The organism is Paenibacillus sp. Y412MC10, from assembly GCF_000024685.1.
Classification (GTDB): Bacteria; Bacillota; Bacilli; order Paenibacillales; family Paenibacillaceae; genus Paenibacillus_AQ; species Paenibacillus_AQ lautus_A.
This window is the reverse complement of sequence record NC_013406.1, coordinates 4,435,081-4,492,405: the sequence shown is the minus strand read 5'-3', so window position 1 is coordinate 4,492,405 and position 57,325 is coordinate 4,435,081. Positions and strand designations below refer to the sequence as shown.

Below are 57,325 nucleotides of genomic sequence, written 5' to 3'. Positions count from 1 at the left end.
GTTCTGCATGCCTGTTAACGGATCTTGACTCATCACACTCATCCCGATGTTGAGTAACGAGAACGGGAAAAATAGGCCCAACTTGGCAATATACATGCCCAGACCAATAAAGACCGCGCACAAACTAATGCCGATCGGCGTGGCAAAGCTGCGGATCCGCAGCGAAAGTCCCAGTTGTAGAGCAGTAATGGACATACACGCATACCATCCACGGATTATCCAACCTATAATCTCTACAGGGAAAGGCCCGGGTAAGGAGAATAGGGTACCTGCAAGCCAATAGAGTCCTATGAACAGTACTTGCGCGAACAAGATTAAAACACCGACGACTATCCATTTTGCAAGAAACACGCTGGCAATCGAAACAGGAGAGGTCATCACGATATTCCAATTTCGGTTTAAATGCTCCAGCCTACCAATATAGGAACAGCAGATGGAAATCAGAATAGGCAGGAAAAACACGCCGTAGAATAGGGCGACCTGGGTCCAAAGGCTGTACCAACCATTTTGCAGGGCGTCCTGGTTAAAATAATAATTCGCACATCCAATCAACAGACTTAGAATTGGAAGCACCGCGATGATAAGGCCAATTCGAGAATGACGCAGTTTGAGCCACTCAGCAGAAATACTTCGTTTCATAAACGCTCCTCCTCAGATTTCCTGCCTGCTTACATGGAAGTTCCCCACGAAATAGAACAGGAGAGTCATAATCAACGAACCCAGTACGATACCAACACTTTCAGGCTGTACGATATAGACGCTCGCAGACTCGGCGTATCGATAAGTTACAGGACTGAGATCCAAATAGTAAGACCAAATAAAAAGATGCCGAATTGCAGCCGGAAATAATCCGGCGGTCATTCCGATGAAGCCGCCCAGCATGCCTAAACACAGCGCAAAAGCCTGATTTTTGATAGCAAAAGATATCCACTGTTGAAGAGCTGTAACAGCGAGCGTCGTGAGGAGAGTGCCTCCAACGAACCGGAATAATAAATCGCTAGGCAGCGTACCGGGGAAATCCTTTGTGAGTCCGAACACGATGATGAATAAAGCCTGTACCCCGATGCCATACAAGATTAGACTATTAGTGCATATATACTTCGTTGCGTAGAGCCGTCCGCGTCCAACATTGGTAGCAGCAAGCATTTTCCAGGTCGATCCCTTATGTTCCATATCACAAATGCGTGAGACAACAACAGCCGACATAATGGGCATAAACAAACCATTCATGGATGATATACTAAAAAAAACGGATTCCCAAACGGCGTGATCCGGGTTGCTCGCAATGGACCGGCTTACGGACATAAAAGCCCACAGCATCTCTACGACAAGAAATAATATCATCATGATCCCTATTTTTTTGCGACGGATTTTATAATACTCCAACCCTAACAACTTGATCACAAGCTACGCCCCTTTCCTGTCAGCTCCAGGAATATATCCTCCAAACTTTTCTTCTGCTCTTCAATCCGAGTGACTTCGATTTTATGTTCAACAAGCAGTCTGTTCATCTCCGCCACTTCCGTATCCTGAAGCGTGCCGAGCTCAAGCCGGCTGCCACTTTGTGCCGGGCTGTATCCTTGAGTGAGCAGGAGCTGCTCGGCTTTCGCATTGTCCCCGGTTTTCATAAAAATGGCGTTTCTGTTTTTTTGCCTCAAGCTTGCCATACTCCCCTGATACAACAGATTCCCTTGCGTGATAATACCAACGGAGGTAGCGATTTGTTCGATCTCCGAGAGGAGATGGCTGGAGAGCAATACAGTGATTCCATAGCGTTCAGGCAATGACTTGATGAGCTCCCGAATTTCTCCAATGCCTGCAGGGTCAAGTCCGTTCGTCGGCTCATCAAGGATCAGCAGCTTGGGGAAAGCAAGCAGTGCCATCGCGATGCCCAGCCGTTGCTTCATTCCTAGCGAATATTGTTCCGTTTTTTTGTTTTTCTGATTTTCCAGCCGCACAATACGAAGGGCCTCGTGCACGTTTTTATCGGGTACGTTCCGAAGGCTCTGCATAACCTTCATATTCTCAAGCCCGGTCAAATGCCCGTAATAAGAGGGAGATTCAATCAGCGACCCGGTACGTTGCAGAATGGATGGCCGATGTTTGCTCAGGTTTTCCCCGAAAATATGGATGGTCCCTTCCGTAGGTTTGATGAGACCGAGCAGCATTTTTAGCGTCGTTGTTTTCCCTGCACCGTTTGGGCCCAGAAACCCATAGATTTCTCCCTCTTGAACACGTAAATCCACTTTATTTACACTGTTATTTGCCCCATACGTTTTAGACAGATTTTGCGTTTGCACAATAGCGAGTGCACTCATAAGAAAGTCAGCTCCATTCCAGTCATTAATTTCTCCTTCGTTTCAACCATAAAGAATCTACCTTACTTCAGTCTTTAGACAACCTTACGCTAACCTTAAATAGATTTAGAAAAAGACGGCTCATCCCGTTGTTCATGTATAATAAATTCAGGTGATGGGGCATGGAGAATTTAAAAGACAAAAAAATATTAATTGTAGATGATGAACCGGAAATCAGAATTATGATCGAACGATTTTTAAGAAAAGAGGGTTTTTACCGTATTTACATGGCAGGCGACTGTGCTTCGGCTCTGTCGATCTGCCGAGAGGGTAAACCGGATATCGCGATTCTCGATGTCATGCTGCCTGATGGCGACGGATTCTCGCTTCTGTCTTCCATTAAACAGTTGACGGATATTCCGATTCTTTTTCTCTCCGCGCGAGGTGAGGATGAAGATCGATTGCTTGGACTAGGTTTGGGGGCAGATGATTACATTGTGAAACCTTTCCTGCCGAGGGAGCTGGTATTACGGCTGATGGCAATACTGAAGCGGGTGTACTCCTCTCCAATGGCAGAGCGTCTGCCTGTCTTCCGATTGGGGGAACAGACGATAGACCTTGAGAGCGCTGTCGTGCACAGGAACCGGAAGGAACTGTCATTGACGGCAAAGGAACATGCGATTCTTGTAAAGTTGTACGAGAACCAAGGCCGAATCGTCACGAGCGATGCCTTATGTCAAGCCGTTTGGGGAGATGACAGTTACGGATACGAAAATACATTGATGGTCCATGTCAGACGGGTACGGGAAAAAATCGAGAGGGATCCTTCTAAACCGATTCATCTACTCACCGTCAGGGGACTGGGATATAAGCTGCTGGTGAAGGAGATACGTTAGTGGAGGGGATTATTCGCATATTACGGCGATTTGTCGCCGCAACCCTATTGTTCTCGTTATTTCTGCTTCTTTTTAATTTCGTATTATTAGGCACGCTAGTGTTTACGGAAAATGACCAGAACTCGTCCCCGGAAGGCATAGTTAAGCAAGTGACCCAAGGCTTGGAGATGAAGAAGGACAGCTTTCAACTGGACGGGCAAGCTACAGAGCTGCTGCAGCAGAATCATGCCTGGGCCATGCTGCTCGGTGAAAATGGTCATGTGATCTGGGAGTATCATATACCTCATGATGTTCCTGATTCTTACAATCTAGTCGATGTAGCCAAGTTCTCACGGTACTATCTTAAGGATTATCCGGTTTATACGTCAGAACATCAGGAAGGTCTGATGGTCGTAGGGTATCCCAAGGAAAGCCACTGGAAGTATCAATTGGACTTCCTTGCAGAATGGATAAGCTCGTTGCCCCTGCGGATCGTGCTGCTGCTACTTTGTAATTTGGCGTTAGCTCTACTGATATCTATTGTCATTGGCACGCGGCTCATCAGAAAGATACGCCCTCTGGTGGAAGGAGTCCACAATTTAGCTAGGGAGCAACAGGTTCAGTTGGACACCAAAGGGATATTCGGTGATTTGGCCCAGAGCATGAATTCAGCGTCAGCAATACTCCAGAACAAGACAGCCGCGCTGCAGTCACGGGATGAAGCACGCTCCAACTGGATTGCCGGGATTTCTCATGATATTCGGACGCCGCTCTCCCTCATCCTCGGATATGCCAGCGAAATGGAGGATCAATCGGACTTGTCGGAGGAGCAGAGGCATCAAGCCGGTATTATCCGGAGCCAAGGCGAGAAGCTGCGCTCACTGGTAAGCGATCTGAATCTGGTCTCTATGCTTGAATATGAGATGCAGCCATTGCACTTGAAGTACATCCGGCTATCGGTTCTGGGTAGACAGGTTGTCACGGAATTTGTGAATCATGGTTTGGATGACCGGTATGACATTGAATTAAAACTAGCCGATGAAGCGGTTCGGGTCCATGGGGACGAGAAATTGCTGCTTCGGGCAATCAGCAATCTTTTCCAGAACAGTGTGTGTCATAACCCGCAGGGCTGCAAAATCACAATAGAAACCTCTCTATCCCAAGACCGCTCCCAATATCGCATGATCGTAAGGGATGATGGGCGAGGAATCCCGCAAGAGCAATTGGCGGAGATTACCGAATTGTACTTTTCTGCAAGAAGAAAGCGCCCTGACCAGCAAGGTCACGGTTTGGGACTTCCGATGGTAGCAAGGATTGCGAAGGCGCATCACGGCCACCTCATTCTTGCAAATGGCGTGGACCAAAGAGGTCTAACAGCGATCATGGAATTCCCTGTGCAGTCGCAGAATGCAAAAGTGGAAGATGATTAAATGGGTACCCATTGATGAGAACCATAAACCCAATATATCCCACGCTTGATTAAGAAGTTGTTTTATATGTTCCGTTTCTGCTGTTCATCGAATTTCGACGGCAATCTTTGCACTGATTAAAACTTCCATTCATCATTTCCAGCAATAACTCTAAAAGACATAACCTGAACAAACAGAAACGGACTAGTCACGCTAGTCCGTTTCATTCTGCTTGTATATATCCAAGTTCCAGTAGAATCAAAAGGCTTCAAACTTTTTCGACAGGAAATCAAGAACTACTTGATTGAATGGATGAGGTTCCTCGACAAAGGGGAGGTGGCCGCAGTCTTGCATGGTTATATTAGATGATCGTTCTATTCGTTTATGTAAAATTTAGGTCAGCCTGTTTGTTAAAAGGATGGTCTTGATCGGAAATTATCAAGTGAAAGGGCTACAAAAAGGACAGATCATCTCTTCAACAGCTATTTACGAAAAATGATGTTAATTTAGTCTTCACCTTCAATATAATCAATTAATGAATTTAAGGATTTATAATTTTCTTTTGGTGAAAGAACATAAAAAAATCCTGAATCTTCTTCTTTAAAAAAGGCCCCCCCTCCTCCGAAATTTAGTACTATATAGGATCCATCTATTTTTTTTATGCGTACTTCTCTATAAAAGTCCGCCGGTGGAGAATCATCGGGATCCATTGCATGATTGTGGTTTAAAATATTCATTATTTTTTTAATATTATTTTCCTCATGTGTTTCTCCGGCAATATCATCTGAATCCAACATGTGCGTTGTCACACTTACAACTTCATTGGCTGATATACTGAAAGCAGGTATTTCTGATTGGCTTACTTCTTGACGATATTCAACCATATTCTGGTTGGATGAAGATTTACAAGACACCAGAATAATTAACAATAGTACAATTAAAATGATGAAACCTCCAAGCCATCTCATTCCTTTTCCCCTCTCATTTTTATCGATTTTCATTCTATAATAAATAACGCCATTAACTTCCCAAATGTTGAAATCTACGCTCAACAACAATGTGATACTCAGCGATACAATATGTTACAGCTTATGACGCTGCTTCTAAGCATGCTTAATAATAAATCATAAGCATTCAAGCAAAAATAATTCAAAGTGTCCGATCATCAATCAACTTCTCATTTCCATAAACCAGCTCTCCCCAAAGCTGCGTCCTGACGGCCACTTAGTGCCTTATCAGCTCAGATTTCAGTGCGCCTTGGGTCTTAAGGATCTCTCTTCGCGATAATGGATCTTCTAATGCCTATTTACATTATCGTTTTGATAAGCCAATAGACATAGAAGGCTATCAGCTTTTGTTAGGCAGTACTTCACAAGTAATTCGTCTTCGTTTTTTAGATGAGAATAACCAAGTACTATTAGATATGGGTAGTACATTAGTAAAGGATGGAACAAGAACTGCTGTTAATATATCTGGGGTTTACGAAGTTTGGCTCAATGCAAATCCTGGCGCAGTTAGCGTAAAGAATTTGATCTGTTTGAAGGCGTAACACAGCAACCTCAACCTGAAAACGTTCAGAATTAAAGATCCAGTCCACAAGGACATAAATAATACATCCACAAAATTTGCCAAAAAGTAGTGCGCTTGTAGAAAACTCTTATAGAGTATTGAATGATTCTCTAAAGCTTGGGGTACTTTGTTTAATAGAGGACATCTCAAAGACTAGAATAAGAATTAGTGAAGTGATCTGGCTTGAACGTCAATTCGGGTGATCCGTGCCAAGTCGACGGAGTGTTGAAAACAGTAGTAGAAGGAAGAACGCGTATGGGGGAACCCATACGCGTTGTTCCAATATACATGCAACTGAGATCCTTGATTCGAAGTGGATAGCACCTACGAATCTGTTGATTCCAGATTACTAGGGCTACGCAATACAGAAGTAACTACCAGTTATATCACCACAGCTGTACCGCTGACAGCCACCATCAGCATTCCCTCACGAATGACCTCATAGTCGATGTCCACCGCTACGATAGCGTTGGCCCCCATTCGCTCAGCCTTGTCTTTTATCTCGGCAAACGCTACATCCCTTGCTTCCTGCAGCTTGTTCTCGTAGGCTCCCGAGCGCCCACCAACAAAATCGGTAATGGAGGCCATAAAGTCCCTCACTACATTAGCGCCCATAATGACTTCGCCGTTCACAATGCCGATATACCTTTTAACCGGGTAACCTTCAATGGTAGATGTTGTTGTCATAATCATATGATCGTCCTTCTTTCAAATAATTTTTAAATAGCGTTTACGATTAAAAACACCTTTAAGCTGATGCTGATATGGATTGCAGTACTAGGAAGTATACGATCGTTTACCAGCGTGGATGCTTTCTTTTAGTACGCCGACAGAAGAGGATTGGTTTCATGAATGGGCGTAAGAAGACAATTATACGCTGGAAAATGCTTATTGAAGTTGCAAAGCAGGTGGCCAATAGGCGGTTGTTTCCTAATGTATAGTAGTCACGCAAACAAATCTTTCATGGAAACCTGTAAGCCTGGATAAAGTTTGGATTCCGCAAAAGAGTCATGGGCTTGCGAGAAGTAGTTCACATCCGCGATCTCGCCGTCGGACAAGGAAAAGAGGATGACTTGAGCTTTCATCGGATCGATGATCCAATACTCTTTTACGCCGCATTGCCGGTATAGATCAAGCTTCGGGATCATGTCCTTGCTACGCGTGGGCGGAGACAACACCTCGACGACGAGGTCAGGCGTACCCATATATTTTCCCTTCTCATTGATTTGATCTTTGTCGCAAATGACGACCAGATCCGGCTGTACGACACAGATATTTGCCTCCTCCTTCTTCAATGTAATATCAAGTGGGGAAGTCAGCGGTGTACAGGGTTTTCCTTTGAACCAATTGTAAAATGTGCCGTGCAGTTCATTAACTGCATGTTGGTGGTTGTATGAAGGGGAAGCCATGTTATACACGATCCCGTCGATCAGCTCGTGGCGCTGTTCCGAGCCCCCGGTTAGTTCCAGGAAATCCTCGTAAGTAACAAAGTCATTGTCGGCTGTATACTTTACAGCCCCCTCTCTCAGGACAGGTTCATCTGTGCCGGCATAGGCTATTAATTTGGCAATATCTCTGCCGTTTCTCGTCACGATGATGTCCTCGCCAGCCTCAGCTAACTTAAGATACTTTCCGAAATTGTTTTGCATATCGGTGGAAGTCATTCTCATAAATTTCACCTCGATTTAGCTAATTTGAGTCTATAATAGCTAAATAGAGGGAGCGTTTCAATTAATTTAGCTAATTTAAAGGCGGGATGATTTTTTCGAACGGTTTGCTTCTGCTGCAGGATCTAAGGTTGCATTGAAACTCACGGATTTGTGGCGGACGGTATTTCTCGCGCCTTGCAAAGTGCTTACCTGCGCTTTCGGTACACTTTAGGAGATAGGCCAAACACCTTCGAGAACTGACGGGTAAAATAATTGCTGTCATTGAATCCGCTCCGATAAGAAATTTCCGAAATCGGAAGGGGTGTCGTCTTTAACAGCCTGCATGCGTGCTCCAAGCGGAGCTGCAGAAGATAGGCGAAAGGCGTTGTTTGGTAATAGGATTGGAATATCCGATTCAAATGCCTGACGGATATATTGGATTTGGCCGCAATTTCGTCACGGGAAATGGGCTGCAAATAGTTATCCTCCATAAAGGAAATGGCTTTCGCCAAATGCATCAGATGAATTTGGGCTCCGTACCGCTCTTGCTTTTCATATTGCCGTGACAGCTGGACGACGAGCTCCATAAATCGCGAACGCAGGATGGTCTGGTAGCCCTGCAGCTTGTTCGCGTATTCCTCAATCATGAAGTCAACAACGGACGATACGTAATCCAGACTAGAGATCGGCAGGCTCATCTTGCTCAAGGAGTGGTTGATATTGCGGTAATACGGCTCCAGAACGAAAAGCGCCTGATACCCGTTCGATCTTTTGAACTCCGGACCCGTCAATTCCAGCATCTCGGGCTTGTACATGATGTTGCAAATACGAAACTCATGCGGGTCTTTATATCCATGGGAGGTTGTGCCGTTAATGACAAAGACGTCCCCCTTCTTGATAAACGATTCCTCTGTGTTGACGATATGGGTGGCATGACCATGCAAAACGATAACGAGTTCGGAGAAATCAACATGGTGATGCACGTACATGTCCTCTTCGTGTCCGCCATATTGAATAAAGAACTTAAACTGCTCATCGGTCGTAAACCAATCCAAATGTACGCTTCTCATTCGGCCACCCTCCAAAAGTAAATTATGTAGTATCTCGATGTCCTTATCATGCTATATTCAGGCTCTAAGATCAAGGAATAAGGACAAAACTAGAAGATATAATAGGATCTGAAAGTGGAGTCGCTCTAAACCATTCATACAAAAAAGCTAGAAAGCATGATCTGCTGGCGACTGACAAGAAGATATTGAATAGGGGGTAAAGACATGAAACTCTGGAAGGGATTATCGCCGCTCTTGGCCATGATGCTGCTGGTTACTTTTATTCTGGGTGCGTGCAGCAGCGGTGACAGCGGCAATTCCGCAGGCAGCGAAGGGGAAGATTTGAAACCGGTTACAATTACGTATTTCAGCGCCGATTCGAATGCGAACTGGGCAAGTATGCAGGATGCCGTCGGCAAAAAGCTGACCGAGACGACCGGCGTTACGATCCAAGCCGAATTTGCGGTTGACGGTTCCAATCAGAAACTGCCGTTGATGGTAGCGAGCGGTGAATATCCGGATCTCGTTTTCGCGAAAGGCGATGCGAATCTGTTCGTTGATTCGGGCGCTTTTATCGACCTTACCGATTTGATCGAAGAACATGCACCGAACCTGAAAAAGCTCTATGGGGATTACATGAACCGTCTGAAGTGGAGCAACGAGGATGAATCGATCTATGTTCTTCCGACGCTTAATGCGGTGGATCATCAGCAATTGGATGCCGGCGGAAACTTTCATATCCAGCATGAAGTGCTGAAAGAGCTCGGTTATCCGGAAATCAAGACCGTCAAGGATTTTGAGAAGGCGCTGAAGGATTATTATGAGAAACACCCGACGATCGACGGTCAGCCAACGATTCCGTTGACGCTCAATGCGGATGGCTGGCGATTCATGATCTCCGTAACGGATGCGGCCGTGATTGCTACCGGTTTGTCAGGGGATGGGGAGTATTATGTTGATCCGGAAACGTATGAAGCGAAATTGCACTACAGACGTCCGGAGGACAAGGAATACTTCCGCTGGTTGAATCATCTCAACGCCACGGGCATATTGGACAATGAAACGTTCGTTCAGAAGACGGACCAGTACGAAGCAAAGATCGCCTCTGGCCGCGTTCTTGGCGTCATTGACGCCGATTGGGGGTTTGGAAACCCGACGAATGCGCTGAGAACGGCCGGCAAAGAGAACCGTACCTATGCGAGATTCCCGATCCAATTGGATGAGACGACCAAGGACGCTTCGTTCCAGAATGCGGGGTATGCAGCAGGCTGGGGAGTAGGCATCACGACATCCGCGAAGGATCCGGTACGGATCATCAAGTTCTTGGATTATCTGGCTTCCGAAGAAGGGCAAATTTTGATGAACTGGGGCATTGAAGGCGAGCATTACAATGTCAAAGACGGCAAACGCGTCATTCCGGAGGACGTGCAGGACCGCAAAGTTAACGACAACGCCAGCTTTACCAAAGAGAGCGGAATTGGATTATATAACAGTTTGTTTCCTCGTTATGGCGACGGCGTGAAGGATTCGACCGGAAATTATTATACGACCAACTTCCCGGAACAAATCAAAGCCAATTATGCGCCATCAGCCAAAGAGACGCTGCAAGCGTATGGTGCGGAAATGTGGAAGGATTTCTGGCCAAAGTCGGAGGAATTTCCGACGAAGCCGTGGGGTGCGGCATATCTTATTTCCCCGCCGATCGACTCCAATATTGCAATCACCTACAAGCGGGTTGAAGAGATTGTTCGCAAACGCATTCCGGAGATCATCCTTGCGGACCCGTCCCAATTCGATGCCCTTTACGATCAGTTCATTCAAGATCTGAACGCTGCCGGGGCGGAAAAAATGGAGCAGGAATATTCGGAGCTGGTTCGTGATCGGGTGGAGCTGTGGAATAACTGAACCGTTTGATTGAGGGGCAGGCCCAAAAGCTGCCTCTCTTTTATGCCAATCTGTTTTTCGCCATTGTTTCATAGACCATCGCTTCTTAGACATAAATAAGGAGTACAGAGGAGTGTTTTGTTTCATGAAGTTTAGCAACCCCATCCTACCGGGCTTTTATCCGGATCCAAGCATTTGCCGTGTTGGCGAAGATTATTATTTGGTGACGAGCACATTTGAGTATTTCCCGGGCGTTCCCATCTTTCATAGCAAGGACTTGGTAAATTGGAAGCAAATAGGCCATTGCCTTACATCGGAAAAACAACTGCCCCTTAAGAAAGCCGGGAGCTCAGGGGGAATTTATGCCCCGACCCTTCGCTATCATGAGGGCTGGTATTATATGACGACAACCAACGTCAGCGGAATCGGCAACTTTTACGTCAAAAGCACGGATCCTGCGGGTCCTTGGTCTGACCCGATCCCTGTCGCCCAGCAAGGCATCGATCCTTCGCTGCTATTTGACGACGATGGTCGCGTCTATTTTCAGACGGCTTGCTACGGCGACGAGGGAGAGGGCATTTATCAATGCGAAATCGATATTGCAAGCAGCAAGAAGCTGACGGAAAGCCGCTTAATCTGGAGAGGAACCGGGGGAGCCAGTCCGGAAGCCCCGCATTTATACAAAATACACGGTCTGTATTATTTAATGATTGCCGAGGGCGGCACCGAGTACGGACATATGGTCACGGTCTCGCGAAGCCGACATCCTTACGGGCCGTTTGAGCCTTGTCCCCATAATCCGATTCTGTCCCATCGAAGCAGGAGAAGCCCCATACACGCGACAGGGCACGCGGATCTGGTGCAGGCTCAGGATGGCACGTGGTGGGCCGTTTTCTTGGGGATCAGGCCGGTTTCATACCCCATGCGCCATCATCTCGGCAGAGAAACTTATCTGGCTCCGGTCACATGGACGGCGGACGGTTGGCCGAGCATCGGATTCAAGGGAAGGGTCGAGCAGGTAATGGACAGTCCTCAGCTGCCGGAATGCCGGTGGCCCGCAAAGCCGTCCAGAGACGATTTCGATCACGCCTCCCTCGGTTTGGACTGGGTCTTTTTGCGCAACCCATTACCAGGGAGCTGGTCGCTGCAGGAACATCCGGGATATCTCATGCTGCGGGGCAACCCATCGTCCTTGAACGACGCGGCATCCCCTGCTTTTGTCGGGCGACGATTAAGGCACTTTTCTTGCAATATATCCGCTGCTCTGGACTTTGAGCCTGCAAACGAGGGGGAAGAAGCGGGATTAACCGTTTTTATGAATGAAAGGTATCATTATGATCTGGCCGTAAAGCTTATAAACGGGGAAAAAACGATCGTATTCAGACGTACCGTGGGGTCGCTTAGCGTAGAACATACCAGTCGCTGTCCGGAGGGGCCTGTCGTGTTACGAATCGAAGCAATGCCCGAGCATTTCCGATTCTCCATGGGACAAAGTTCATCAGAGGTCCTGAATATGGGATCAGGTGAAACCCATCTGCTTGCGACGGAAGTAGCCGGCGGATTTACAGGGTTAATGATTGCTATGTATGCATTCGGCGACAATGGAACAACCCCTGCGCTGTTCGACTGGTTTGATTATGAAGTCATCGATAGCCGGGCCGAATAGTCGAATTCGATAAGATGAAAGAGAGGGGACCGTTTATTTCGGTAACATGTTAAGAAGTAGAGGAAAAAGACATCTTCCTTGCGGCAGATGTCTTTTTTGCGCGAACCTTGCTACCCGCCGCAGCGGGGTGTTTTGCTCACCGTTCAAGCTACCACCTGAACGGTGAGATACAGCACCTCCAGCAAGATGGGCGTTCCGGCCAGAAGCACATCGCCGGGAGAATATAAGGTTAGTGCCTCCGAAGTGATGGTGTAGATTCGGCCTTCCTGAATCATACCGTTGATATAAACGGTCGAGGAGCTGTTCGGACCTACCATAATGCTCTGAAATGCCTGGTTACCGTCGTCATCCGTAAATTGTCCGGCAGATATGACGAAGGGATCATCCAGATTAACCTCGGACATCAATACGTAAAAATAGCGAAGCGTGGTCGGCAGCACGTTAATCTCCGGCACGATGACGCTTCCGGGGATTCCTTGCGGGCCTTGCGGCCCCGTGGGCCCCTGAATGCCCGCCGGCCCTTCCATACCTGGAGTGCCTGGAGCGCCTTGAGGACCTTGGGGTCCCATCGGTCCGGGAATGCCCGCCGGCCCTTCCATACCTGGAGTGCCTGGAACGCCTTGAGGACCTTGGGGTCCCATCGGTCCGGGAATGCCCGCCGGCCCCTCCATGCCAGGGTTGCCTGGAGCGCCCTGAGGACCTTGGGGTCCCACCGGTCCGGGAATGCCCGCCGGCCCCTCCATGCCAGGGTTGCCAGGAACACCCTGAGGGCCTTGGGGTCCCACCGGTCCGGGAATGCCCGCTGCCCCCTCCGAGCCAGGGTTGCCATGAATGCCCTGGGGTCCTTGAAGCCCGGCTGGCCCCGCCAAGCCCGGGTTCCCAGGAACGACTTGAGGGAATAGAGGTAATAGTGTCGATAAGAATTTTTTTGGACCGCGTCCCACTTGACGTCTATGTTGAACAGCAGAGGGGGTGGTCCGATAAGTGGATCTGGAGTTGCATCTCCATTTTCGTTTGCCTGCCGCCACGACTCGTTTGTATTTTCGCTTCTTGCAGTTCCTGCGTTTTCGATATTCTGCAGCTTTTAGAATTCGATATCGTTTCCGCTTGATCACGGGAGTTTTCAGTCTTATCCCCCCTCCCCCCGGATGAATGTCTCCACTTAGTTTATGTTATCGGGGAAGGACTCGAGTGGACATTTATCCTTTCTTCGGTGATATATTGGCCTGAGCATGGATTCATTCACTGTTTGTTTTTTTATATAGTGGGAGAATGTCAGAACCAAATCTCAGAATCTATCATTTAATGATAATGTGGCACAGCCATATTTTTTCTATCTTAGACAAGAGAGGAGTGAAGATCATGCCAGTTATTAAACCAATCATTACCGCGGTCGCATCGGTTCCCGTTGCAACCGGCGGCACGATCACCACGACGGTAACGCCAATCGTAACCCGTTATTTTGCGCTGGTCGACGAAGCGATGATCGGTGCAGACTCGATTACCATGCCGGCCACGAGTTTCATCGATGATGCCGAAGCACCCGTGACGGCATTTCCCGCGTTGACAGGCGCTGAATACTTTAATGTGTATATTAACGGGATGCTGCAGCAGCTCGCGTTATCGACTTTGACAACCGCCAGCTTGGTGCTCGATACGACGGATGTTCCGGCGGGAATACCGGTGTTGTTGGAAATTGCAAGCTTCACGAATACGGCCTCCGCCATCACGACACAGCCTACCATTTCGGCGCCGGTCATTACGATCATCAGTTAAATAGGTAAGCAAAGGGCTGCCCCGATTAACAAAATGGGGCGGCCTTTTGTTTATGTAATTTCTTTAATAAGGGATAATATTCTATTATTTTACTATAAGATATTATCCTTGTAAGAAATGATAAATATAGTATATTTAAAATTATCCTGCAAGCCAGCTAATTAGCATAAACCACTTACACCCCTCAGAAATTGAACCCGCTTACAAACGACTCGGTTTAAGAATTTGAAGATCCCTACAGCCAGCGTTTAACACATTCCGAAGCTTTTTGCATAGCAACACCTTTCATATAAATGACTGAACTTCATGACTTGAAAGGAGGTGAGTATTTATGTGCATTCTTCGTCATACTTCCTGTAACACTACGGAGCAATGCGGACGCGACAAATTCGGCGTTCGTCTTGAAGTATGGGACTGCGGCAACGGTTCGGAAGAGAGATATACTTGCGGCTGTTAATTTTTTGTAAACGCATGAACCTATCTTTTAAACAGCGGAACTACTTGTTCCGCTGTTTATATTTCACGTAGGGCATGCGGCTTCCTTTTACGGTTGAAGAGTGAGGGGTCGAATATGGTTTTGGGTCCATTGCAGTATGATCGAGAACGGGTGAACCGCGAAGAAGAACGGCAAGGTGCAGTCCAAGCAAGATATCAAAGTCATCGAATGGGGGCTTGGTCCCCCTGGTTGTCGGGAAGGAGAATGAACCATGTCCATGAGCGCGCTTTGCCTTTTGTTTCTGACCTTGGTGTTTGTGTTTTCGGGAGTGTCGAAACTGTTATCGTTAGCGGATTTCAGGACGACGATCGAACGGTTGCAGATGCCTGCAGGCCGCTTACGGATTGTACCTGTTCTCATTTGCGCCGCTGAGATTGCAGCCGGGGCGGGTTTATTGTTTTCCTGGAGCAGAGCCGCTGCGCAGATCGTGATTTTTATTTTGCTGGCAGGGTTCGGATACGCCGTTTATCAAGCCAGGGTTGTGCAGAATCAGGAGATCCAATGCAGCTGCTTTGGCTCATGGTTTAGTGAGGCCCTCGGCAAGAATACGGTCGTTAAGATTGCATGCTTAGGTATATTGGATGCGCTAATTTGGCTTTTGTCCGAACCCGTGAATCTCTTCCTCATGCCGGCCCAAGAGGCGGTTCTTACCTTGCTGTCGGCCGGCGGCATTGCCGTTATTTCGTTGGTGGCGGTGAATGCGTATACTCTTGATTCATTACAGGCGAAGGAGGGAACGAATCCATGAATTTGATTACGACCGTGCTCGTAATTCAGTATGGCTTGATATTCAGCTTGGCTTTCTTCATGTTCAAACTGTACCGTCAGGTTCGGGAGTTGAAGTTGAAGCCGCAGACAGTCGTGACCGGGCACGAGATGCCTGCGGTTCCGAAGGAAGGGCTCGAGCTTGGCACGCAGATTCCTCGGGCAGCCTATACGAGCATGGCCGGTGATACCGTGAATTTGTACGACGGCAAGCCCAAAATTCTATTGTTCACGATGAACCATTGCAATGCCTGCAAAGAAACGTACGGGGCCATCAAAGCGTTTATGGCTTCGCATCCGGATCTTTCGGTCACGGTATTCCTATATGCCCAGGATGCGGATGAGGCCGCAGAAATGGCGGTTGCCAATGAGTTAACCGATATGCAGGTCGTGTGGGCAGACCGGGCTATGATCGATTCGTTTAAAGTGAACCGGTTTCCGTTGGCGTTCTACTTATCCGAGGAGCAGCTCGTCATCAACAAAAGCGTCACGAATTATTTGCATCATTTAGAACAAATGATCAACCAGCTGCCTCATGCTAAACCTTCAGCCCTAAACAAATCGGCTTAGCGACGAAGGAGGCTCAAGGTTATACAACATGAAATATGCGAACCTGATGTTCGAGGTTATGAAGCAGGTGTACCGCGTCTCTCCGCGGATGTTCACGAGATCGACCATGATTTATTTGATGCAGGCTTTTTTGCCCGTTGCCCAGATTTATATTACGGCTCAAGTCATAGACGCCGTTACCGGCGTGTTGATTCGGGATCAAGCTCCATACCAAGCATTGTATTGGCTGTTACTCCAGATGGCGGTCATTCTGATTGGCCACGTGCTGGCATCTCTTCAAAAGTATACCGAGCGAAAGATGAATGCTTATGTATCCTACTGGTTTAATCTCCAAGTGTCGGAAAAGTTAAGCAAGCTTCCGTTCGTATTCTTTGAATCTCCGGAAAGCTACGACAAGCTGCAGCGTGCTCTTCGCAATCTGAATATCTGCGGAATTAACATGGTGTTTTACATGTTCTCGATTATTCAGAACCTCATCACGTTGACGGGTTTGCTCGTGCTCTTGTTCAGCTTTCATTACATATTACCAATCGTTATGCTGCTTCTGATCATCCCGCTGTTGATCATCCAGAAGAAAGAGGGGGCTTCCCGCTTCGTGGTCATTCATCAGCAGACGGCTTCGTCCCGTATGGCGGCCTACATGAACCAACTGCTGCAGACGAAGGAAGCGGCCAAGGAAATCCGGCTGTTTCATGCCAAAGATTATTTATTGAACAAATGGCGGGGCATCTATTTCAAAAATACGTATGAAATGCTGGGCGTCGAGCGGAAAAACATGAAGAATCGCCTGATCGTGGAAGGGGCGGTGACGATTTGTTCTTTTAGCATTTTAGCCGTGTTCGTCTGGCTCGGCTCACGCCTCAAACTAACCATCGGCAGCTATGTCGCCCTCTATCAAGCGGTCCAGGACACGCGATATTCCATCCAGAACATCAGTCAGAACATCGGGCAAATCTATCATGACGGTCTGTTTATCCACCAATTGTTCGAATTTCTGGATACGCCGGTTCCGCAGCCGGAAAAAGCGCTGCCGATGACCACGCCTTTGCGGGAGGGAATCGAAGTCGATCGCGTTACCTTTTGTTATCCAAATCAGGGTAAGCCTGTGCTAGACGATTTGACGATTCGCATCAAGCCCGGAGAAAAGGTTGCCATTGTCGGGGAGAACGGTGCGGGGAAGAGCACGCTCGTAAAAATCATGCTAGGCTTGTATGAACCGACGCATGGCGTTGTGCGCTATGGCGGCATCCCGATCCAGGATTATGATTCCGTCAGCTTCCGCAGCAAAGTAACGGCGGTGTTCCAGGATTTTTATCGATATGAATGGACCCTTGAGGCTAACATTGCGCTGCGTGAGCATGATCCGGACGACCGGCAAGCCCATCGCCGATTGAATCAGGCCATGGAGAAGGCCGCGATGACGCCGCTAGTAGATTCGCTGCCGGACGGAGTAGCAACCCAGCTGGGTACGCGCTTCTCCGGCGGGCGCGAACTGTCTCAGGGCCAATGGCAGAAGGTCGCGATCGCCCGGGCGTTCTATCGGGATTTTGAAGTGATCTATCTGGACGAGCCGACGGCGGCCGTAGACCCGCTTACGGAATCCGCGATATTCGAGAGCCTGATGTCCATGACCGAAGGCAAAACCGCCATCTTCATATCGCACCGATTGGGAAGCTGCAGACATGCGGACCGCATTCTCGTCCTCAAGGAAGGGCGAATCGTTGAAGAGGGAAAACATGAGGAATTAATCGGGCAGGGAGCCCATTATGCCGAGATGTTCAATAAGCAGGCCCAGTGGTATCGCTAGCATGCGGCACCGGTTTTGAAGCGCATGCGAAAGTTAAGCGGAGCGGATCAAGAAGTCATTCTTGGTCCGCTTCCTGCGTTTTGTTTACGTTAGGAGGGGCAAGCCGCCATGGGAGACGAGAGAGCCGCTAAGATGCCGACCGATTGCGTGCCAGAAGGAGTTTCATGTCTGAATCCCGAATTGAATAGGGACTTGAAACGTCTGGAGGCTAAAATATGAAACGTTAAACCCCACACCTGCCGCAAGATCAGAAAAATAAGGGGGACCATATATGAGCTTGGATAAAAGAACATGGATTGTGGAAGCAACCATAGCGGATATGCAGCATGCCATGGAAGAAGGCTGGATGTCTTCGGTCGAACTGGTGCAATTGTATCTGGAACGGATCGGGTTATACGATGGATGGCTTCGCTCGATTCTAGAGGTGAACCCGGATGCGCTGCAGATTGCCCAAGAGCTGGATCAGGAGCGCAGAAACTTGGGAGCACGGGGACGGCTGCACGGGATTCCGATACTGCTCAAAGACAACATCGACACCGGGGATCGGCTGCATACGAGCGCCGGCTCCATCACGCTGGCCGATTCGTACGCCGCCAAAGATTCCTTTGTTGCCGCAAAGCTCCGAGAGGCGGGGGCCGTTATTCTGGGCAAGAGCAACATGACCGAGTGGGCGAATTTCATGTCCTCGACCATGTGGGCAGGATACTCGTCAAGACGCGGGCTTACTTTAAATCCCTACGGTCCCGGCGAAATGTTCGTCGGAGGTTCGAGCTCCGGTTCCGGAGCTGCAGTGGCGGCGAATTTGGCTGCGGCAGCCATCGGCACGGAAACTTCGGGATCGATTATCAGCCCTTCCAGCCAGAACAGTCTGGTCGGCTTGAAGCCGACGATCGGTCTGGTAAGCCGGACGGGCATCATTCCCATCACGCATACGCAGGATACGGCAGGTCCAATGACCCGAACGGTGGAAGATGCCGCGATTCTGCTTGGCGTGATCGCGGGTGCGGATGACCTGGACGAGGTGACCAAGACTTCTGCTCAAGCAAGGGTAGAGGATTACACGAAGTTTCTGGACGCCAGTTATCTGAAGCGGGCCCGAATCGGGATTCCCCGATACTACTATAAGCACCTGGATCAGGATAGACTAGATATCGTAGAGTCTGCCATTGATGTTCTTCGCGAACAAGGCGCGACCATCATCGATCCGGTGGAACTGCCATGCCAGGGCACCCGATGGGATGCCAACGTACTTCGCTATGAATTCAAGAAATACGTCAATGATTATTTGGCGAATGTAGCTCCGTCGCTGCCGGTTCATTCATTAGCTGAGGTTATCGCTTATAATGAGGCACACGCCGACATAGCCCTGAAATATGGACAGGATACGCTGATTTGGGCCGAGGAAACAAGCGGTGCGTTGACCGAAAAAGAGTATTTGGAGAGCAAGCGGAAGAACAAGGAAAGGGCGGGCGCCATGGGAATTGACCATGTACTGCGGGAGCATCAGCTGGACGCACTGCTGTTTCTGGGTAATGAATATGGACCCGATCTGGCTGCCCGTGCAGGGTATCCTTCGGTTACCGTTCCCGGCGGTTATGCCGAGAATGGGATCATAGCTCCGGGAGGATACAACACCAAAGGTCCTCAGGGCATCACATTCATCGGGACGGCTTATAGCGAGCCGGTGTTGATTCAGTTAGCCTACGGCTTCGAGCAGGCCACCAAGCATCGTGTGCCGCCGAACCTTTCATCCCAGTCATCATAGTAAAGAGAGGTGATGTTCAATCATGCCGCGCAATTTGGAGTATGTCCCATACGGCTACGAGCCCCCGAAGCCGACAACGAAAGGCACCTTGATATTTTACGATCTTTTTGAGCAGGATCAGGTGGCCCTCGAGCAGGCGGCTGCCATCTTGGAGGAACGATCCTTCGCAAAGTTGGTGTTGTATCCGCTGCACGAAGAGACGGTGAAGCGGATGTTCAAGGAGCCGGTGAGCCCTTATTACAAGCGGGAGAAACAGCTTCAGGAATGGATTGAGGAGCACGGAAGACCTTCGGTCGTGATTGAATCGTTCGAGTCGAAGCGAAAAAAATACACGCCGATCGATACGGCGCTTCGACATCTGGTCGAGAAGTACGGAAGTCCCCACTTTCTTCTCCTGACTCCCGAGGTAGCTAACGTGTTTGCTTCGTTTTCTTCCTTCGAGGAATGGATCGTGAAGCTGAGGCTGATCTTGTTGTCCGAGCCGCCGGTTCTGCATCCGAGGCTGGAGAAATTCCGCCATCGATGGGATGTAGCCGGGGAGAAGCGGGAAGAACTTTAGGGTACATTCAAGCCCGGCTGCAGCTCGTTTGCAGCCGGGCCTTTTCTATGGTGCAGACGAATCGGACAAGGTGGCAATGCGGTAAAAATGCCGAACAGCCCTAAAAACGGTACATCGCGGGTTCACCGTGCCCCGATCCATGCAACATGAAAAGGACTGTACCCCGTGGGAACAGTCCTATGTTAATCCGTGCGGAGACCGTTAAACCTCATCGGTTCAGGTCCCTACGCGGGTAAGTTTACTTATGATCTTGCGCACGCTTTCTCCAGACAGGAAGTAGGTCCGTTCCAATTCCTCAATGGACCGTCCTTTGCAGTAAGCGCGATACATTTCTTTATTGCGACTTTCGATGCGTTGTTTGGAACCGCTTAACTCTCCCCAGCCGGCTCTTTGCTCGCTCTGTTTCGGTATGTAGAGTAATTCTCCGTCTATATACTGTTGAATTTGCTGCAGCAGCTCGGGGGGAAGCACTTCTCTTCCGTTCTTGTAATGGCCCATCGATGCCCTCCTCTTTCTGTGTACATATTTAAGCTATCGCTGAGTTTCAAAACAATTGCATTGATCATGCTTGCCCTCCTCCTTTCGTGAAATTGGTTTTTTTAGATTTTGGTTTTATTGGAGTTGAAAATAGATATAGGGAGCCCGCGGCGGGCTCCCATTTAACGGATATTCGCTTTACGCGAATACCACCTCACGGATCTGAATCATTGCAATCAGCCTCCTTTCAGCTCATTTCGTCGGCCCGACTTCTATATTAAGCCATATGTAGGTGGAAATTTGCAAGAGATAAAACAATATTAATTGTTTTTTACCACGATTCATGGGATGAATGATCTGCACCGGCCAGGAATTCCATTCGGAATTTGGATGGTGCGTGACAGGATTATATAATATAGTTACTTCAGAATGCAAAATAAAGAAGGAGCTTGCTTGTATGTCCACACACGACCCGCATATCCAGGAGTTAATCACGTTGAAGACGATTGCCGAAACGCTGAACGAATCCAATGAGTTAGCCCCCATGCTGGACGTTGTTATCGGCAAACTGCTGGAGCTGACCGGACTTACGACCGGTTGGCTGTTCCTGGTGGAAGAGAAGAGAACGCATGAATTCGTAGCGGGCCGGAATCTGCCGCCTGCTCTGAGACGGGAAGATGACGAACCGATGAGGTGCGGCAGCTGCTGGTGCCTGGAGCGCTATGATGACGGCCGACTGAAAAATGCCGTGAACATTTTGAATTGCAAACGTCTGGATAACGCCGTTCGTTATCAGTGGGGCGACACGGAGGGAATTACCCATCATGCTACCGTTCCGCTGCGTTCCGGCAGCCGCAGGTTCGGCGTGCTGAATGTGGCCGCACCCGGGAAGCTTCATTTTTCCAAGGAGGAGCTGGCACTGCTGGAATCGGTAGCCTACCAAATCGGCAGCGCCATCGAGCGCATGCGTCTGTACGCGGCTGAGCAGCGTCGGGCTGATTTGTTCGCCCGGCTAGGAGAATATAGCAGCGCGCTAGGCGCTTATGCATCCCAAGCAGTGAGCCGGGCCGAATTAACGGAGCAGGTGATGAGTTTGCTCGGCCGTTATTTTGATTGGCCGGTTGCGGCGCTGCTTGAACCGGTGGGCCAGGAAATCACGCTGCGTGCGCTATACAGCGGTGGACAGACCACGCTGCCCCATGCCAAATTTCCGCTAGCCGACATGGCTCGGACCGGTCCTGATGCAGTGAAGCACTCAGCAGAGCCGATCGGCGATCCGGATGCGCAGCAACTTGCGAATCAACTGGTGGAGAAAGGATGGATAGCTCCCATTCGTCGAGCCGTTGCGGTACCGCTTGCGGTTGCTTCGGACTCCTTAACCGGGATGCTCTTGGTGGGCTATGAACAGTATGGAGACCAGCATCGGGCGGACATGGAGGTCATCGAGGCCATAGCGGAGCATATCGGCATGACGCTTCAGCGCATCCGTCTGGAGGAGAACCGGCGGGAGCTCGCAAGGATGGATGAACGAAATCGCCTGGCCCGGGACCTGCACGACTCGGTAAGCCAAACCCTGTTCTCGCTGGTGATGATGTCCAAAGGTGTAGGGGGGATGATTGCCGCTGAACCGGATGAGTCGAAAAGCTTGCTCCAGGACACGATCCACGATATCCAGTCATTATCGCAAAGCGCACTAAAGGAAATGCGAGAGCTGATCATGCAGCTTCGCCCGCCCGGACTTGAGGAGGGGCTGATGACAGGTCTACAGCAATACGGCGAACGATTGAAGCTTCATGTGCGTACACATATCAGCGGGATGCAGGAGCTGCCGCGGATTGCGGAAGAGGCATTGTGGAGGATCGGGCAAGAGGCGCTGAACAATGTGAGCAAGCATGCGGATACGAAGGAAGTAACGGTAGCGTTATCCTTGCAGAATGATGAAGCGGAGCTTCGGATCGAGGATCAAGGGCGCGGGATAACCAAGCAACGATGGAAGGAGCTGACGCGGCATTCCATCGGCCTGTCCAGCATGCGGGAGCGGGCCGAATCGCTCGGAGGCCAGTTCCGTTTATACAGCGTGCACCGGGAGGGAACCATCATTGAGGTTACGATACCCTTGAAGGCGGTCACAACAGAGAAAGGGGGATAACCGATGATCCGATTGTTAATAGCTGACGATCACGCCATGGTACGGCGGGGCCTCCAGGTTTTTCTGGCGACGCAGCCGGATATCGAAATGGTGGGAGAAGCCGCGAATGGCGAAGAGACGCTGGAACAGGCCAAACTTTTGCTGCCTGATGTCGTGTTGATGGATTTGAATATGCCTGTATTGAATGGCATCGATACCACGGCACGTTTGAAAAAAGAACTGCCTCATATCAAAGTGATCGTACTGACCTCGTTTGTTGATTACGATCATGTTCTGCCTGCGATTCGAGCGGGTGCTCGCGGCTATCTCCTGAAGGATATCGAGCCGGAGGAATTGGTAGCCGGGATCCGACGCGTGTTCCAAGGACAGGTCGAATTGCATCCGGATGCAGCCGGCCTGCTCATGACGCATGTTACTTCCCCGGCGGGAGAGGATGAGGCCAATGGATCCAGCCATCAGGAAGCTGCGCAGCTGGATAAGCTTACCCGCCGAGAGCAGGAAGTATTGCAGCTGATTGCCTCTGGGATGAATAACAGGGAAATCAGCGAAGCGCTTTATATTACCGAGAAGACGGTCAAAACCCATGTCAGCCACCTGCTGGATAAGCTTGGGGTTGCCGACCGGACACAGGCTGCCATCTATGCGCTTAAGCATGGAATCGTATAGGATTAGGGATTTGCTGCTTATGCAATATAACCGTACATAATGATCATTTCTAAGACTATAGTCGTAGAAGCTCTCAGCCGAAGGCATGAGAGCTTTTGCTCGTAAAATCACTCGATATGTTGACGATTTCATGACGTGCCTCCTCTACAATGTATTTAACAAAACATTCGAATACGAATAAGGGAGGCATTACCATGAAGATCGTAATTATCGCAGGCAGCAATCGCAAAGAAGCGACAAGCACCATTTTGGCCAAAGCCTTGGAAGCGCAAATGAACCGGTTGTTCGTCGAAGTGAAGCTGTTTAATTTGTATGAAACGCCGCTCCCGTTCTATTCCCCGGACGAAATATTCAACCGGCATGAGGGCGTGCGTGAGCTGCAGCGGTTATTAATGGAGGCGGACGGCGTCATTTTGACTACCCCGGAGTATCACGGCGGGATGAGCGGAGTGTTGAAGAATGCTCTGGATCATTTGGGGCAAATGCATTTCTCGGGTAAACCCGTCTTATCGGTAAGCTCGGCAGGCGGGGCGGTCGGCGTAAGTTCACTGCAGCAAATGCAGGCCACCATACGCAATTTGCATGGTATTAATAGTCCGGAATGGATTTCCATTGGCGGATCTCAACGGGCCATTTACGAATCGGAAGCGGCTGAGGGTACGATCGTGCTGGATTATCGGGCGAAAGAGGCGCTTTCCATCTTTATGGAGCTGGTTAAGAAGATCAGCAATAAAGTGGAGGCTGAAATCTCATGATCACCCATTTCGCCGGATTAACTTTAAGGACCGTCTCCATCGAGGGAGTGAAGCAATTCTATCACGGATTGCTTCAATTCCCGGTCGTCAGAGAAAGCGAGGCCGAAATTGCATTTCAGCCTACACCCGATTTCACGCTTGTATTTGAAGAGGTGTTTGAACCCATAGCCCCTGCCCATATCGCGTTTGAAGTGGCTTTCTCCCAATTTGATTCCACCGTCAGGAGCCTCGCGGAACAGGTGCCGTTGTTGAAATGGCCGGACGGCAAGGTGGTCGAACCCTTCGATTCCGGCGTGAACGTATACTTCAGGGATGGGGATGGAAATTTACTGGAATTTATCGCCCATCCGGATTTAAAGGAAGGAGTCCTGACCCCGAGCGGTAAATATGGCGTCCTCTATTTGCGGGAAGTGGGACTGCCTGTCGAGGATCCGGTAGCTGCCCGACTGTGGATGCAGCGGACACTCGGATTCACCATCGCCAAGGAATCGGAACAATTTGCTTTTGTCATCGGCGGAACGGCCCATGCCGTTGTGGTATCCACGAGGCGCAAATGGATCCCGATCTCGATGTATGCGCTGGCACCGACGCTGGAATTAACGTATGGCGTCACCGACGAGCGGTTTATAGACCGGGTCCGCTCGGCCCTGGATCGGCGGATGATCCAATCGGATAACGATGAGGGACTGCGTTTTAGAATGTACGGCTACAGCATCAGGTTGAAGATAACCAGCTTTCCCAAGGACATTGCAGCCAAGCTGAATCTGCCGAGTGCCGCCGAAGGGGAGGAGGTGAACCCGGTCATTGACGACCAATATTTGATAGACGGTCTCACGGCTTTGAGCCGCGGCGGCGAAGTCGGTTGGTTTGAAGGGCATGTCGGCGGAGCGTATTTGGCAGCGTATTACATGCAGAAGGAGCAAGATCTGCCTCAAGATGTGCTTCATGGATTGGCTGCCAATTGCCGTCATCTGCGCGCTCAGCATGAAGATTGGTTTGAACCGTATCCATCCGAGCCCGCTCAGCCTGAGTTGATGGATCAATTGCTGGAAGGGCTTCTGCCCAACCTGACAAGCCTGAGCACCTCGGGCCACGGCGTGACCCTGGGCGTGCTCGGACTGAAAGCACTGCGGGACCGTCCGGACTTACTGACTCCGTCCATCGTGAGAGGTTTGCTTAAGCTCATGGACGATGCAGCGAGTGAACATAAGCTTGCAAGGTATTACGGGATTGACGATTATACGCAGCTGGATCTATCGGAAATCTCACTCTCGGAAATACCGCCTTACCGGGATGCGTCCGATTTGGCATGCCGCGCACTTTCCGAGCTGGATCACGTGCTGCCGGATCAGCATGTGGATGGCCAATATTATTTTTTTGCCGGTGAGCTTGAGCATGGGATTACCCACGCACACGCGCTGATTGAGCTGGAACGGCTCGGTTATGCCCAGTTGGGCAAGCTGGGCCAAGGCAATCACCGGCTCCAAACGAAACTTAACCGTCTCAGACCTCAAGCGCTTATGGCTCAGGGGATCGATGCGCCTGCCAAGGCTTCCATCACGGAATCGGCCTATTGGAGCCGGCTGTATGAAGATCCGCATGCCATCAAGGTACCTTACGCCGCCATGGCGCTGCTGCGGCATGTGCCTGTTGAAAGAAGGGGAGACCTGGAACGTGAAGTATGTAAGCTGCTGTCCCTGATGAAGTAGAACATGGCTATTTTGACAATGGTAAAATATGGTGATAGGCTAAAATAAGTTACCCAATAACTGAATCATGTATGCTGGAAAGGCATAGAACTGGAGGATATCATGAACGTTGCAATCGTTGTGGGAAGCATTAGAAAAGAGTCGTACAATCGGAAGCTGGCGGAATATTTGAAGCAGCGCTATTCGGATCAGATCGCCTTTGATATCGTGGATCTTCGCGATCTTCCGTTCTACGATCAAGACACGGAGTTGGACCCTCCAGCGGCCGTCAAGGAATTCAAGGAGCGGATTGCCGCTTCCGATGCCGTATTGTGGATCACGCCGGAATATAATTATTCCATACCGGGCGTGCTCAAGAATGCGCTGGATTGGTTATCGCGCGTCGATAAGGTCATGAACGGGAAGCCTTCCTGGATCATGGGGGCGTCGATGGGGCAGCTCGGAACGGTTCGCGCCCAAGAGCATCTTCGGGACATTCTCTTCTCCGTTGGCATTACCTCACCGCTGCTTCCCAATAATGAAGTTTATATCGGCGCCGTGCACGAGAAGATGGATGAGTCCGGCAAGCTGATCCATGAACCGACGATCGGTTTCATCGATATCGTGGTGAACAATTTCATGACGTGGATGAAAGCCAGGAAATAAAACATGAAGTCTGGAGCCCTTTGGCAGTTGCCTGCCGAAGGGCTTTTCCTGTATTATTCACCTCGTAACACGATAAACCAAAGCGAATGGATTTGCTTTTGAACGGGGGAGGCTTTGATTGTATACGATTCTTATTGTGGACGACGAACCGATCGTAAGGGAAGGGATCCGAAACCGGATTCAGTGGTCGGAGCATGGCTATGAATGCATCGGGGATTGCGAGAACGGCAGAGATGCGTTGGAGGCCGTAACCCGCCATCAGCCCGATGTCGTGTTAACGGACATCAACATGCCGTACATGGATGGCTTGGAATTGTCCCGTCATATTACGGAACGTTTTCCTAAGACGAAGATCATCATCCTGACCGGGTTCGACGATTTCGAATACGCCCAGCAGGCGGTGAAGCTGCAGGTGACGGATTTTATTTTGAAACCGGTTACGGCGGCGGAATTAAGGGACATGCTCGACAAGCTCAAGCTGGAAATGGATGAGGAGCGCGGTCATACCGAGCACTTGAAGAGACTCAAGAAGCAGTTGAACGAGAGCTTGGTTCTGCTTAGGGAACGTTTTCTGGAACGATTGGCGTCATCGCCGATGAAGCGGTCCGAAATGGAGAGCCGGCTGGATTATTTCGATATTCCGCTGCGCGGGCCGCTGTATATCGCCATGGCAGCGGATATGGATGAGCTACGCTCGGATGAACAGCACGCCGATAATGAACTGCATGCTTTTGCCTTATACAACATCATGCAGGAGATCCTGGCGGGTGAGCCTGGTGCGGCCGTGTTTCGGTACAAAGAGAATAAGGTCATGACCATTCTGTCGGGCTCCGACGAGAAAGATCTGCACGCCCGGGCCCAGGAACTGGCGGAGGACATTCGCGGCTCCACCAAGCAGTTCATGAAATTCACGGTCACGGTTGGCATCGGAACGATCTGTCGCGAGCTGCAGGACATACGATATTCCTGCAAGGCCTCGGAGGCCGCCCTGGAGTACCGGCTTCTGATCGGCCGCGATCAGGTGGTCCATATCACCGATCTTGAAAAACGCGGGAGCGGTCCTCTCCTGGATGGGATCGAAACGGAGACGGCGCTGGTTTCGGCAATCCGGGCGGGCACAGGCTCAGAGGTGAAGGCGTGCATCCGGCGGCTGATCAACGAAATTGGAAGCGCTTCAATTTCAATCGAGCTCTGTTACGTGCGGGTCCTTCGGGTCATGCTTGCCGTGCTTCAAACCTTGATGGAAATCGGCAGCAATGGGAACGAGCTGATCGGCAAGGAGAAGAGGCTGCTGTCCGATCTGTATTCTTTTCGGTCCTTGGATGAGATCGAGCGCTGGTTAAACGAGGTATGCGAGCAGGCGTTAAGGGACGTAGCCAAGACCAGAAAGGATATTGCACGCTCCCAGATGCTGGAGGCGGTCGATTTCATCCAGCGGCATTATGAGGATGAGGAGTTATCGATTAAGACCGTGTGCAGCCGGATCTTCATGAGCACGAGTTATTTCAGCGCCTTGTTCAAGTCGCATACCGGGAAGACCTTCGTCGAATACGTTACGGAAGTCCGCATGGAGAAAGCGAAGGAACTTCTGAAGCATTCCTTGTTAAAAACCTATGAAATTGCGGCGAAAACCGGCTATCAGGATCCTCAATATTTTAGCGTGCTGTTTAAGAAACATACCGGAGATACCCCGACGGAGTACCGGAACAAAATGGCAACTGGCGAGGTACAGCCATGAAGGCTCCGCAGCGAATCAAAAGCATTCAGTCCCGCATTGCCAGTTCCTTCGTGATGCTCGTGCTGTTCACGGCCCTGCTGCTTATCTTCATCTCCTATCGGCTGTCCGAATCGGCTGTTCGCGAAACGGCGGAAAGTTATACCTCCGAGCTGATCAATCAAGTCAATGCGAATATCCAAACCTACATTACAGGCATGAAGGACATTTCGCTGGCCGCGATGAACAATCCGAACGTAAGAGAATACCTGGCCTCGGCCGACGAGCTGGAGCCTGCGCAGCTGGCGGTATTGAAGGCGAAGATATCGGATTATTTTCACTCGATTCGCATTTCGCGCAAAGACATTGCTTCGATCAACATCTTCGGAGCGGGCGGAACCTTCATATCCGATCGGTCCAACGCGGAGTTAAATCCTTATATTGAAATATCCGATCAGCCCTGGTATCGGCAGGCGAAGGAAAACCAAGGACAAACGGTGATCTCTTCCTCGCATGTACAGCCCGTCATTAAGGGAGAGTACCGCTGGGTTGTATCGCTGAGCCGCGAGCTCAGCGGCATGGATTCGACCCAAGGGCTTGGCATCCTGCTAATCGATCTTAACTTCAAAGTAATTAACGATATGCTCAGCAAGCTCGATCTGGGGAACCGGGGGTATGTGTTCGTTATCGACCGCGAAGGCCGGATTGTTTATCACCCCCAGCAGCAGCTGCTTTACAGCAATCTGAAAACGGAGAGATTGGACCAGGTGCTGCAGGACAAACATGGAAGTTTTGTCGTGAAGGAGGACGGTGCGAGCCGGATTTACAGCATTAAGAACACGGATTTCGGCTGGAAAATCGTGGGCGTTTTTTACGAGAATGAGCTGGTGGACAATAAGAAGCAGATGCAGCTGTCTTTTGCCATAGCGGGATTGTTATGCCTCGTCGTCGGCGTGCTGTTCTCCGTCGTCCTCTCGCGCAATCTGACGCGTCCCATCAAGAAGCTGCAAGAGAAGATGATGGAGGTGGAGAAGGGAAATTTCGACATCCGGGTCCCGGTGGGGCATTCCAGGGAAATCTCCGGACTGGCCCGCAGCTTCAACGTGATGGTGCTGAAGATTAAGGAATTGATGTATCAAATCGTGGTAGAGCAGGAGATTAAGAGAAAAAGCGAGCTGAATGCCCTGCAAGCCCAAATCAACCCCCATTTTCTCTACAATACGCTGGATTCCATCATATGGATGGCCGAGAGCAAGAAGCATGACGAGGTGATTTTGATGACATCGGCTTTAGCCAGGCTGTTTCGGGCTTCGCTCAGCAAGGGGAAGGAATTGATACCGATTGCGACCGAGGTGGAGCATATAACGAATTATTTGAAAATACAACAGATGCGTTATCAGGACAAAATCACGTTTGCCCTGGATATCGATCGCGGGCTTTACCCGTATCTGACGCTGAAGGTGCTGCTGCAGCCGCTGGTGGAGAATGCCATTTATCATGGCATCAAAAACAAGGAAGGGCCGGGGACGATCACGATTACGGGGGTGCGTCGAGATACCCGCATCGAATTTCAAGTTAAGGACGACGGCATCGGGATGGATCAGTCCAAGGTGGAGACGCTGCTCACGTCCAAAGAAGGCACACGATCGAGAAACAGCGTTGGCATTGCGAATGTTCATCAGCGGATACAGTTATATTTTGGAACGGAATATGGTCTTAGCTATGCGAGCGTGCCCGGATCGGGTACAAGCGTAACGCTGGTCATTCCGGCCGTTCATGCAGATGAGTGGCAGCGTGTGGAGGGGGATGTGCCTTGAAGTCGTACCTGCGAATGCGTTATATGGTACTGCTGCTGATTCCGTTGCTTCTTCTGGGTTATGCCGTTAATCAGTGGTCCAAGGAAGAACCCGGAGCCAAGAAGATCATCGTCGGCGTAAAGGCGCTGGACGAGAATGAATTCTGGCGGGTACTGATTGAAGGGGTGAACACGGCTTCCCGGGAATTCGGCGTTGACGTCTCGGTGGTAGGACCGTCTCAGGAAATCGAGGTTGACTTGCAGATTCAATTGTTGGAGGAAGCCGTCAAGCAGAAGCCGGATGCGATCGTTTTGGCCGCCGGTGATTATAATCGCCTGGTTCCCGTAGCAGAGTCGATTCGTAAGGCCGGCATCCCGCTCATTATGATTGATTCCGCCGTGAATGGTGATTACGCGCTGAGCTTGATCGCGACCGACAATGTGAATGCGGGACAGAAGGCCGGCAAGGAGCTTTCGTCACGCCTGCCGGAACATGCCAAGGTTGCTATCATCAGTTTCGTGCAGGGCACCTCGACGCAGATCGAGAGGGAGCAAGGGGTTCGAAGCATTCTGGAGCAGCGCGGCGGCACGGAAATCGTAGGCACCTACTACAGCGAAGGCAAGGAGGAAAGGGCGTACGAAATCACGAAAAAGCTCCTGCTTGAGAGGCCTGACCTGAATGGAATCATCGGACTGAATGAGCCTTCTACGGTGGGGGCCGGCAGAGCGATTCGGGAACTGGGGCTGGTGGGCAAAGTCAAGCTGGTCGGATTCGACAGCTCGGTGAAGGAAGTCAAGCTGCTCGAAGAGGGAGTCTTGCAATCCACGATCGTTCAGAAGCCCTTCAACATCGGTTATTTGGGCATCAAAACTGCCGTATCCGTTATCGAGGGCGACAGGATGCCCCGGCATATATACACCGATTCCGTTATCATCAATAAGGACAATATGTATACCGAGGAGAACCAGAAGCTGCTCTTTCCCTTTGTGGAGGAGTAGCTTCTTCTCTTTTGGGTTTCTGCGGCGGATCATAGATTATTCAACATCGATCAGAGAATATTCCATTCCTTCGAGGGGTAGCGGTTTGTACAATGATTCATAAAAGGTGCCAGCTAGAGAGGTGAGGGACGTTGAGCGAATGGCTGATACAGATGGAAGGAATCATGAAGGAATTTCCGGGTGTTCTTGCATTAAATAACTGCCGGTTCGACCTGCGGGCCGGTGAAGTCCATGCCCTTATGGGTGAAAACGGTGCGGGCAAGTCAACCCTGATGAAAATCCTGACCGGCGTTTATCAGAAGGATGCAGGAACGATCGAATTCAAAGGGCAGCCCGTTGAGTTATCGAACCCGAAAGCGGCTCAGGACGCGGGAATCAGCATGATTCATCAGGAGCTGAATCTGGCCCCTGACCTGACAGTCGCCCAGAATATCTTCATCGGGCGGGAGCCGCGGCGAAAGCTCCGATTGTTTCTGGACGACCGGGCGCTGCACCGGCAGGTGAAGGAACTGTTCGAACGGATGGGCCTCGACATGGACCCCTCCATCAAGGTTTCGGAATTAACGGTTGCCAAGCAGCAGATGGTGGAGATCGCCAAGGCATTATCCTACAACGCCGATGTGCTGGTGATGGATGAGCCGACAGCGGCTTTGAGCGAAACGGAGATTGAGGATTTGTTCCGCATCATACGGCAGCTTCGCGAGAGCGGAGTTGGAATCGTTTACATTTCCCACCGAATGGACGAGATCAAACGAATCACGGATCGCATTACAGTGATGCGCGACGGGCAGTACATCGATACGGTATCCACAGCTGAAGTCACGACCCAGGACATCATCTCGAAGATGGTCGGTCGGCAGATTTACGAGACCTCGAAGCCGGAGAGGACGGCTGGTGAGCGCGAGACGGTATTGGAGGTTATAGGACTGAATCAAGGCAGAAACTTGAAGGACATTAACCTGACTCTGAAAAAGGGAGAAATTCTTGGTATTGCCGGCCTCGTCGGCGCGGGACGGACCGAGCTTGCCCGGGCCATCTTCGGCGCCGACCGCATCCAATCCGGCGAGATCCGCGTGCACGGCCGGAAGGTAACGATCAAGGGCCCGCACGATGCGGTGCGGCAAGGGATCGGCTATCTATCCGAGGATCGCAAGCGCTATGGATGCGTCGTCGATCTCGACGTGAAGAGCAATGTGGCTATCGCCTCATACGGCAGCTTCCTCCGTCCCGGGGGCTGGATGAATACGGCGAGGATTCGCGAGCAGGCGGAGGATATGGTGTCGCGATTGAAGGTCAAAACGCCGCATGTCGATCAGGAGGTCAAGTTCCTCTCCGGGGGCAATCAGCAGAAGGTCGTCATTGGCAAATGGCTGACGAGGGATTGCGACATCCTGATCTTCGACGAGCCGACGCGAGGAATCGACGTTGGGGCCAAGAGCGAAATCTACCGATTGCTGAACGATCTTGCAGCACAGGGCAAGTCGATCATCATGATCTCGTCGGAGCTGCCGGAAATTCTTCGGATGAGCCACCGGATTCTCGTCATGTGCGAAGGCCGGATTACGGGCGAGCTGGATCATGAAGAGGCGACCCAAGAAAGCATAATGCATCTGGCTACAGCGAGGATGTAAGACGCCGTCGCCGTCATCTATTCACGTCAGGAGGAACAAGCAGATGAACATTCAAATCAAATCGGGCGCGCTCCAGCAAGTGCTGGCTCTTGCCAGCTTGGTCGTTCTCGTCCTATTCTTTACGTTCTCGTCCAGCAATTTCTTTCAGTTCTCCAACATCGTGGGCATTCTTCTTTCCACAGCGGTAATCGGCGTGCTGGCTTTGGGATCCACCTTTGTCATTATTACCGGCGGCATCGACCTGTCCGTCGGGACGGTCATGACGCTGAGCGGCGTTATGACCGGGGTCTGCATCACATTCTGGGGATTGCCTGTCCCCGTCGGCATTCTTGGCGGCATCTTGACCGGCGCCCTGTGCGGGCTTCTGTCCGGGACGGCGGTGGCGAAAATGAAGATTCCGCCTTTTATCGCAACGCTGGCGATGATGATGATTGCCAAAGGTCTCGCGCTCATCATCTCCGGGGCCAAACCGGTCTATTTCAACGATGCCGAAAGCTTTGCCGAGGTGTCCCAGGGCAGCGTGCTGGGCTGGCTGGTGCCGGGCCTCGATATTCCCAATGCGGTCGTCATTTTCTTCATTGCGGCGATCCTGGGCTATCTCATCTTATCGAAGACCATCATCGGCCGTTATAACTTTGCGCTGGGCAGCAACGAAGAGGCGACCCGATTGTCCGGCGTCAACGTGGGCTTCTGGAAAATCGTGATCTACACCTTAACCGGCGCATTTACCGGTTTGGCGGGCGTCATGATGGCATCGAGGCTGAACTCGGCCAATCCGGCGCTGGGTGCCGGGTATGAGCTGGAAGCCATCGCGGCGGTCGTGATCGGGGGAACTTCGCTCAGCGGAGGCAAGGGTACCATTATCGGAACGGTGATCGGGGCGTTGATCATGAGCGTGCTGACGAACGGATTGCGCATTCTGTCCGTGCCGCAGGAATGGCAAACCGTTGTTGTAGGGTTCGTTATTATACTCGCGGTGTATGCGGATATTTTGCGCAGACGCAAAGCGTAAGTTCTCTTTAGGGCCTGCTGCCGGAGCTCGGTTGGCCGTAGGTTGGCTTGATCTCGATAGAAGCTTCCATAACGGAAGATCTATAGCTGTACCAAAATGTCCAAACAAGGGGAGATTGCATTATGAAAAAGCTTTCCGTATTAACGCTGATTCTTTTGCTGACTGCAAGCATGCTGGCGGCTTGCGGTTCATCGGGCAATAACGCTGCCGGAGGTACCGACAGTCCAGGCGAGGGCGGATCCGGATCAGGAGCCGGTTCTCAAGCCGAAGGAGAGATCTACATCCCGATCATTTCCAAGGGCTTTCAGCACCAGTTCTGGCAGGCGGTGAAAGCCGGTGCCGAGCAAGCAGGGGAAGAGCTTGGCGTGCGGATTACCTTTGAAGGTCCGGAAACGGAATCCCAGGTGGATAAGCAGATCGAAATGCTGCAGGCTGCGCTCGATAAGAAACCAAGCGCGATCGGCTTTGCCGCATTGGATAGCCAGGCCTCCATACCTTATCTGAAAAAAGCCCAGGAAAACAACATCCCGGTCATCGCCTTCGATTCGGGCGTGGAAAGCGACATTCCGGTAACGACGGCTTCAACGGACAATATGGCTGCATCCGCGCTCGCGGCGGACAAAATGGCGGAGCTCATCGGGAATGAAGGCAAAATCGCCATGGTGGTCCATGACCAGACCAGCGTAACCGGGGTCAGCCGCCGCGACGGCTTCAAGCAGCAGATCGAAGAGAAGTATCCGAATATCGAGATCGTGGACATTCAATATGGCGGCGGGGATCACCTGAAGTCGACAGACCTGGCCAAAGCGATGATGCAGGCGCATCCGGATTTAAAAGGGATATTCGGCGCCAATGAAGGCTCCGCCGTCGGCGTCATCAATGCGGTGACGGAGATGAAGAAGGAAGGCCAAATCATCGTGGTCGGATTCGATTCCGGAAAAGCGCAGATCGACGCGATCAAGAACGGAACGATGGCGGGAGCCATCACGCAAAATCCGGTCGGCATCGGATATGAGACGGTAAAAGCCGCCGTGGCAGCCATCAAAGGGGAGAAGGTCGAACCGCAGATCGATACGGGATTCTACTGGTACGACAAAAACAATATCGATAGCGACGAAATCAAAGCCGTAATCTATGAATAAATGAAATGAAGGGGAGCCCTGTAGGGGCTCCCCTTAACGCGGCATCCGCTTACGCAGATGCCACCTCCATATTCTGAATCAATTCGTTCAGCCTCCTTTCCGATCATTTGGTCCAGCCGGACATCTATATTAAACTACGGCCGGCGGCAGGACTGAAGTGAATAAACAAGCTTAATTGTTTTTTACCAGGAAGTCCGGTCGTGAAGATGCAGGGTTTAGGTTAATGGATCTTCCCCTCATCCCAAATCCGCTTCCAAATCTCTTGGGCGGTCTCTTGAGGTGTTAAATCGGAAGTATCCAGCCAGAGGCCAATTCTGGGCGTTTCGTCGGTTAACCGCCGGTTCAGCTCATGAATGCTCCAGACTCCGTAGCCTTTTTTGCTTCGATCCTGCTCCCGGGCACGGATGGAATCCTCGGAAGGATTGAGCACAACGACGAACACGGGAACGCCTTTTAACATAACGGTCATTTCTTGCAGCGCCGGGCCGAGAATAACGTCCTGCAGAACGACATGAAAACCGGCCTCGACATAAGCTTTGGCAGCGGATGCGGATAATCTGTAGCGCAAGGCAAGCTGCCGCTTCGCTTCGTCGGAAGCATCCGGAAGCATTTCTTCCCTGCCCCTGACTATCATTTTCCGGAACGAGTCTCCCCGCAAATGGACTCCGCGATCAAACTTCTCGGCCAGCAGCTGGGCTACGGTCGACTTACCTGAAGCCATGACGCCGGTGACAACGATTACGGCAGGTTGACGTGAATAGGACATCATGTTACCTCCGATTCTGTGGATTTCAAATGAAAGGGAGCCCAGCACGGGGCTCCCTTAAACGCGACACCCGCTTACGCGGATGCCACCTCCATATTCTGAATCAATTCGTTCAGCCTCCTTTCCGATCATTTTGTCCGGCCTGACAACTATATTAAACCACAGCCGAAGACTGGACTAAAGTGAACAAACAGGCTTAATTGTTTTTTACCAGCATCGAGACGAAAGTTTCGCAAATAAGCGAAAGCCCGAGAACCCTTGTCCCTCCGTATTACTTACTTCCACGTAAGTATCTCACTTATAAGTACGTACTTCCGTAAAGTAAACTGTCTACTCTACAATGATCGTGTAGTTATTAACCAATACACTCATAAGGAGAGATTGACAATATGGAACTTCAATTGGCATTGGATTTGGTGAATATTCCGGAAGCAAAAGAAGTCGTGGCGGAGGTAGCGGAGTTTATCGATATCGTGGAGATCGGCACGCCGGTTGTCATTAACGAAGGGCTTCATGCCGTCAAAGCGATTAAAGAGGCGTTCCCGCATCTGCGCGTGCTGGCCGACCTTAAAATTATGGATGCCGGCGGCTATGAAGTGATGAAGGCATCCGAAGCCGGTGCGGATATCATTACGGTGCTTGGCGTATCCGACGATTCCACGATCAAAGGCGCGGTAGCGGAAGCCCTCAAGCAAGGCAAGCAAGTGATGGTGGATATGATCAATGTAAAGGACATTGAAGGCAGGGCGCGGGAGATCGATGCCTTCGGCGTGGATTACATCTGCGTTCATTCCGGCTACGACCACCAGGCGGAAGGCAAAAACTCATTCGAGGAATTGGCGGCGATCAAACGTGTCGTGAAACAAGCCAAAACTGCCGTTGCGGGCGGAATCAAAATGGAGACGCTCCCTGAGGTGATTCAGGCAAATCCCGATCTTGTCATCGTCGGCGGCGGAATTACAAGCCAAACCGACAAGAAGGCCACAGCGGCTCAAATGAACGAGCTTGTGAAGCAGGCATAAGTCGCCATGAGTCATAACATCTTTCAACATGCATCCGTCATTGCCAAGGAGTTATCGGAATCCGTTCAGCAGGTGGATGCTTGCCAGATCGAGGAATTGATTGAACGGATCGTGCAATCCGATGCCGTCTTCTTGGCAGGGGGAGGCAGATCCGGCCTGATGATCCGGGCTTTCGGCATGCGGTTAATGCAGATGGGATTTAAGGTTCATATCGTCGGCGATACGGTAACACCGGCCATCGGAGCGAAAGACCTGCTTCTTATCGGTTCAGGCTCCGGCGAAACGCAAGGATTGGTATCCATGGCTCGGAAAGCCAAAGGGATCGGGTCCGCGGTTGCGGTCGTAACCGTGAGACCGGAATCGAGTATCGGCAAGCTTTCGGATGCGATGGTCCAGCTTCCGGGAACAACGAAGGAGCAGAATCAGGATATCCTCGTCACCGTTCAACCGATGGCTTCATTATTTGAGCAAAGCATGCTGATCGTGCTCGATGCGGTTATCCTGAGATTGATGGAAAAAAGCAAGCTTCGCTCAGACCAAATGTTTAGCCTGCATGCCAATTTGGAATAAGAAAAAACGGTAATGATGATAAGTTTGCCGCTTTGATGATATCCCCGCAACCGTTGTATACTATAGGGAAGAAGGGGTGATGCATTATGGCAAACGAGGTCAAGCAGCGAATTAATCTGAAGGAAATAAACTGCCATAAGGAGTTAACCCTGGCGGTCATCGGCGGCAAATGGAAGCTGATCATCCTCTGGCATCTCGGTTTGGAGGGCGTGAAACGCTTCGGTGAACTGAACCGAATGATTCCCCACATCACGCAAAAAATGCTGACCAATCAGCTTCGTGAATTGGAGGAAGACCAGCTGGTCCACCGCGTGGTTTACCCTGAGGTTCCCCCTCGGGTGGAATATTCGCTTACTCCCTACGGGGAGAGTTTGATGCCGATTTTGAAATTGATGTACGATTGGGGAAAAGATTACGGCGAACAAGTCATCTGGAAAGACGGCGAGTTGCCTGAGAATAAAGACGATGTACAGGCAGCGGAACAAGCGGTCGCCCAAAAGCTGTAATTTCTCGAACCTTCATGGAAAAACCCTCCTTAAATTTTTTTAAGGGGGGTTTTCGAGCGTGATGATGCTGCATTCTGAAGAATTAAAAATAGGCGAACCAACAGGTTCGCCTCCGCTCGGTTGAGCTTCCATAATCGATGTAATTATTGCTGGCTTTCAAGGTATTCAGCGAGTTGATCAAAAGTACCGCCAAATCCTTGTTTCACCATTGGAGCCATTTCATCGAACGCTGCCAGTTCTTCCGCAGTCGCGTTTACGGGGCCTCCCTGCATGGTAAGCGTAGTTTTTCCGTCGATTTCTTCAAATGTGATGATATTCATAATTTCAAGCGGCCAGTTTGCGTTAAAAGGTGCACGTATCGTGTTCCCTTCCTCATCTGAGAATGATTGAATGAATACCAGCTTCTCAGGTTCGATAACTTCCTGATATACAAATTTACCCCACATGGCTTGACTGCCGTCCGGAGACTTCTGACAGCCTAGAAACATGCCTCCGGGACGTACATCCATTTTGATAACGTCTAAGGAAAACCCTTGAGGACCCCACCATTTGCCGAAGTGTTCAGGGTCGGTCCAAACTTTAAAAACCAGTTCCCTGGGGGCATTGAAAACACGTGACAGAAGTAAGCCTTGTTTGCTTTGCTCGGTCATTTGAATTCCTCCTAAGAAGAAGGGTAGCGGCAGCTACCTTTTCTTTTGTAATTTTTCCAAATAATCCTCAAGTTGATCTAAGCGCTTTTCCCAAATTCTGCGGAACGAGTCCAACCATTCGTCCAATTCTTGAAGCGGTTCAGGGCGTAGTTTATAAAATCGTCGATTAGCTTCCGCTTGGACTTCTACCAGTCCAGCTTCATGCAATATTTTTAAATGTTTGGAAGTCTGAGGTTGCCGGATTTGAAGACGTTCGGCAATCTGATTGACGGTTAAAGGACCTTCTCGTAACAGTTCGACCATCTGTAATCGGTTAGGTTCGGCTAGCGCGTTCAACGTTGTCTGTTTCATGGGACCTTACCCCCGATCTGGTTATTACAACGAACTTGATGCTTGAACTAATAATTCGGATAGCTGTTCATAGTCAGGAGTATCGTCTTTTCGAATTTTGAGCCATTTCCGTTCGGGTGGACCATCGAAAGTTGAAGGGACTTCTAGATTGGTTGTGTTCATGATCATAAAGGCGATTGCATCTTTGGATGGCGAAATCACGGCTGCATAGTGTCCGTTTTTGAGAAAATGCGGTTTTTTGTACTGAATCCGTTCTTCTACCTCCGGAATGGCTTCATGGATCATAAGTCGAAGCTTTTTGCCGACTTCTGCTTGCCAAGGCAAACTCAGGTTTTCAATGAACGAAATTACGTCTTGGCTCATAACGTATCCTCCTTATTTGTAAAGATTAACCAATGATTAATTGTAATATACCATTTTGAGAATATTCTTGTAAAGGAATATTATGAAATTGATTTCCGGAGATTTTTTCTGCTTGTAGAAATGTTTTTAAACGTGAAGGATTGACAATTTAATGGAGGGGATATATCATCATACCGTATAAATCGTAATTATTACGATTAAGGAATGGAGGAAGTTCATTTGATGAATAACAACAATAGAATTCCGGTTACTGTTCTTAGCGGTTACCTCGGTTCAGGCAAAACGACGGTCCTGAATCACGTGCTTCATAATCGCGAAGGGTTGAAGGTAGCGGTCATCGTGAACGACATGAGCGAAGTGAACATCGATGCGGATTTGGTGAGAGGGGAAGGAAGCCTGTCCCGAACGGATGAGAAGCTGGTCGAAATGTCCAATGGCTGCATCTGCTGCACGCTCCGGGAAGATTTGGTGCAGGAAGTTCAGAAGCTGGCTCAAGAGAAGCGTTTTGATTACATACTGATCGAATCGACGGGAATCAGCGAGCCCGTGCCCGTTGCGCAGACCTTTGTTTACCCGGATGAGGTGTCCGGCGTACAGCTGTCCGATCTCGCCCGGCTTGATTGCATGGTAACGGTGGTGGACGCGAACCGATTCTGGAAAGATTTCTCTTCGGGGCAAAGCCTGCTTGATCGGAAGGAAGCGCTGAGCGAAGAGGATACGCGGGAAGTGGTGGATTTGTTAATCGACCAGGTAGAGACTTGCGATGTGCTGCTGTTGAACAAATGCGATCTGGTAAGCGAGGACGAATTGGCCAAGGTAGAGGGCATACTGCGAAAGCTTCAGCCAAGCGCCAAAATCATCCGCACCGTGAAGGGACAAGTGGCACCTGCGGAAATTCTGAATACCGGTTTATTCGATTTTGAAAAAGCCAGTCAGTCCCCCGGCTGGATCCAGGAGCTTCAGAAGGAGGAGCACGTGCCGGAAACGGATGAATACGGCATCAGCTCTTTTGTCTATCGGAGAAGAAGACCGTTTCATCCGGAGCGGTTGGCGGCATTCATGGGTGATTGGCCGGAAGAAGTCGTACGTGCGAAAGGGATCGCTTGGCTGGCCGTGCGCGAGGATGTTGCGGCAAGTGTGAGCCAGGCCGGACCTTCGATTCAGTTCGGGCCTGCAGGATACTGGGTCGCGGCTTTAACCGAGCAGGAGCAGCAGGAGCTGTTACGAAGTGAGCCGGATGTGCGAAGGAAATGGGATAACGTCTGGGGAGATCGGATGACCGAGCTCGTGATGATCGGGATTGGGATGGAACAGGAACAAATCGAGCGGGAGCTGGACGAGTGTTTGTTGACCGACCGGGAAATGCAGCTGGACTGGTCAACGTTTCACAATCCGCTGCCATGGATGGTCATCGAAGAGCTATCGCTGTAAGGCTGCTTATCTGTTCGATCCGATATGGAATGGAGTAATAGCATAAAAAAAGCCAACTCGTCTAAACGAGTTGGCTTTTTAATACGGAATATAGTTTGCTTCATTATTTGTTGATCAGTTGGCCTGCATAGGCCTGCACGTTTAGCGGAGCTGTCAGGTATTTTGGAGCTTTAGCCACAAACGCCTGAAAATGGCTGCTCGCATTGTGGAGCCCCACAGCTTCCTGGTCTTTCCACTGTTCAACCATGAGATACGTGTTATCCTGCTCCGTATCTTTGAGCAGCTTATAAGATTCATTTCCTTGTTCCGCACGGGATGCTTCAATAAGTTCTTTTACGGATTCCAGAAATTCAGCCTCTCGTTCGCCGTTTACTTTCATTTCTGCATGAATAATAATCATCGCTATGCCTCACTTCCACTCTGCAATACGGTCAATAGGAAGACGAGTCGTCAAACGCGCTTCTTTGGCAGCTTTACCTACCGAGATGAGCATGACCGGCACATAACGTTCTTTCTCCATACCAAATGCTTCTGCAATTCGGGATTTGTCGTATCCGCCGATGGGGTTCGTGTCATATCCACGGGCACGGGCAGCAAGCATAAGCTGCATGGAAACCAAGCCGCTATCGATAAGGATCATTTCGCGGAAAGCCTGTGCCGGAATACGTCCGAATAGATCGGTATAGTTCGCCATCATCTGATCTTTTATCTCTTGCGGCAGATAACCGCGTTCCACAGCAGTGCTCATAATCTCATCTGCATTGTCGAATGCGTTCATATCTCCAAATACCGCAATGACTGCCGAAGAAGTTGAAACTTGTGTTTTGTTCCCTGGTGCCAGCTCTTCAAGCGTCGCTTTTCCTTCCGGGCTATCAACGACAAGAAATCTCCAAGGCTGAAGATTAACGGATGACGGAGCCAAAGTCGCTTCTTCCAAAATTTCAGTCATCTCTTCACGGCTGATTTTGACCGATGGGTCGTATACCCGCACAGAGCGGCGGGAAGTAATAATTTCTTTATAATCATTGTTTAGGGTCGTTACAGACATGGTATTCTCTCCTTTAGTCTCTATAAGTTAATCGGTTTTGCTTGGGTGTTTCATCCGTTGAATCTGGCTGTTCAGTTTCTGTAAAGCATGAACAAGCGCAAGTCGTTCTGATTCCGTGAGGTCTGCCTGCAGTTCCTCCATAAATCGATCTTTCTCCGCCTTAAACGCTGCGACTTTACTTTTGCCCACTTCAGTTAGCTGAACCAACGTAATCCGGTTGTCATTCTCGCATCTCGTCCGCAGAAGCAATCCTTCCGCTTCCAGCTGTTGAACATGACGGGTCACCGCAGCCGGATCGATAGACACTGCCTTCTGGAGATCCGACTGGCTAATTTCGCCGCCGGTCAGTTTGCAGAGGAGTTCCAGCCGATTGGGACTAACACCGGCACATCGTTCAAACCGAGTCGCAATGTGCTTATTCAGATGCATTAGCAAGTACAGCAGGTCTTGTGTATGGCATGTAGAGATGATAAAGACCTCCTTCAATTCATTGACTCGTCAATGGTTGATGGGTCAATCATATATGTTTATTTTCTGAAAATCAAGTCTTTTGTATAAAAAAGCGAATCGAGTCCATAGTTCCTTCAGATAATCTGAATCCTGGGAGAGCCCGAGAATTCTGAATCGCATTTGATGTATAATAGATAGTAGATTCCTAATTCATAGAATGGATGAAAGATTCGTTTTCATTGAAAATGTAATGCTGACGCATGAACAACATAAATCAGGAGGACAAGATTATGGCAAAAGCAAAAGTTCCAAAGCGACCCACCAGGGATGAGTTTGTACTGGAAGAGCTCGGAAATCAGCTTACGGAAGCTTATCAGGAGGAATCGATCATCGTACTGACGGTCTGGGGATGGGAAGAGGCGGTCCGCGGACAAATCGATCAAATGGACTCCCGCACAGGGAAGGTGCATATGAAACAGAACGGCGTCATTACGAAGGTTCCTTTTATGGATATTATGGAAGTGAATTATCCCAGGGACTAAACATAAGCGAACCGAAAAAAAGGAGATCCCTGAGGATCTCCTTATCTTTTTTTCATATCCCTGCATGCATTCAAATGTCACTGCACCACGCCGCTGAGCAAATCCTCCCACTGCTGGACAATGCGCGTTTTATCCAGGCGATGGCCGATTAACGTAAGATAGCCGCGCTGCAGCTTCAGCGTGCTGGGCTCGATGGCAAGCTGTGAACCTGCCCACTGAACCAGGGAGGGACCCGTGGAGAGCTGAATATATCCTTTGGCCCGTAGCAGGCCGGAACCGCGTGCAGCGAGAAAGGTTTCGATGAGGCTGATCTCAAGCGGGAAAGGGGTCGGTGCAGATAGAGTCAAGGTATCCAGGCCGGTATAGGAATGGCTGCCGTGTCCGGCCTCCTCTTCATGACCATGGCGATGGCGATGCTCATTATGAATGAAAGCTCCTTCATGGTTGCGGCGACCCAGCTTGCTCCGATCTTCTTCGCCGGTCCAAGCGCTGCCTTGCAGGCGGTCCGCAGGACTCCCTTGCCGGTTCGAAGAATGAGATGAATGGCTATGATTCTCCGTTGGCTCTAGCTGAAGGGCCGCAAACATTTCATGCTCATCCAAACGGCTGTAGTCGGTTACGGACAGGCTTGCCGTCGTATTGATTTTTCTAATGGAGGTAATGACTTTATGGATCTGTTTCTCTTCGCATTCTCCCGCCTTGTTCAGGATGATCCGGTCCGCGAAGCTGATTTGTCCCCGCAGGGTACGGACCAGCTCGCGACTGGATGCAAAGAAGCTGTTGTACTCGAGAAATTTGCTGCAGTCGGCCAAGGCGATTTTGCCACGGATCGATATTCGATCCACCAGTGACGGATCCTGCAAATCCTCAAGAATCTGTTCAGGATTCGCCACTCCGGTCGTCTCGATGAAGACGAGATCGGGCTTTTGATCTAACAGGCTTTTCAGGGCTTGCCCCAGCTCGTCGCGTTTGGTGCAGCAGATGCAGCCGTCAAGCAGCTTCTCGATCGGAAGATCAGGCATTTCACCGGACAGGATATCGCCATCCACGTCCTGTTCGCCCATCTCATTCATCAGGACGGCGGTTCTCCATTGCCGTTTGGCGGCATACGCCAGCAGCCTGAGGAGCAGCGTGGTTTTGCCGCTCCCCAAAAATCCGCTAATCAGCACGACGGGTATCTTGTTCATTTATTGATCTCCTCCTTGGTCTCGATATCATTCGAATACAGTTCATCAAACTCCGCGACAGAGTCCGGATTCGTAAAAATGTAAGGGGATGACGGCTGTTCGATCGGCTGAATCCGTTCCGCTTGAATCTGCAGCGTTTCCTTACCGTCCACGTTGGCGACCTGGATCGTGCCATCGATCTGAACCCACGCGTCATTCGCGAACGACGAAGCATTCGCGTCGCGCACAATGACCCCGAACGGGACGGCGTCTGCCGTGCAGCACATCACGAGGAAGCGGCTGACGGCGAAGGCGTCTTCGTTCATATGTCCATCGCGGAAAACAAATCCTTGGACGGTGATGGCCTTTCCTTGAAAATGCTGTTTGTACATATCCATGGCCCCAACGGTCTCCGAGAAAATGTCCGGCTCCACTCGGATGACGGGTAAGGTATATAAGCGCTTGGCCAGCTCCGCGAATTCCACGCTGTAGATGTCTTTGGGAACAAAACGCTCGTTCCGTGCGATGTCCTCCGCTGCCGCCAGGTCATCATTCGTTCCATGCTTCTCCATGCCCGATACGGCGGGAGCATTCCGCTCCTCGGTTTTACGGCGAACATCGGGGTTCGGATAGGTGTAAATCATGCCTTTTTTGGCCGCCATATCGCTGCCGAGGGCTTGGTCCGGCAGGAGCAGGCCGAACAGCAGCGGCACCGAGAATAACCCGTAAACCGATATGTTTTTGATCAGTCCGCTGGGCAGGGGGTGCTCGCAATCGCACACCTCGCCGGAAACTCCCGCAATGGCGTGCCACAGCATGCCGAAAGCTATGAACAACAGCGGCACGGGACAGAGCAGAAGCAGGGTCTGCATATGGGGAGCCAAGTAATAGTCCAGCGAATTTGATGCGTTTAGATGCATGATATAGGCGGCTAGAGCTGCGATTAGCAGCGACCGCAGCATATAGTGGCTTCGCAGGCTCAGACTGGGATTCACGTCCCGAACACCTCCAATCTCAAGTGGATATCCGAAGGCATAACAGCCTGAAGGTGCCGTTATTCCAACCGTTTTCGTGTATTGCCACTCTAGTTTGTTTACTACACCTAACCGCCGAATAGCGCGTTGACGGTTACAGAGCCGATAAAGACAAGCGTAATCACCAGCAGGCTTAAACCGATCACGAATTTGGTCTTGAAGGTAGCCGACAGCATGAGCAGGCTTTTGAAATCCAGCATCGGGCCGAGAACCAGGAAGGAAACCAGCGGGCCGACGGTAAAGGTGTGCGTGAATGCCGATGCCACGAAGGCGTCCGAAGTTGAGCAGAGGGACAGGATGAAGGCAAATCCCATCATGAACAGATAGGAGGCGGCAGGACCGTTCCCCAGAGCCAGCAGTTCCTCCCTCGGAATGAAGGATTGGATGCAGGCCGTCAGGAAAGCACCCAGGACTAAATATTTGCACATCTCGATCAGCTCGTCTCCGGCGTGGACAAACATGCTTCTCCAGGTTTTGGGATGCTCATGCAACAAACGTTCCCCCTTGCTGGAGCCCTGTTCGGCGAACTCTTGAAGAGAACGCTTCAGGGGGCTGCTTTTTGAAAAAACATAGACGAGCAAACCCGTCGTCACCGCGACTGCAAAAGCCAGTCCCATTCGTCCGATCGTCACTTCGGGATGCGAACGGAAGGCCATGATCGTTGATGCGAATACAATGGGATTCAGAATAGGACCGCTGAGGATAAAGGTGACGGCGATATAGGCGGGCATACCTTTCAGCATCAACCTGCGAACGACCGGGATCATCCCGCATTCGCAGATGGGAAACAGGATGCCGAGCATGGAAGCGAACAGGACGCCAACCACCGGATTCTTCGGCGTGAGACGCCGCACCCATTGCTCTTGTACGAACAGCTGCAGAAGGGACGACAGCAGCACTCCAAGCAAAATAAAAGGAAGTGCCTCAAGGAAGATGCCCGTGAAGACGGTTTTAATCTGCTGTAGGTCTTGGCTGGGTATGGGGTTTAAGTCCCTCTGCAGCCATATCGTCAAGACCGGAATCACGAACACAAGCGGCAGTATAAAGGGCAGCATTTTGAAGATCGCCGGATATCTCATCAAGGCCTCCTGGAGCGAATTGTTCTTAGGACATTCTATGCTTGTACCATCGGCAACATACGTGATTTCATGGAATAAATCAAAAACTTTACGATTAAAAAGCAGCCGCATAGCCGGTGGCGCGAAGTCCAAAGTCGTGATATATTAAAAAAAGTTATCCATGTGTTACTGGCGTAGCTTGGGTTACCAAGAGGGAGCACATGGGATCATATGCCGTACGCCTGGGCAAGAGGTAAGGAGACGTTCGAGTCGCCTTGCCTCTTTATGTTTTTTTAATACAATGGCGAAGGAGCGGATTAGCATGAGTAAGGAACCCGTAATTTTGGATGGAAAAAAAGTATCCGATGATATCAAGGCAAAGCTGGCGGTGAAGGTACAAGAATTGAAACAGCAAGGGGTAACCCCTTGTCTGGCAACGATTCTGGTTGGCGATGATCCTGCTTCGGCGACCTATGTGCGGATGAAGGGAAATGCGTGCGAGCGGCTTGGCATCATATCCAAGAAAGTAGTGCTGGAGACATCGACAACGACGGAGGAGTTGATCGCCGCGATTCAAGCACTGAACGAGGATCCGAACGTCCACGGTATTCTGCTTCAGCACCCGGTACCGCACCATATCGATGAGCGGGCGGCTTTTGATGCCATCGACATTAAAAAAGACGTGGATGGAGTAACCACGCTCGGGTTCTCGCAAAATGCGTTTGGTTTCGCCGATTACCCGTCATGTACGCCGGCGGCGATTATCGCGATTATGGACTATTACAGCCTGCCGATCGAAGGGAAGCATGCGGTGGTGGTCGGACGCAGTCCGATTCTGGGCAAGCCGGTATCGATGATGCTGCTCAATCGCAACGCCACGGTTACGATCTGCCATTCGAGAACGAAGAACCTTGGGGAGATTGTGTCCCAAGCGGATATTGTGGTTGCGGCCGTAGGCAAGCCTAATTTCATTCAAGGGGACTGGATCAAGCCGGGTGCCGTCGTGTTGGACGCCGGTTACAATAAAGGAAATATCGGGGACTGCGATTATGAAGCCTGCGCCAAGGTGGCATCCGCAATCACGCCGGTACCGGCGGGCGTCGGCCCCGTGACGATTGCGACATTGCTGAAGCATACCGTCGAATCGGCCGAGCGAACCGTCTAAGGCAAAGGGAATGCACTTGACCATTAACATGTGAAGTAAGGGTGCACTGCGCTCACTGAATCATCCCTTCGAATCCTTCATTTCATGCCAGAGCCTGGAACATAGAAGCAAATATGGACGATGCAATGCTAGGCTTGGAGCCCGCATTTCACGGACCCCTGGACGTCATGGTATAGTTAGGAATAAGCGAATTACGAAGGGGAGAGATTCATGTTTATACGAATCATGGCCTGTTGTGCGGGACAACAGAGAGCTGCAGAGAATGATCCGTTCGATGCTGCGCTGCTAACGGCTCCGGAGATCTTGGCATGAAAAACACGATCGCCGATATTGCCCACAAAGCCGGAGTTGCCAAAAGCACGGTCTCCCGTTTCTTGAACGGAGGATCCGTCAGTCATGCGACACGCCGCAAGATTGAGCAGGTTATTCAGGAAACCGGCTATATCCCGAATTCTTTTGCGCAAAGCCTGAAAGCGAAAAAAACGAGCATGATCGGCACCATTATGCCACGTCTGGACTCCTTCTCCGCATCGCAGACGGTCGCCGGCATGGACGAAGAATTAAGAAAACACGGATATCAGCTTCTGATCATCAACGCAAGCCAGGATTTATCCAGGGAGATCGAAGCGCTGTATGATCTCGCCAGACAAAAAATATCAGGCATTATTCTGTTCGCCACGCAGGTGACGGAAACCCATCTTGCCGCGATTCAAGAGATCGACATTCCGGTCATTCTGCTCGGACAACAGCATGACCATGTCCACAGCATGATCTATAACGATTATGCCGCAGGTTATGACATGGGCCGGTACGTGCTGTCGATGGGACATCGTCAAATTGCCTATATCGGGGTGACGGAAAAGGACGTTGCCGTCGGAGTCAAGCGGAAGGAAGGGTTCCTCAAAGCGGTAAGCGAGTATGAAGAGGCGGAAGCGGTTCTCTATGAGAGTGGATTCAAGATGTCGGATGGTGTGAAGACGGCATGCTCCATGTTTGAGCTGAACCGAACGCTGCCAACGGCCGTGGTCTGCGCCACGGACAACATTGCGCTAGGCGTGATGAAAGCGGCGCACATGAAAGGCATCCCTATTCCTGACCAACTTTCCGTTACCGGATTTGGCGGATACGACGTAACCGAGGTGATTCATCCCGGGTTAACAACGGTGAAATACGGATATTTCCAAGCGGGCCACCTCGCGGCACAGCATATTATGAAGCTGGTCAACGACGAGCCAGTGGATTTCCTAACGGTCATGAATTGCGAGATGATTCATCGGGAAAGCGTTGACAATCTGAATTAGGTATTTTATACTTCAAATAACGGAACCGGTTCCAATCCGAGTGTTTGCTTGGTATTGGAACTGAGTTCATTATTTTTACCTTTGATTGGAACCGGTTCCACCGCAGTTGGATTTATTCGCGTGCACGCGCAGCATGATCTGTTTGATTTTTCAGGAAGCCTATTTTTAAGGAGAAGAGATATGGACAGAGAACTGAAATACCGACGCCTGGATCAGGCTTCTCCCGAAGAGCTTTCCTCCTTAAGGAAGAAAGTGCGATTGAGCGAATGGAGGCAAAAATTTCACGTGCAGCCCATCATGGGCCTGATGAATGATCCCAATGGATTTTCTTATTACAACAGAGAGTATCACTTGTTTTACCAATGGTTTCCTCTGGGCACGTTTCACGGCTTGAAATACTGGTACCATACTTCCTCGAAAGATCTGGTGGTCTGGCAGAACCAAGGCATCGCTATTGAACCCGGTCACCCGCATGATACATATGGCGCTTATTCGGGCAGCGGTATCGTGAAAGATGGCAAACTATGCCTCATGTATACCGGGAATGCCCGGGATGAGGAATGGAACAGGCAATCTTATCAATGCATGGCTGTGATGGACCGCGACGGATCCATCACGAAGCTCGATAAGCCGTTGATTGACCATGTGCCGGACGGATATACCGAACACTTCCGGGATCCGAAAGTATGGCAAGACAAAGACAAGTACCGGTTCGTCATCGGTGCCCAAAGGGTTAATCAGACAGGTGCGGCTGTCGTTTATGAATCCTCGGATCTGTTGGTTTGGGAATTCAAGGGGGAGATACAAACCCGACTTCAGCATTTCGGCTATATGTGGGAATGCCCGGACTATTTTGAATTGGATGGACAGGGCGTGCTTCTGTTTTCCCCGCAAGGGCTGCTTCCGGAGGCCGACCATTTTCGAAACATTTACCAATCCGGCTATATTTCAGGCAAGCCGCTCAATAGGGATACGCTGGAGTTTGATCACGGTCCCTTTTGCGAGCTGGACAGAGGTTTTGATTTCTATGCGCCGCAGACCATGCTGGATGAGAAAGGCCGGCGCATCATGGTGGGCTGGATGGGTTTGCCGGATATCGGGTATCCCACCGATTCGCATGGCTGGGCCCATTGTTTGACGCTTCCGCGTATGCTTACGTTCCGTGAAGGCAGGCTGATTCAACAGCCGGTTCCCGAGCTTCAAGCGCTCCGCGATCATGCCGCTGAGGCAGAGGATACGCTTCACAGCGAAGTGAAGAGTTACGAGGGGGTTCAAGGAACCGCATTCGAAATGATATGCGAGTTCCAAGCCATCGAGGCGGACGTCGTTGGCATTGAATTTCGGGCTGGCGAAGGGGAACGAACCGTTATTCGATATGAATCCGTCCAACGGAAGGTTACGCTGGATCGCTCTTCTTCGGGTGCAACGATTGTCAGTGATTACGGAGCGGAACGATCCTGTATGCTGCCAACCGAAAGAAATTCGATCAAATTTCATCTGTTCGTGGACATTTCTTCGGTCGAGCTGTTCATCAACGATGGCGAAGAGGTGTTTACAAGCAGAATTTTTCCGAAGTGGAACAGCCGAAACATTCGATTTTTCGTACAGAACGGCAGTGCCGGCTTGAAGGTCCGGAAATGGGATCTGACCGAAGCCGTAAAAGATAAAGAAGGGGCTGAATGAACATGGCAGCGGATAACCGGGAAATCGCAAGGCAGGTAGTGGAAGCCATTGGCGGCAGGGAGAACATCGCTTCCTTTGCCCATTGTGCGACCAGACTTAGAATCATGGTTCATGATCAGAAGAAGATCGACCAGAAGAAGGTCGAGCAGATCGACAAGGTCAAAGGAGCCTTTTTCAACTCCGGGCAATACCAGATCATTTTCGGAACAGGAACCGTCAATCAGATTTTTGAAGCGGTCGAATCCCTTGGAATGGAGAGCACAAGCAAGGAAGAACTGAAATCTCAGGCAAAAAAGTCGGGCAATCCGTTTCAGCGGGCGATTCGTACATTCGGTGACGTGTTTGTGCCGATTATTCCGGTACTGGTCGCGACTGGCTTGTTCATGGGGCTACGAGGATTGCTGACCCAGGACACCGTGCTTGCCTGGTTCGGTGCGACACCGGATGATATCTCGGCTAATTTTCTGCTCTTCACCCAGGTACTGACGGATACGGCTTTCGCTTTCTTGCCGGCCTTGGTGGCATGGTCCGCATTCAGGGTGTTCGGAGGCAGCCCCGTGCTGGGTATCGTCCTGGGATTGATGCTGGTTAACCCGGCTCTTCCCAACGCGTACAGCGTGGCGAACGGGTCGGCTGAGGCACTCATGATCTTTGATTTCATTCCGGTTGTCGGGTATCAGGGCTCGGTCCTGCCGGCATTCTTCATTGGACTGCTGGGCGCGAAATTCGAGAGATTTTTGCGAAAACGCATTCCTGACGCCATCGATCTGATCGTTACGCCGTTTCTGACCTTGCTCGTTATGATAACCCTCGGCCTGTTTGCGATCGGCCCCGTGTTCCACTCCCTGGAAGAGGTGGTTCTGAACGCGACGACCTTCTTGCTGGAGCTACCGTTCGGTATCGCGGGTCTGGTCATCGGTTTCTTTAACCAGATCATTGTGGTCACCGGCGTGCATCATATTTTCAACTTCCTGGAGATCCAACTCCTTGAGAAGACAGGGAGCAATCCGTTCAATGCGATCGTGACCAGCGCCATGGCAGCGCAGGGTGCAGCTTGTCTGGCTGTCGGACTCAAGACGAGAAATAAAAAGCTCAAGGCATTATCCCTGCCATCGGCATTCTCCGCCTTGCTGGGAATCTCCGAGCCGGCGATCTTCGGGGTCAACCTCCGTTACGTCAGACCGTTTGTTATCGCCTTGATCGGCGGCGGTGTGGGCGGTTTCATGGCTTCCATCTTTCAGCTTAAGGCCACAGGCATGGCCATTACCGTCATCCCGGGCACGCTGTTGTACTTGAACAGCCAGCTTCCTCTTTATATTTTGTGCAACCTGACGGCGATGGCGATTACGTTCGTGCTGACCTGGATGTTCGGATTCAATGATAAAATGCTTGAAGAGGTCCGCTCGGAAGCGAAATAAAGCCATAAGAGAAAGGTCCGCCCTGAACAGGCGGGCCTTTTTGGTCCGGATGCTGGTAAATCGTCTGGCTGACCGGCTTTCTTGTTCATTAAAATGGATATCTTGAAAAGAGTGCTCCCCTGCCGTTTTTGGCGTTAGCTGGACTTGATCCCGGAAGGCTTGGTAAAATTATGGCTTGCTCTGAAATGCTTTTCATCATTTACAATACAGTTACAAGCTTGAATATACGTAAAGAGAGGCGAGCGTTATTGATGAAGAAGATCCTATTTTTTGATATTGACGGTACGCTGCTGGATCATGAGAAGCAGGTTCCGGCGACAACGAAGGAGTCCATTGCTGAATTAAAGAAGGCCGGCCATATCGTAGCCATTGCTACGGGACGCGCCCCCTATCATTTTGAAGAGCTGCGGGAAGAGCTCGGCATCGATTCTTATGTTTGCTTGAACGGTCAATATGTGGTTTATGAAGGCAAACCGATCTACGGTCATCCTCTGGCGGAGGATGCCTTGCAGGAGCTGACGGAACAAGCCGTTCGGCTGGATCATCCGATTATCTATGCCGGCAGCGAAGCGATGAAGATGAACGTAACCGAGCATGTCCATATCGATTCCAGCTGGGGGGAGCTGAAACTGACGATTCCGGAATACGATCCGGAATATTACTTGGGCCGCGATATATATCAAGCCATTGTATTCTGTAACGAGGATGAGGAGGCCGATTACGTAAAAAGATTCGAAGGGCGGTTCGATTTCGTGCGCTGGGGCCCCTATGGAATTGACGTGTTACCGGCAGGGGGCTCCAAAGCCGAAGGAATCAAACAATTGATTCAGCTGCTGCGCATCGATCTGGAGGATACCGTCGCGTTTGGCGATTATCTGAATGATCTGGAGATGCTGTCGTACGTGGGCCACGGCGTGGCAATGGGCAATGCGCCGGAGATCGTGAAGCAGGCGGCCAGGCATGTCACCCGCGATGTCGGCCAAGACGGAATACAATACGGACTTCGCATGCTCGGTTTGCTGGGCAAGGAGCCGCAGGAGATTAAGTAACGGGCAAATGCGGTAATAGGCAACGAAGACGCTGATCTCGTCGCTGTTGGAAGAGGAATGCTGCGCAATCCGTACTGGGCATTAGAAGCAGCAACGGTGCTTCAGAAGGAGATCGCGATTCCGGCACAATACCAGAACGGTTTTCCCAGAAAATCGAGATAGATAGGCGGCTGAACATATAGCTGCCAACGAACTATGGAGACTGGCGTATCATTCCCTGCAAGTGAACATTATCAGGAACCCGGTAATGGGTGATCGTAATTAGAGAAGGTTATCTTACGGACCGTCACGGCCGTAGGGTAACCTTTTATTGCGTACAAGGAAATGCTCGAATTATGGTAGCCATCAAGCTTGGCAGCCGTTAACATAAGGTTATCTAAAATAATTTTAAAAGATTATTAATTGTTTATTTACATTAGTGTGTGACGTACAGTATAATAATTTCCAGGAGATGATGATATGCCAGAGGAGCAGGATATTTTAAACAGTATGGTGCAGGAACTTCGGCGGGGTACGATCATCCTTGGTGTTCTCAGTCAGTTGTCCGAACCACAGTATGGATATTCATTGGTGACCATATTGCAGAAGAGGGGGATCAACGTGGAAGCGGGTACGCTCTATCCGTTGCTGCGTCGGTTGGAGAAACAAGGCTTGCTTAACAGCGAGTGGGATACGAATGAAGCCCGGCCCAGAAAATATTACATCATAAGTCAGACAGGCAAGGATATATATCGGCAGCTCTACCATGAATGGAAGGATATGATGACAAGTCTGGAGGGACTTGTGAATGACAAGGGGGACTAAGGTGATGGATCTTATTAACAGGTATATTTATGCGGTGACCCAGAAGCTGCCCGAATCGCAGCGGGCGGATATTGAGAAGGAGCTTCAAGGACTCGTCGAAGACATGCTGGAAGACCGGGGAGTCGGCGTAGAGACCGCAAGTTTGGAAGAGGTGGAGCAGGTGCTGCTTGAGCTAGGGCCGCCCGGGGAAATGGCAGCCAGATACAGAGGAAGGGAAAGGTATCTCATAGGTCCGGGTTTGATTAACAGCTATTGGTCCGTCCTGAAGATCGTACTGTATTCGATAGCCGTTGCTCTTGGCATCGTCTACATCATTGATTTCTTTACAAGCACGGAACCCACTGCCGAGAAGCTGCTGGAATTTCTTGTTTCGCTGCTTAGCGTGGGAATCCACGGATTTGCATGGGTTACCGTTATTTTTGCCTTTATCGAATACCGCGGGGCTCGCCAAGTCCCCAATGATCCATGGAAACCCTCGGAATTGCCTGCAATTCCGGAACCAGCCGCTCGGATTAAACCGATCGAGCCGGTGCTCGGCATCCTGTTCTCCGTGCTGTTCTTCGTCCTGTTCACGTTTTCCATTAACCTGATCGGTGTTCATCGATTCGATGAAAACTCGATCGCCATTCCGGTGTTTGAACAGGCTGCCTTCGCCAAGTATTTACCGCTGATATGGCTTCTTACCGCCTTCAGCATATTCAATGAAGCCAGGAAATTAATCACAAGAAAGTGGACGCCGCAGATTGCCGTCATGCACGTCATATTTAACGTTGCTTCCGTTATCGTTGCGGTGATCCTGTTCTCCGATATGACGATTTGGAATCCAACATTCATGGATCAGCTCGTTCACGCGGGTTTCGTAACACCGGAGGATGAAGCGTATGAGACCGTAAAATCAATTTGGGATCGATCCAGGGATGGCCTCATTTACGTCATTGTGATCATTACCTTTATTGATACCGTATCTGTCGTAATGAAATGGTTTCGGGGAAAGGAAGGCAATACGGCGTTAACCAAATAAAGACAAAAGTGTTGAAGCAAAGGGTGTCCCAACGGATCTTGGATCTGGCGGGATGCTCTTTTTTTGTGGTCAGGAAACAAACCGTGTATTTATATGGTTGGTTGGACCATGAACGACACGACACGAAATGGATAAGCATAGGATAAGGAGCGAGGCAAATATTTTTTTGACAAAAATGTGAATGATATGTGTCAAAATTATGTACAATGGTGTTATAATAAGGTAAGAGCTGAATGAAAACCCTTACAGAATGAACGGAGCTGATTAATCATGAAATATGCGATCCATTACTCTACCAGAATGAAAGACGTTATTTTGTTTTCCTTTGTCCTTAGCATTATCCTGTTTCAGGTAGCCACCTTGACCGAATATTCCTATCCTTTCTTCTTCTATATGCAGATGGCCGTGAATGTCGTTGTCGTTGCGGCACTGGCTATTGAAGGTTATGCGAGATTGGTGAAGCGGGAAGTGAATATTCAGGAGGATTCGGAGACGATTTCGATCAACGGCGTAGAGATTCGTGCTGAACAGATCCGCGAAATCAAGGTTTCCGGTTGCCATAAAGCCGCTTTTCAAATTAGCCTCAAGGATAAGACCGTAAATCCGATGTACTGCTGCTTTAAATTTGAAGAGAAGAATTGTGAAGGCATTCGGAGTCTCACGCGTTGGGCCGAGCGAAATCAGGTTTCCGTGCGCAAGGTCGGACCGCAAACCCGTTCTGGCTTGGTACTCACATCTAACCATTAATAGGCTGTATATATATTAAGAATAGAAGCATCCGAACCTTGACGAATGGGTTCGGGTGCTTCTTTGTTTTAGTTGTAGAGGAAAGGTGTTTTTCCGGGCATCTGTACCTACGGGAACTGAAAGTTTAACCAATGTTAAGATTCTGTTTCAATGCAGGTTCATTTCGTCAGATATACTATTTATAACATTGGGTTTGAATATTAAGGAGGTTTGAATATGGTAGATGTTTCTAGATTCCTGTTGAATGGGGAACATCGCAAGCTGTACGAGCTGTTCGGAGAGGAATTGCGTTCACTTGCAACGATCGAACAATTTGAAGCGATGGCAGTGGAGTATACGGCAGGCGTAAAAACGTTCCATATCACGTTGGACGACACGCTCAACAAAATCCGACTGATAAACTGGATAGATGATAGCGGGGAAAAAGGCATTCAGGCGATGATCGATGAAACGGGTACCATTGTAGGGCTTATGCTATCACCTATTGAGAGATTTCCTGAATCGGATGCCAAGCAAACCGTCACGGTTTTCCGAGCTCCGTTTAAGGGAAAATGGTATGTGTTCTGGGGCGGCGAGAATGTTACGGATAATTACCATTACGCAGAGGAAAGCCAGCGGTACGCAATAGACGTCATCAAGACGGAGAACGCCATGTCCTATGAAGGAGATCCAACCAAGAATGAGAGTTACTTCGCGTTTTGAGAGGAGATTCTTGCTGGTGCCCGCGGGAAGGTGGTGGGTATCGAGAATAACATCAGGGACAATGAGCCTGTGGGTGAGACCAACAAAACCAAGCCCGTCGGCAACTATGTCATCATCGATCATGGACATTCAGAATATAGCCTATATGCACATTTAAAGCAGGGATCGGTATGCGTGAAGGTAGGCTCTGAGGTCGAAGCAGGCGATCTGATAGGTCTATGCGGAAATTCCGGCAACTCAACCGAAGCGCATTTGCATTTTCAAGTGTCGGATCATCCGGATTTGTTTTGGGTTAATACGAAGTCTCTTAATATTAACTGGCTTGGCGATATCAAGGTAAGACGAGGCCAAGTTGTATATGGCGGGGTTTGAACGCTGGATATAACAAAAAGCATGGGCCTGAATTCTCAGGTCCATGCTTTTGTTCGATTCATGAATAAGCAAGCGATTCTTGTTAAGTTTGTATTTAGCTGCTGCAGCCGCCTCCGCAGCTGCTGCAGGACGAACCGCTGCTGCAAGAGGACCCGCTACTGCAGGAGGAACCGCCGCCTGATGAACCATCGTTTGACGATCCGTCATGGGAATCCGAGCCGCCTGAGCCGCAAGCCGAAGCATAGGTGCAGGAGGAGCTGCTGTTGTTTTTATGAAGCTCGCGCTCATCCGGGATCATATGATCATTGAATTGGTCCGGTGCATTCCAGGCAAAATAGACGGCCGCTGCCAGGAGCACATCGCTATTCTGAAAGTTGACCCTCTTCTCTTGACGCCGCGGCTCGGTTTGAGCGGCTCTGACCCGATCCTGCAGATCCCGGATCATAGCATCAATGGCCATGCGTGCTGCAGGAATCTTCTCATAGGTCCAGGCATTAAATCGCTTCTGGCCATGATTCACATCAAAATGGGGGGAGGTGCAAAGGTCCAGCTCTTTACGCGGCAGCGGGACGCGGAAGAAAGCTCCCCATAGCTTGGCACTGTATTCATGCCAGCCGAACAATTGCACATATACGGTATCGAACCAGGCGCGTTCATTCGGAATCGGCACATGTTCGGTACCGGTGTTGGGAGCATGGTGAAGCATCCGGCCAAGAAATCGGTCCGAGAATTGTTGATATTCGTATGTATACATCAGCATTTCATGCCAGACCTCATCGACGTCCTTGCTGAACATCGGTACGCGGTCCAACACGGCGCACATGATAAAGAAACGTTTAAGCTCCTGCCATCTCCATTCATATTCCTGTTCGGACATGTCCGGATGCTCACTCATCACGCGCTGTTTCAGCATGCTCTGATAAGTATCGGGCAGCGCAGCTTCCAGTCTGCCGACAAGCTCGTTTGCCGGGCTTCCGGCCTTGACAATCGGCGGCAGCTCCGGTATTTTCCCTCGCCGAGGCTTATTTCCCTTAGAGACCAGCTGGCTATTTTGTTTGCGTAACGAGCGTTTAACGAAAAAAGAAATAATCCATACATCCACCACGATGAATACAATGAGCAGTATCCAGGTTGTTGAGTTCATACATGCTCCTCCTGTCTATTTTGGTATGCGGAGGCGGGACTATCATTTCTCTCCATGTGTAAATTATTGCAAATGTATCGCAGGTTGGCAATCGAAATTCTGGATTCGGGCATAGCGGCCATAACTTGAATA

At 50.2% G+C, this 57,325-nt stretch carries 56 protein-coding genes, 1 pseudogene and 1 riboswitch (1 of these 58 cut by a window edge); of the genes and pseudogenes, 37 read left to right on the top strand and 20 right to left on the bottom strand.

The annotated features are described in order from the left end of the window. The 3 genes in view from GYMC10_RS19375 to GYMC10_RS19365 are tightly spaced (at most 12 nt apart) and all read right to left on the bottom strand, a layout consistent with a single transcriptional unit that may run on beyond the window. On the bottom strand, positions 1 to 639 hold the 5' portion of the coding sequence (locus GYMC10_RS19375; protein WP_015736113.1) for an ABC transporter permease. 93 nt of this gene lie to the left of the window's left edge; 639 of the gene's 732 nt are visible here — the first part of the coding sequence; its start codon is at positions 637 to 639; its stop codon lies beyond the left edge, outside the window. Positions 640 to 651: 12 nt separating this feature from the next. Beyond that, positions 652 to 1,404, bottom strand: coding sequence for an ABC transporter permease (locus GYMC10_RS19370; protein WP_015736112.1), 753 nt, complete (start codon positions 1,402 to 1,404; stop codon positions 652 to 654). Further along, entirely contained in the window at positions 1,401 to 2,318 is a 918-nt protein-coding gene (locus GYMC10_RS19365; RefSeq protein WP_015736111.1) for an ATP-binding cassette domain-containing protein, read from the bottom strand. Before GYMC10_RS19365 ends, GYMC10_RS19370 begins: the two co-directional genes overlap by 4 nt. 161 nt (positions 2,319 to 2,479) lie before the next feature. Between GYMC10_RS19365 and GYMC10_RS19360 the strand changes: the two genes are divergently transcribed. Beyond that, positions 2,480 to 3,193, top strand: coding sequence for a response regulator transcription factor (locus tag GYMC10_RS19360; protein ID WP_015736110.1), 714 nt, complete (start codon positions 2,480 to 2,482; stop codon positions 3,191 to 3,193). Continuing rightward, entirely contained in the window at positions 3,193 to 4,602 is a 1,410-nt protein-coding gene (locus GYMC10_RS19355; protein WP_015736109.1) for a sensor histidine kinase, read from the top strand. Before GYMC10_RS19360 ends, GYMC10_RS19355 begins: the two co-directional genes overlap by 1 nt. A 485-nt stretch (positions 4,603 to 5,087) precedes the next feature. Here GYMC10_RS19355 and GYMC10_RS19350 read toward each other — a convergent pair whose 3' ends face one another. From GYMC10_RS19350 to GYMC10_RS19335, 4 genes are all read right to left on the bottom strand, one after another. Next, a complete protein-coding gene (locus GYMC10_RS19350; protein ID WP_041622020.1) occupies positions 5,088 to 5,549 on the bottom strand; it encodes a hypothetical protein in 462 nt (153 codons plus the stop codon). Between the two features lie 982 nt (positions 5,550 to 6,531). Further along, positions 6,532 to 6,843, bottom strand: a complete 312-nt coding sequence (locus GYMC10_RS19345; protein WP_015736107.1) for a YbjQ family protein — start codon at positions 6,841 to 6,843, stop codon at positions 6,532 to 6,534. Between the two features lie 251 nt (positions 6,844 to 7,094). Continuing rightward, the gene (locus GYMC10_RS19340) at positions 7,095 to 7,820 is read right to left on the bottom strand and encodes a type II toxin-antitoxin system prevent-host-death family antitoxin (protein ID WP_015736106.1); all 726 of its coding nucleotides are present in this window, start codon (positions 7,818 to 7,820) and stop codon (positions 7,095 to 7,097) included. Positions 7,821 to 8,005: 185 nt separating this feature from the next. Continuing rightward, positions 8,006 to 8,869: a helix-turn-helix domain-containing protein gene (locus tag GYMC10_RS19335; protein WP_015736105.1), complete on the bottom strand. Its 864-nt coding sequence runs from the start codon at positions 8,867 to 8,869 to the stop codon at positions 8,006 to 8,008. Between the two features lie 204 nt (positions 8,870 to 9,073). Between GYMC10_RS19335 and GYMC10_RS19330 the strand changes: the two genes are divergently transcribed. Continuing rightward, a complete protein-coding gene (locus GYMC10_RS19330; RefSeq protein ID WP_015736104.1) occupies positions 9,074 to 10,753 on the top strand; it encodes an ABC transporter substrate-binding protein in 1,680 nt (559 codons plus the stop codon). Between the two features lie 124 nt (positions 10,754 to 10,877). Then, entirely contained in the window at positions 10,878 to 12,398 is a 1,521-nt protein-coding gene (locus tag GYMC10_RS19325; RefSeq protein WP_015736103.1) for a glycoside hydrolase family 43 protein, read from the top strand. Positions 12,399 to 12,541: 143 nt separating this feature from the next. Here GYMC10_RS19325 and GYMC10_RS32335 read toward each other — a convergent pair whose 3' ends face one another. Next, complete coding sequence (locus GYMC10_RS32335) at positions 12,542 to 13,267, bottom strand: DUF4183 domain-containing protein (protein ID WP_222838315.1); 726 nt, start codon at positions 13,265 to 13,267, stop codon at positions 12,542 to 12,544. Positions 13,268 to 13,760: 493 nt separating this feature from the next. Between GYMC10_RS32335 and GYMC10_RS19310 the strand changes: the two genes are divergently transcribed. From GYMC10_RS19310 to GYMC10_RS19285, 6 genes are all read left to right on the top strand, one after another. Continuing rightward, positions 13,761 to 14,174 carry a DUF4183 domain-containing protein gene (locus GYMC10_RS19310; RefSeq protein ID WP_015736101.1) on the top strand — a complete coding sequence of 138 codons (414 nt, stop codon included), beginning with the start codon at positions 13,761 to 13,763 and terminating at the stop codon, positions 14,172 to 14,174. Between the two features lie 707 nt (positions 14,175 to 14,881). Continuing rightward, the gene (locus tag GYMC10_RS19305; protein ID WP_015736100.1) at positions 14,882 to 15,418 is read left to right on the top strand and encodes a MauE/DoxX family redox-associated membrane protein; all 537 of its coding nucleotides are present in this window, start codon (positions 14,882 to 14,884) and stop codon (positions 15,416 to 15,418) included. Next, the gene (locus tag GYMC10_RS19300; RefSeq protein ID WP_015736099.1) at positions 15,415 to 16,005 is read left to right on the top strand and encodes a hypothetical protein; all 591 of its coding nucleotides are present in this window, start codon (positions 15,415 to 15,417) and stop codon (positions 16,003 to 16,005) included. Before GYMC10_RS19305 ends, GYMC10_RS19300 begins: the two co-directional genes overlap by 4 nt. 28 nt (positions 16,006 to 16,033) lie before the next feature. Further along, positions 16,034 to 17,812, top strand: coding sequence for an ABC transporter ATP-binding protein (locus GYMC10_RS19295; protein ID WP_015736098.1), 1,779 nt, complete (start codon positions 16,034 to 16,036; stop codon positions 17,810 to 17,812). A 271-nt stretch (positions 17,813 to 18,083) separates the two neighbouring features. Next, positions 18,084 to 19,577: an amidase family protein gene (locus tag GYMC10_RS19290; protein WP_015736096.1), complete on the top strand. Its 1,494-nt coding sequence runs from the start codon at positions 18,084 to 18,086 to the stop codon at positions 19,575 to 19,577. A gap of 22 nt (positions 19,578 to 19,599) precedes the next feature. Continuing rightward, positions 19,600 to 20,136, top strand: a complete 537-nt coding sequence (locus GYMC10_RS19285; protein WP_015736095.1) for a hypothetical protein — start codon at positions 19,600 to 19,602, stop codon at positions 20,134 to 20,136. A 216-nt stretch (positions 20,137 to 20,352) separates the two neighbouring features. Here the strand turns inward: GYMC10_RS19285 and GYMC10_RS19280 are convergent, their stop codons facing one another. After that, entirely contained in the window at positions 20,353 to 20,634 is a 282-nt protein-coding gene (locus GYMC10_RS19280; RefSeq protein WP_006211013.1) for a CD3324 family protein, read from the bottom strand. Positions 20,635 to 21,070: 436 nt separating this feature from the next. On the opposite strand from GYMC10_RS19280, the gene GYMC10_RS19275 reads away from it, so the two are divergent. The 11 genes from GYMC10_RS19275 (at position 21,071) to GYMC10_RS19225 (ending at position 34,830) form a co-directional block, all read left to right on the top strand. Next, positions 21,071 to 22,762, top strand: coding sequence for a GAF domain-containing sensor histidine kinase (locus GYMC10_RS19275; protein ID WP_015736094.1), 1,692 nt, complete (start codon positions 21,071 to 21,073; stop codon positions 22,760 to 22,762). A gap of 3 nt (positions 22,763 to 22,765) precedes the next feature. Continuing rightward, the gene (locus tag GYMC10_RS19270; protein WP_015736093.1) at positions 22,766 to 23,428 is read left to right on the top strand and encodes a response regulator; all 663 of its coding nucleotides are present in this window, start codon (positions 22,766 to 22,768) and stop codon (positions 23,426 to 23,428) included. A gap of 194 nt (positions 23,429 to 23,622) precedes the next feature. Next, positions 23,623 to 24,183 (top strand): NADPH-dependent FMN reductase, encoded by a 561-nt coding sequence (locus GYMC10_RS19265; protein WP_015736092.1) that lies wholly within the window; start codon positions 23,623 to 23,625, stop codon positions 24,181 to 24,183. Beyond that, positions 24,180 to 25,892, top strand: a complete 1,713-nt coding sequence (locus tag GYMC10_RS19260) for a VOC family protein (protein WP_015736091.1) — start codon at positions 24,180 to 24,182, stop codon at positions 25,890 to 25,892. Before GYMC10_RS19265 ends, GYMC10_RS19260 begins: the two co-directional genes overlap by 4 nt. Before the next feature lie 102 nt (positions 25,893 to 25,994). Next, a complete protein-coding gene (locus tag GYMC10_RS19255; protein WP_015736090.1) occupies positions 25,995 to 26,537 on the top strand; it encodes an NADPH-dependent FMN reductase in 543 nt (180 codons plus the stop codon). A 118-nt stretch (positions 26,538 to 26,655) separates the two neighbouring features. Next, a complete protein-coding gene (locus GYMC10_RS19250; protein ID WP_015736089.1) occupies positions 26,656 to 28,275 on the top strand; it encodes a response regulator in 1,620 nt (539 codons plus the stop codon). After that, complete coding sequence (locus tag GYMC10_RS19245; protein WP_015736088.1) at positions 28,272 to 30,068, top strand: sensor histidine kinase; 1,797 nt, start codon at positions 28,272 to 28,274, stop codon at positions 30,066 to 30,068. Before GYMC10_RS19250 ends, GYMC10_RS19245 begins: the two co-directional genes overlap by 4 nt. Next, the gene (locus tag GYMC10_RS19240; protein WP_015736087.1) at positions 30,065 to 31,045 is read left to right on the top strand and encodes a substrate-binding domain-containing protein; all 981 of its coding nucleotides are present in this window, start codon (positions 30,065 to 30,067) and stop codon (positions 31,043 to 31,045) included. The genes GYMC10_RS19245 and GYMC10_RS19240 overlap by 4 nt, the downstream gene beginning before the upstream one ends. Before the next feature lie 131 nt (positions 31,046 to 31,176). Beyond that, the gene (locus tag GYMC10_RS19235; RefSeq protein ID WP_015736086.1) at positions 31,177 to 32,676 is read left to right on the top strand and encodes a sugar ABC transporter ATP-binding protein; all 1,500 of its coding nucleotides are present in this window, start codon (positions 31,177 to 31,179) and stop codon (positions 32,674 to 32,676) included. A 43-nt stretch (positions 32,677 to 32,719) separates the two neighbouring features. Next, positions 32,720 to 33,688: an ABC transporter permease gene (locus GYMC10_RS19230; RefSeq protein ID WP_015736085.1), complete on the top strand. Its 969-nt coding sequence runs from the start codon at positions 32,720 to 32,722 to the stop codon at positions 33,686 to 33,688. A gap of 122 nt (positions 33,689 to 33,810) precedes the next feature. Further along, positions 33,811 to 34,830, top strand: a complete 1,020-nt coding sequence (locus tag GYMC10_RS19225) for an ABC transporter substrate-binding protein (RefSeq protein WP_015736084.1) — start codon at positions 33,811 to 33,813, stop codon at positions 34,828 to 34,830. A 220-nt stretch (positions 34,831 to 35,050) separates the two neighbouring features. Here the strand turns inward: GYMC10_RS19225 and GYMC10_RS19220 are convergent, their stop codons facing one another. Continuing rightward, positions 35,051 to 35,596, bottom strand: a complete 546-nt coding sequence (locus tag GYMC10_RS19220; protein WP_015736083.1) for an AAA family ATPase — start codon at positions 35,594 to 35,596, stop codon at positions 35,051 to 35,053. Between the two features lie 389 nt (positions 35,597 to 35,985). Here GYMC10_RS19220 and hxlA point away from each other — a divergent pair, with 389 nt between their 5' ends. From hxlA to GYMC10_RS19205, 3 genes are all read left to right on the top strand, one after another. After that, positions 35,986 to 36,618: a 3-hexulose-6-phosphate synthase gene (gene hxlA, locus GYMC10_RS19215; RefSeq protein WP_015736082.1), complete on the top strand. Its 633-nt coding sequence runs from the start codon at positions 35,986 to 35,988 to the stop codon at positions 36,616 to 36,618. A gap of 6 nt (positions 36,619 to 36,624) precedes the next feature. Then, a complete protein-coding gene (gene hxlB / locus GYMC10_RS19210; RefSeq protein ID WP_015736081.1) occupies positions 36,625 to 37,188 on the top strand; it encodes a 6-phospho-3-hexuloisomerase in 564 nt (187 codons plus the stop codon). A gap of 86 nt (positions 37,189 to 37,274) precedes the next feature. Then, entirely contained in the window at positions 37,275 to 37,694 is a 420-nt protein-coding gene (locus tag GYMC10_RS19205; protein ID WP_015736080.1) for a winged helix-turn-helix transcriptional regulator, read from the top strand. A 143-nt stretch (positions 37,695 to 37,837) separates the two neighbouring features. Here the strand turns inward: GYMC10_RS19205 and GYMC10_RS19200 are convergent, their stop codons facing one another. The 3 genes from GYMC10_RS19200 to GYMC10_RS19190 are packed head-to-tail and all read right to left on the bottom strand — an operon-like array spanning position 37,838 to position 39,058. Continuing rightward, positions 37,838 to 38,344, bottom strand: coding sequence for an SRPBCC family protein (locus GYMC10_RS19200; protein ID WP_015736079.1), 507 nt, complete (start codon positions 38,342 to 38,344; stop codon positions 37,838 to 37,840). A 33-nt stretch (positions 38,345 to 38,377) separates the two neighbouring features. Beyond that, a complete protein-coding gene (locus GYMC10_RS19195; protein WP_015736078.1) occupies positions 38,378 to 38,695 on the bottom strand; it encodes an ArsR/SmtB family transcription factor in 318 nt (105 codons plus the stop codon). Positions 38,696 to 38,719: 24 nt separating this feature from the next. After that, complete coding sequence (locus GYMC10_RS19190; protein WP_015736077.1) at positions 38,720 to 39,058, bottom strand: DUF1801 domain-containing protein; 339 nt, start codon at positions 39,056 to 39,058, stop codon at positions 38,720 to 38,722. A gap of 222 nt (positions 39,059 to 39,280) precedes the next feature. Here GYMC10_RS19190 and GYMC10_RS19185 point away from each other — a divergent pair, with 222 nt between their 5' ends. After that, complete coding sequence (locus GYMC10_RS19185; RefSeq protein ID WP_015736076.1) at positions 39,281 to 40,489, top strand: GTP-binding protein; 1,209 nt, start codon at positions 39,281 to 39,283, stop codon at positions 40,487 to 40,489. Positions 40,490 to 40,592: 103 nt separating this feature from the next. Here GYMC10_RS19185 and GYMC10_RS19180 read toward each other — a convergent pair whose 3' ends face one another. The 3 genes from GYMC10_RS19180 to GYMC10_RS19170 are packed head-to-tail and all read right to left on the bottom strand — an operon-like array spanning position 40,593 to position 42,023. After that, positions 40,593 to 40,889 carry a putative quinol monooxygenase gene (locus GYMC10_RS19180; RefSeq protein ID WP_015736075.1) on the bottom strand — a complete coding sequence of 99 codons (297 nt, stop codon included), beginning with the start codon at positions 40,887 to 40,889 and terminating at the stop codon, positions 40,593 to 40,595. Positions 40,890 to 40,898: 9 nt separating this feature from the next. Then, positions 40,899 to 41,537, bottom strand: coding sequence for a nitroreductase family protein (locus GYMC10_RS19175; RefSeq protein ID WP_015736074.1), 639 nt, complete (start codon positions 41,535 to 41,537; stop codon positions 40,899 to 40,901). Between the two features lie 27 nt (positions 41,538 to 41,564). After that, complete coding sequence (locus GYMC10_RS19170; RefSeq protein ID WP_015736073.1) at positions 41,565 to 42,023, bottom strand: MarR family winged helix-turn-helix transcriptional regulator; 459 nt, start codon at positions 42,021 to 42,023, stop codon at positions 41,565 to 41,567. A gap of 254 nt (positions 42,024 to 42,277) precedes the next feature. Here GYMC10_RS19170 and GYMC10_RS19165 point away from each other — a divergent pair, with 254 nt between their 5' ends. Beyond that, positions 42,278 to 42,529, top strand: coding sequence for a YolD-like family protein (locus GYMC10_RS19165; protein ID WP_015736072.1), 252 nt, complete (start codon positions 42,278 to 42,280; stop codon positions 42,527 to 42,529). Positions 42,530 to 42,606: 77 nt separating this feature from the next. Here GYMC10_RS19165 and GYMC10_RS19160 read toward each other — a convergent pair whose 3' ends face one another. The 3 genes from GYMC10_RS19160 to GYMC10_RS19150 form a co-directional block, all read right to left on the bottom strand. Next, positions 42,607 to 43,716: a CobW family GTP-binding protein gene (locus GYMC10_RS19160; RefSeq protein WP_015736071.1), complete on the bottom strand. Its 1,110-nt coding sequence runs from the start codon at positions 43,714 to 43,716 to the stop codon at positions 42,607 to 42,609. Then, complete coding sequence (locus tag GYMC10_RS19155) at positions 43,713 to 44,690, bottom strand: TIGR03943 family putative permease subunit (protein WP_015736070.1); 978 nt, start codon at positions 44,688 to 44,690, stop codon at positions 43,713 to 43,715. The genes GYMC10_RS19160 and GYMC10_RS19155 overlap by 4 nt, the downstream gene beginning before the upstream one ends. A 107-nt stretch (positions 44,691 to 44,797) precedes the next feature. Next, complete coding sequence (locus GYMC10_RS19150) at positions 44,798 to 45,808, bottom strand: permease (protein WP_015736069.1); 1,011 nt, start codon at positions 45,806 to 45,808, stop codon at positions 44,798 to 44,800. 154 nt (positions 45,809 to 45,962) lie between these two features. Then, positions 45,963 to 46,042, top strand: a riboswitch (ZMP/ZTP riboswitch). A gap of 67 nt (positions 46,043 to 46,109) precedes the next feature. Here GYMC10_RS19150 and GYMC10_RS19145 point away from each other — a divergent pair. The 11 genes and pseudogenes from GYMC10_RS19145 to GYMC10_RS33075 all read left to right on the top strand — a co-directional run bounded on the left by GYMC10_RS19145 (position 46,110) and on the right by GYMC10_RS33075 (position 56,049). Further along, entirely contained in the window at positions 46,110 to 46,952 is an 843-nt protein-coding gene (locus tag GYMC10_RS19145) for a bifunctional 5,10-methylenetetrahydrofolate dehydrogenase/5,10-methenyltetrahydrofolate cyclohydrolase (RefSeq protein WP_015736068.1), read from the top strand. A 308-nt stretch (positions 46,953 to 47,260) separates the two neighbouring features. Next, the gene (locus tag GYMC10_RS19140) at positions 47,261 to 48,253 is read left to right on the top strand and encodes a LacI family DNA-binding transcriptional regulator (protein WP_015736067.1); all 993 of its coding nucleotides are present in this window, start codon (positions 47,261 to 47,263) and stop codon (positions 48,251 to 48,253) included. Between the two features lie 180 nt (positions 48,254 to 48,433). Next, a complete protein-coding gene (locus GYMC10_RS19135) occupies positions 48,434 to 49,936 on the top strand; it encodes a glycoside hydrolase family 32 protein (RefSeq protein WP_015736066.1) in 1,503 nt (500 codons plus the stop codon). Beyond that, positions 49,933 to 51,354 carry a sucrose-specific PTS transporter subunit IIBC gene (locus GYMC10_RS19130; RefSeq protein ID WP_015736065.1) on the top strand — a complete coding sequence of 474 codons (1,422 nt, stop codon included), beginning with the start codon at positions 49,933 to 49,935 and terminating at the stop codon, positions 51,352 to 51,354. Before GYMC10_RS19135 ends, GYMC10_RS19130 begins: the two co-directional genes overlap by 4 nt. Before the next feature lie 248 nt (positions 51,355 to 51,602). Then, the gene (locus GYMC10_RS19125) at positions 51,603 to 52,403 is read left to right on the top strand and encodes a Cof-type HAD-IIB family hydrolase (protein ID WP_015736064.1); all 801 of its coding nucleotides are present in this window, start codon (positions 51,603 to 51,605) and stop codon (positions 52,401 to 52,403) included. A 3-nt stretch (positions 52,404 to 52,406) separates the two neighbouring features. Further along, positions 52,407 to 52,565: pseudogene (locus GYMC10_RS33085) on the top strand (NADPH dehydrogenase); the annotation flags it as partial. Between the two features lie 297 nt (positions 52,566 to 52,862). Then, positions 52,863 to 53,207, top strand: coding sequence for a PadR family transcriptional regulator (locus tag GYMC10_RS19120; RefSeq protein WP_015736063.1), 345 nt, complete (start codon positions 52,863 to 52,865; stop codon positions 53,205 to 53,207). Positions 53,208 to 53,211: 4 nt separating this feature from the next. Then, positions 53,212 to 54,228, top strand: a complete 1,017-nt coding sequence (locus GYMC10_RS19115) for a hypothetical protein (RefSeq protein ID WP_041622019.1) — start codon at positions 53,212 to 53,214, stop codon at positions 54,226 to 54,228. A 270-nt stretch (positions 54,229 to 54,498) separates the two neighbouring features. Next, on the top strand, positions 54,499 to 54,975 hold the full coding sequence (locus GYMC10_RS19110) for a hypothetical protein (protein ID WP_015736061.1): 477 nt from the start codon (positions 54,499 to 54,501) through the stop codon (positions 54,973 to 54,975). 216 nt (positions 54,976 to 55,191) lie between these two features. Beyond that, positions 55,192 to 55,677, top strand: a complete 486-nt coding sequence (locus GYMC10_RS33080; RefSeq protein ID WP_261979318.1) for a hypothetical protein — start codon at positions 55,192 to 55,194, stop codon at positions 55,675 to 55,677. Positions 55,678 to 55,683: 6 nt separating this feature from the next. Then, complete coding sequence (locus GYMC10_RS33075; RefSeq protein ID WP_261979750.1) at positions 55,684 to 56,049, top strand: M23 family metallopeptidase; 366 nt, start codon at positions 55,684 to 55,686, stop codon at positions 56,047 to 56,049. 94 nt (positions 56,050 to 56,143) lie between these two features. On the opposite strand, the gene GYMC10_RS19100 is transcribed toward GYMC10_RS33075, so the two are convergent. After that, entirely contained in the window at positions 56,144 to 57,193 is a 1,050-nt protein-coding gene (locus GYMC10_RS19100; protein WP_015736060.1) for a hypothetical protein, read from the bottom strand. Between the last annotated feature and the right edge of the window lie 132 nt (positions 57,194 to 57,325).

Excerpts from the sequence above, each read along its gene's own strand:
- GYMC10_RS19365 (WP_015736111.1), bottom strand. The coding sequence starts at position 2,318 with ATGAGTGCACTCGCTATTGTGCAAACGCAAAATCTGTCTAAAACGTAT.
- GYMC10_RS19195 (WP_015736078.1), bottom strand. The coding sequence starts at position 38,695 with ATGAAACAGACAACGTTGAACGCGCTAGCCGAACCTAACCGATTACAG.
- GYMC10_RS19175 (WP_015736074.1), bottom strand. The coding sequence starts at position 41,537 with ATGTCTGTAACGACCCTAAACAATGATTATAAAGAAATTATTACTTCC.
- GYMC10_RS19225 (WP_015736084.1), top strand. The coding sequence starts at position 33,811 with ATGAAAAAGCTTTCCGTATTAACGCTGATTCTTTTGCTGACTGCAAGC.
- GYMC10_RS19190 (WP_015736077.1), bottom strand. The coding sequence starts at position 39,058 with ATGAGCCAAGACGTAATTTCGTTCATTGAAAACCTGAGTTTGCCTTGG.
- GYMC10_RS19160 (WP_015736071.1), bottom strand. The coding sequence starts at position 43,716 with ATGAACAAGATACCCGTCGTGCTGATTAGCGGATTTTTGGGGAGCGGC.
- GYMC10_RS19300 (WP_015736099.1), top strand. The coding sequence starts at position 15,415 with ATGAATTTGATTACGACCGTGCTCGTAATTCAGTATGGCTTGATATTC.
- GYMC10_RS19350 (WP_041622020.1), bottom strand. The coding sequence starts at position 5,549 with ATGAGATGGCTTGGAGGTTTCATCATTTTAATTGTACTATTGTTAATT.
- GYMC10_RS19255 (WP_015736090.1), top strand. The coding sequence starts at position 25,995 with ATGAACGTTGCAATCGTTGTGGGAAGCATTAGAAAAGAGTCGTACAAT.
- GYMC10_RS19265 (WP_015736092.1), top strand. The coding sequence starts at position 23,623 with ATGAAGATCGTAATTATCGCAGGCAGCAATCGCAAAGAAGCGACAAGC.
- GYMC10_RS19165 (WP_015736072.1), top strand. The coding sequence starts at position 42,278 with ATGGCAAAAGCAAAAGTTCCAAAGCGACCCACCAGGGATGAGTTTGTA.
- GYMC10_RS19330 (WP_015736104.1), top strand. The coding sequence starts at position 9,074 with ATGAAACTCTGGAAGGGATTATCGCCGCTCTTGGCCATGATGCTGCTG.
- GYMC10_RS19220 (WP_015736083.1), bottom strand. The coding sequence starts at position 35,596 with ATGTCCTATTCACGTCAACCTGCCGTAATCGTTGTCACCGGCGTCATG.
- GYMC10_RS19360 (WP_015736110.1), top strand. The coding sequence starts at position 2,480 with ATGGAGAATTTAAAAGACAAAAAAATATTAATTGTAGATGATGAACCG.
- GYMC10_RS19180 (WP_015736075.1), bottom strand. The coding sequence starts at position 40,889 with ATGATTATTATTCATGCAGAAATGAAAGTAAACGGCGAACGAGAGGCT.
- GYMC10_RS19120 (WP_015736063.1), top strand. The coding sequence starts at position 52,863 with ATGCCAGAGGAGCAGGATATTTTAAACAGTATGGTGCAGGAACTTCGG.
- GYMC10_RS19115 (WP_041622019.1), top strand. The coding sequence starts at position 53,212 with ATGGATCTTATTAACAGGTATATTTATGCGGTGACCCAGAAGCTGCCC.
- GYMC10_RS19185 (WP_015736076.1), top strand. The coding sequence starts at position 39,281 with ATGAATAACAACAATAGAATTCCGGTTACTGTTCTTAGCGGTTACCTC.
- GYMC10_RS19135 (WP_015736066.1), top strand. The coding sequence starts at position 48,434 with ATGGACAGAGAACTGAAATACCGACGCCTGGATCAGGCTTCTCCCGAA.
- GYMC10_RS19295 (WP_015736098.1), top strand. The coding sequence starts at position 16,034 with ATGAAATATGCGAACCTGATGTTCGAGGTTATGAAGCAGGTGTACCGC.
- GYMC10_RS19280 (WP_006211013.1), bottom strand. The coding sequence starts at position 20,634 with ATGGGCCATTACAAGAACGGAAGAGAAGTGCTTCCCCCCGAGCTGCTG.
- GYMC10_RS33080 (WP_261979318.1), top strand. The coding sequence starts at position 55,192 with ATGGTAGATGTTTCTAGATTCCTGTTGAATGGGGAACATCGCAAGCTG.
- GYMC10_RS19100 (WP_015736060.1), bottom strand. The coding sequence starts at position 57,193 with ATGAACTCAACAACCTGGATACTGCTCATTGTATTCATCGTGGTGGAT.
- hxlA (WP_015736082.1), top strand. The coding sequence starts at position 35,986 with ATGGAACTTCAATTGGCATTGGATTTGGTGAATATTCCGGAAGCAAAA.
- GYMC10_RS19340 (WP_015736106.1), bottom strand. The coding sequence starts at position 7,820 with ATGAGAATGACTTCCACCGATATGCAAAACAATTTCGGAAAGTATCTT.
- GYMC10_RS19200 (WP_015736079.1), bottom strand. The coding sequence starts at position 38,344 with ATGACCGAGCAAAGCAAACAAGGCTTACTTCTGTCACGTGTTTTCAAT.
- GYMC10_RS19110 (WP_015736061.1), top strand. The coding sequence starts at position 54,499 with ATGAAATATGCGATCCATTACTCTACCAGAATGAAAGACGTTATTTTG.
- GYMC10_RS19345 (WP_015736107.1), bottom strand. The coding sequence starts at position 6,843 with ATGATTATGACAACAACATCTACCATTGAAGGTTACCCGGTTAAAAGG.
- GYMC10_RS19140 (WP_015736067.1), top strand. The coding sequence starts at position 47,261 with ATGAAAAACACGATCGCCGATATTGCCCACAAAGCCGGAGTTGCCAAA.
- GYMC10_RS19245 (WP_015736088.1), top strand. The coding sequence starts at position 28,272 with ATGAAGGCTCCGCAGCGAATCAAAAGCATTCAGTCCCGCATTGCCAGT.
- GYMC10_RS19275 (WP_015736094.1), top strand. The coding sequence starts at position 21,071 with ATGTCCACACACGACCCGCATATCCAGGAGTTAATCACGTTGAAGACG.
- GYMC10_RS19305 (WP_015736100.1), top strand. The coding sequence starts at position 14,882 with ATGTCCATGAGCGCGCTTTGCCTTTTGTTTCTGACCTTGGTGTTTGTG.
- GYMC10_RS19230 (WP_015736085.1), top strand. The coding sequence starts at position 32,720 with ATGAACATTCAAATCAAATCGGGCGCGCTCCAGCAAGTGCTGGCTCTT.
- GYMC10_RS19260 (WP_015736091.1), top strand. The coding sequence starts at position 24,180 with ATGATCACCCATTTCGCCGGATTAACTTTAAGGACCGTCTCCATCGAG.
- hxlB (WP_015736081.1), top strand. The coding sequence starts at position 36,625 with ATGAGTCATAACATCTTTCAACATGCATCCGTCATTGCCAAGGAGTTA.
- GYMC10_RS19310 (WP_015736101.1), top strand. The coding sequence starts at position 13,761 with ATGCCAGTTATTAAACCAATCATTACCGCGGTCGCATCGGTTCCCGTT.
- GYMC10_RS19270 (WP_015736093.1), top strand. The coding sequence starts at position 22,766 with ATGATCCGATTGTTAATAGCTGACGATCACGCCATGGTACGGCGGGGC.
- GYMC10_RS19150 (WP_015736069.1), bottom strand. The coding sequence starts at position 45,808 with ATGAGATATCCGGCGATCTTCAAAATGCTGCCCTTTATACTGCCGCTT.
- GYMC10_RS19290 (WP_015736096.1), top strand. The coding sequence starts at position 18,084 with ATGAGCTTGGATAAAAGAACATGGATTGTGGAAGCAACCATAGCGGAT.
- GYMC10_RS19285 (WP_015736095.1), top strand. The coding sequence starts at position 19,600 with ATGCCGCGCAATTTGGAGTATGTCCCATACGGCTACGAGCCCCCGAAG.
- GYMC10_RS19205 (WP_015736080.1), top strand. The coding sequence starts at position 37,275 with ATGGCAAACGAGGTCAAGCAGCGAATTAATCTGAAGGAAATAAACTGC.
- GYMC10_RS19325 (WP_015736103.1), top strand. The coding sequence starts at position 10,878 with ATGAAGTTTAGCAACCCCATCCTACCGGGCTTTTATCCGGATCCAAGC.
- GYMC10_RS19335 (WP_015736105.1), bottom strand. The coding sequence starts at position 8,869 with ATGAGAAGCGTACATTTGGATTGGTTTACGACCGATGAGCAGTTTAAG.
- GYMC10_RS19145 (WP_015736068.1), top strand. The coding sequence starts at position 46,110 with ATGAGTAAGGAACCCGTAATTTTGGATGGAAAAAAAGTATCCGATGAT.
- GYMC10_RS19130 (WP_015736065.1), top strand. The coding sequence starts at position 49,933 with ATGAACATGGCAGCGGATAACCGGGAAATCGCAAGGCAGGTAGTGGAA.